The following is a 55586-nucleotide window of genomic DNA, read 5'->3' on the forward strand; positions in this document are numbered from 1 at the left end:
GCGTCGCGGAGAAGTGGGACCTCGTCATCTTCGGCACCGAGATCGGTACCGCCTACTCCGAGCTGGTCGACCCGGTCGAGCAGCGGGCCCGGCTGACCGCCCAGTCGCTGCTGGCGGCCGGCGGCGACGTCGAGGCGATGCAGGTGGACGAGGACTTCCTGCGCGCCCTCGAGTACGCGATGCCGCCGACCGGTGGCCTGGGTCTGGGCGTGGACCGCCTGATCATGCTGCTCACCGGCAAGAACATCCGCGAGACCGTGCTGTTCCCGCTGGTCAAGCCCGACCAGCGGGGGGCCGAGGCGAAGAGCGCCAAGGCCGGGGCAGAGAGCGAAACCGAGTCGGACACCGAGGAGTGATCTGAATGGATTACGTCGCAGCGATTGTGCCGCCGCTGGTCATGGCGATCGGCTTCGGCTTCCTGGTGCGGGCCATCATCCGCAGCCAGGGCGGCGCCCAGAAGGGCAAGGAGGACGCCGCCGCCGACCTGCTGGCCGCCCGTACCGCCACGGTCGCCCCGGCCGGTCCCGCCGCCGAATAGCAGCGTCCGACGCCCGGCGCGCCGTCACCCTCCGGGGTGGCGGCGCGCCGGTTTGCTTGCGAATCGCCAATTTTGTCCGAATCAGTTCCTATCCTGGCCGGACTATGGTGCGGCAACTCGGAGAACTTGAGAACGACATCATGACCAGGGTCTGGCAGTGGAACCGCCCGGTCACCGTTCGCGAGGTTCTGCAGGATCTGCAGTCGGAACGCGATATCGCGTACACCACTGTCATGACGGTGCTCGACAAGCTCTACAGAAAGGGCTGGCTGCGCCGGGACCAGGTAGGGCGGGCGTATCGATATGAACCCGTCTCCTCCCGCGAGGCATACACCGCCGCCCTGATGAACGATGCGTGGGCGACCAGCGACAATCCGGCCGCGGCACTGGTCCACTTCTTCGGGCTGATGTCACCCGAGCAGCGCGAGGCGCTGCGCGACGCACTGCGGGTTGCCGCCGTGTTCCCGGATCCGGAACCCGATCCGGAGCGACTTCCCGATCCGCATCCCGATACCGGTGGGACCCCGGGGCCGTCGGCGCGATAACGTCCCGCCATGGAGGTCACCATCCGCCGGGCGCGGACCACTGACGTGCGGGCAGTACGACGCCTCATCGACGCCTACTCACGGGACGGCATTCTGCTCGACAAGCCCACCGTGACGCTGTTCGAATCCGTCCAGGAGTTCTGGGTCGCCGAGCGCGACGACAACGGCACGGTGGTGGCCTGCGGCGCGCTGCACGTGATGTGGGAGGACCTGGCCGAGGTGCGCACCCTGGCCGTGGATCCCGCCTGCACCGGACACGGTATCGGGCATCTGTTGCTGGGCAAGCTGCTGCAGACCGCACGCTGGCTGGGCGTACGTCGGATTTTCTGCTTGACGTTCGAGGTGCCGTTCTTCGCGAAACACGGTTTCGTCGAGATCGGAGAGGTCGGTGAAACCGACGATGGTACGACAGATCCGGCGGCCATCGCTACGGATGTCTATGAGGAACTTCTGCGTTCGTACGACGAAGGCGTCGCCGAGTTCCTCGACCTGGAGCGAGTGAAGCCCAACACCCTGGGCAACTCACGCATGCTGCTGCACCTCTGAACGGAGCTTGCGGCGACGGGAGCGGAGCACACGACCGGCAAGGGTTTGTGTTTTCCGGGAAAAGGCGGTTTCCTTTCCCCTAGGCAATGGATCGTTTACGCGGAAAGGGAAGCCCGTGGCACAGAGGGTGCAGGTCATTCTTGAAGACGATCTCGAAGGCGGTTCGGCGGACGAGACCGTGACGTTCGCTCTCGACGGCGTTGCCTACGAGATCGATCTGAAGAGCGTCAACGCGGACAAGCTCCGTGGTCTGCTGGCCCCGTACGTCGAGAAGGGTCGCAAGCAGAGCGGCCGCCTGACCACCGCCCGTCGCGGTGCCGGCCGCGGCGCGGGCCGCCCGGCGGCGGCCGGCGCTCCGGACACCGCGAAGATCCGCGCGTGGGCCAAGGAGAACGGCTACGACGTCAACGACCGCGGCCGGGTTCCGAGCAACGTCCGTGAGGCGTACGAGGCGGCCAACGCCTCCTGACGGCGGCCGTCAGCGGGCCGGCGCCAGACCCCACAGGTCGCGGGCGCAGGCATCCGCCAGGCAGTCGAGCAGTCGCAGCAGATCGGGCGAGCGCAGGTCCAGACCCGGGCCTGACTCCCCGCGCCGCAGCCACACGGCCTGCGGCCCGGCCGGTCGGCGATCGGGGCGCGGGGATTCGTCCTCCGCGCCCCGCGGCCGTGGCAGCCGCACACCGGCGGCCTCGCGGCCGCCCCGGGCCGGGCCACCGGCCCTGGCGGTGAGGCCGAGCCCCAGTTCGGCGCCCCAGCCGAGCCAGTGCAGCAGCTCGGGAACGGCCTCGCCGGTCCCCTGGGCGAGCAGGAAGGCCGCCAGTCCTCCGTGGGCCACCACGGGGCCGTACGGGCGCCGCAGGCGGTCCAGCCGCCGCAGCGCGGCCAGGGCGACCGGTCGCCGCAGCTCGACCCGGTCCGAGCCCAGCAGCGCCACCGCGGGGTCCTCCGGCGGGCCGGGGCGGGCCGAAGGACCGCCGGGCGGGGTACCGGGCGTGCGGGCGGACGTCCGGGCCGGGGTACGGGGCGGCGCTGCGGTCATGGGCTGTGCAACGCTGAAGTGGCAGGACGGTCACGCCGTGCCACCTGAACGGTGGCCGCTGACCCGCCGTCACCCCGGCGGATCCCGGCAGGCGTCCGTCGGCAGACTTCTCGCGAGGCGAACACGGCCGACGCGGAAACTGCGCGAATCTCGCCGGAACACCGGGTATGAATGCAGGTGGACGGGGCTCTCGGGGTCCGTCCGTGCGATCTGTCAGGACCGGTGGCTCCGTCCACGGCAGGCTCTGTTCGCCGATGGCGTAGCGATAACCGGTGCAATGGGCCCACCTGTGGGAACACCGTCTCCCAGCATCGGGTTGGGAATGGTGTCGGCTGGTCGCGCAGCACTTGCTCCCACGTAAGTAGGAGCAGTCCGTGAGCCGCGCCGCTGAGCGGGACTAGCATGCGGAAGGACAGGGCGGGGACAGTCCCCGAACTGCCCGACCGCTCTGAGGAGCGATAAACGATGTTCGAGAGGTTCACCGACCGCGCGCGGCGGGTTGTCGTCCTGGCTCAGGAAGAAGCCCGGATGCTCAACCACAACTACATCGGCACCGAGCACATCCTCCTGGGCCTGATCCACGAGGGTGAGGGTGTCGCCGCTAAGGCCCTGGAGAGCCTCGGGATTTCGCTCGAGGCGGTCCGCCAGCAGGTCGAGGAGATCATCGGCCAGGGCCAGCAGGCCCCGTCCGGTCACATCCCCTTCACCCCCCGGGCGAAGAAGGTCCTGGAGCTGTCGCTCCGCGAGGCCCTTCAGCTCGGCCACAACTACATCGGCACCGAGCACATCCTGCTCGGCCTGATCCGCGAGGGCGAGGGCGTCGCCGCCCAGGTCCTGGTGAAGCTGGGTGCCGACCTCAACCGGGTGCGTCAGCAGGTCATTCAGCTGCTCTCCGGTTACCAGGGCGGCGGCAAGGAGTCGGCGACCGCCGGCGGCCCCGCCGAGGGCACCCCGTCGACCTCGCTGGTCCTCGACCAGTTCGGCCGCAACCTCACCCAGGCCGCCCGCGAGGCCAAGCTCGACCCGGTCATCGGGCGCGAGAAGGAGATCGAGCGGGTCATGCAGGTGCTGTCCCGCCGCACCAAGAACAACCCCGTGCTGATCGGTGAGCCCGGCGTCGGCAAGACCGCCGTGGTCGAGGGCCTGGCCCAGGCGATCGTCAAGGGCGAGGTCCCCGAGACGCTGAAGGACAAGCAGCTCTACACGCTGGACCTCGGCGCCCTGGTCGCGGGCTCCCGCTACCGCGGTGACTTCGAGGAGCGCCTGAAGAAGGTGCTCAAGGAGATCCGCACCCGCGGCGACATCATCCTGTTCATCGACGAGCTGCACACCCTGGTCGGCGCCGGCGCCGCCGAGGGTGCCATCGACGCGGCTTCGATCCTGAAGCCGATGCTGGCCCGTGGCGAGCTGCAGACCATCGGCGCCACCACGCTCGACGAGTACCGCAAGCACCTGGAGAAGGACGCCGCCCTCGAGCGTCGCTTCCAGCCGATCCAGGTCGCGGAGCCGTCGCTGCCGCACACCATCGAGATCCTCAAGGGCCTGCGCGACCGGTACGAGGCGCACCACCGCGTCTCCATCACCGACGCCGCCCTGGTCGCCGCCGCCACCCTGGCCGACCGGTACATCTCGGACCGCTTCCTGCCGGACAAGGCGATCGACCTGATCGACGAGGCCGGCTCCCGGATGCGCATCCGCCGGATGACCGCGCCGCCGGACCTGCGCGAGTTCGACGAGAAGATCGCCGAGGTCCGCCGCGAGAAGGAGAGCGCGATCGACGCGCAGGACTTCGAGAAGGCCGCCTCGCTGCGCGACGACGAGAAGCAGCTGCTGACCGCGAAGTCGAAGCGCGAGAAGGAGTGGAAGGCCGGCGACATGGACGTCGTCGCCGAGGTGGACGAGGAGCTCATCGCCGAGGTCCTGGCCACCGCCACCGGCATCCCGGTCTTCAAGCTGACCGAGGAGGAGTCCTCCCGCCTGCTGCGCATGGAGGACGAGCTGCACAAGCGCGTCATCGGCCAGGAGGACGCCATCAAGGCGCTCTCCCAGGCGATCCGGCGTACCCGTGCGGGCCTCAAGGACCCGAAGCGCCCGGGTGGTTCGTTCATCTTCGCCGGTCCGTCCGGTGTCGGTAAGACCGAGCTGTCCAAGACGCTGGCCGAGTTCCTGTTCGGCGACGAGGACGCCCTGATCTCCCTCGACATGTCGGAGTTCAGCGAGAAGCACACCGTCTCGCGGCTGTTCGGCTCGCCCCCTGGCTACGTCGGCTACGAGGAGGGCGGCCAGCTCACCGAGAAGGTGCGCCGCAAGCCGTTCTCCGTCGTGCTCTTCGACGAGGTGGAGAAGGCCCACCCGGACATCTTCAACTCGCTGCTGCAGATCCTGGAGGACGGTCGCCTGACCGACTCCCAGGGCCGCGTGGTCGACTTCAAGAACACGGTCATCATCATGACGACCAACCTCGGCACCCGGGACATCTCCAAGGGCTTCAACCTGGGCTTCGCGGCCACGGGTGACACCGCTTCCGGCTACGAGCGGATGAAGGCCAAGGTCAGCGAGGAGCTCAAGCAGCACTTCCGTCCTGAGTTCCTCAACCGTGTCGACGACATCGTGGTCTTCCACCAGCTGTCCGAGGAAGACATCATCCAGATCGTCGACCTGATGATCGACAAGGTGGACGGCCGCCTCAAGGACCGCGACATGGGCCTGGAGCTCAGCGTCGAGGCCAAGAAGCTGCTGGCGAAGAAGGGCTACGACCCGATCCTGGGTGCCCGTCCGCTGCGCCGCACCATCCAGCGCGACATCGAGGACCACCTCTCCGAGAAGATCCTCTTCGGCGAGCTGCGGGCCGGCCACATCGTGGTCGTCGGTGTCGAGGGTGAGGGCAAGGAGGCCAAGTTCACCTTCCGGGGCGAGGAGAAGTCCCCGGTGGCGGACACCCCGGCGGCGGTCGCCTCGACCGGTCCCGACCTGACCAAGTAACACCAGCTCACAGCAGCAAGGGCCGTGGCCCCCGACTCTCCGTCGGGGGCCACGGCCTTTGCTGTTTAAGGTTTGTTGAAGCAGTGTTGCCGAAATGCGTCCCTCGGCTTTGCCCGCCCTGTGACATACCGCACGGCGACTCCCGCCGATCGGGGGGTTCCCCAGCTGGTTCGGGTGCGATGGACGCGCCATCCGCCTGGCCGTGAGCGGCACCTGACCGATGGTCAGCCGATCGGACGGCAGCGGAGGATAGCGCCGTGGCCATGTCATGGTCAAGGACTATCTTTATTACCCCATCCTTCGGTCAAATGTCCTCCACCTGTCTTTCATTGGTTCACCGGCAGGGCCAACAGCTGTGCCGGCATGGGGAGGACGTCACCACGTTGAAGATATCCAAGAGGGCCGCCGCGGCCACCGCTGCCGTGGCGGTCACCGCCGCGCTCGGCGCCGGGCTGCTGCCCGGAACAGCCTCAGCCGCACCGGTCTCCATCACCAAGGACCCGGCCGATGCCGCCCTGTCCCAGGCTGCCAAGGTCGACCACGACCTTCCGGGGCCGCTGACCGAGAAGGTCAAGGCCGAGCAGAAGGCCGCCACCGAGCAGCTGCTGGCCGGCACCGCCAAGGTCGAGCAGCACGGCTCCAGCACCAGCGTCAAGCTGGGCCGCGACAAGTACGTCGAGCTCGCCCGGCAGCGCACGGACAAGATCTTCACCATCCTGGTCGACTTCGGCGACCAGGTGGACAACACCACCAAGACGGCGGACGGCAAGGTCAAGTACGGCGGCACCCCCGGCCCGCAGCACAACCAGATCGCGCAGCCCGACCGGGCGGCCAACAACTCGACTGCCTGGCAGGCCGATTACAACCAGGCCCACTACCAGGACCTGTACTTCAGCAAGGACAAGCCCTCGCTGAAGACCTACTACGAGCGCCAGTCCTCCGGCCGCTACTCGGTCGACGGCCAGGTCTCCGACTGGGTGCGGGTACCGTGGAACGAGGCCCGGTACGGCTCCGACTTCTGCGGCCAGCACGTCTGCTCCAACGCCCAGGACCTGATCCGCGACGCCGTGGACATCTGGTACAAGGACCAGCAGGCCAAGGGCCAGACGGAGGCTCAGATCAAGGCCACGTTGGCCCAGTACGACCAGTGGGACCGGTACGACCACAACCACGACGGCAACTTCAACCAGCCCGACGGTTACATCGACCACTTCCAGATCGTGCACGCCGGTGAGGACCAGTCCGCCGGCGGCGGCAAGCAGGGCAGCGACGCGCTCTGGGCCCACCGGTCCTACGTCTACGGCAACCTGAACGGCCAGGCCGGCCCGGCCGACAACAAGCTGGGCGGCACCCAGGTCGGCAACTCCGGCATCTGGATCGGCGACTACACCATGCAGCCGGAGAACGGCGGCCTCGGTGTCTTCGCGCACGAGTACGGCCACGACCTCGGTCTGCCGGACCTCTACGACACCTCCGGCTCCGGCGACGACAACTCGGTCGGCTTCTGGTCGCTGATGTCCTCCGGTTCCTGGCTGGGCACCGGCAAGAACGAGATCGGCGACCGCCCGAACGACCTGGACGTCTGGAGCAAGCTCCAGCTCGGCTGGCTGAAGTACGACAAGGCCAAGGCCGGTCAGGACTCCGTCCACCTGCTCGGCCCGGTGGAGTACAACACCGCCCGCCCGCAGGCCCTGGTGGTCAACCTGCCCAAGAAGACGGTCACCACCGAGATCAACACCCCGTTCGAGGGCAAGAACGAGTGGTGGAGCGGTAGCGCCGACAACCTCAACGTCACGCTGACCCGCGACCTCGACCTCACCGGCAAGACCTCCGCCAGCCTGAAGGCCAAGGGCTGGTACGACCTGGAGCAGGACTTCGACTACGCCTACGCCGAGGTCTCCACCGACGGCGGCGCCAACTGGAAGGCCCTCGACGGGACCTTCAACGGCACCGCCATCCCGAAGAACAACGCGGGCGCGGCCGGTCTGACCGGCAACTCCGGCAACACGTGGGGCGACCTGGTCTTCCCGCTGGACGCCTACGCCGGCAAGGCGGTCAAGGTCCGCTTCCGCAACACCACCGACGGCGGCCTGCACCTCAAGGGCCTCGCCCTCGACAACATCGCCATCACCGTCAACGGCGCCGTCGTCTTCTCCGACAACGCCGAGAACGGTGACAACGGCTGGGCCGCCACCGGCTTCTCCCGCATCTCGGGCAAGTTCTCCAAGGACTACGACCAGTACTACCTGGTCGAGAACCGCCAGTACGTCTCGTACGACTCGACCCTCAAGGTCGGCCCGTACACCTTCGGCTCGGCGGCCAAGCCCAACTGGGTCGAGCACTACGCCAACCAGAACGGCGTGCTGATCTGGCTCTGGGACACCTCCCAGGCCGACAACAACACCAGCGCCCACCCCGGCAGCGGCCTGATCCTCCCGGTCGACGCCCACCCGGCCCCGCTGAAGTGGTCCGACGGCACCTACATGCGCTCGCGCATGCAGGGCTACGACTCCACCTTCGGTCTGGAGAACACCGACGGCCTGAAGCTCCACAAGGCCGACGTGCTCACCACCATCCCGTCGTCGAAGGCCGTCCGTACCTTCAACGACCACACCACCAAGTACTGGGACGCCGCGACGAAGACCAGCAGCGTCCAGGTGCCCGACACCCACACCAGCATCTCGGTCGTCTACCAGAGCCTCAACAAGCTCGAGACCGTGATCGCCGTCCGCCCGGTCAAGTGAACTGACCTGACGCGGTAGGTGTCCGGTGGCCCCCGGCGGAGTGAATCCGCCGGGGGCCACCGTCAGTTGGCGGCCGGCCGGGGCGCCGGGTGCCGTGCAACGGAGTCGGGGCTAGAGCAGGGCGAGGAACGCCGCCATGGCCTCGGCGATCTCCTCGGGCGTCCAGTCGAGGGCTTCGGCGGCCACCGTGATCTCGGTCATCGAGTGTCCGGCGAGGCCGGGTTCACCGGGTTCGAGCCAGCCCCAGAAGAGGGCGATGCCCTGCTCCTCGGCGAGCCGCAGGCCCGCCTCGTCCAGGTCCTTGGCGGGGTGGGGCAGCCAGAACTGGAACTGGTGGGTGTGCGGCGGCTCGGGGAAGACCCGGGCTCCGGGCACCTCGGCCAGTGCGGCGGCGACCGTCCTGGCGTGCGCCACGTAGGCGTCCAGGCGCGGGAGTTCGCGGTCCAGCCCGGCGAGTGCGGTGAGCACGGCGGGCCACTGCTGGTAGAGCTGGCCGCCGTAGCGGTGCCGCCAGGCGCGGGCCTCGCGGACGAAGTCCGCCGGGCCGGCGAGCGCCGCGCCGCTGATGCCGCCGAGGGTCTTGTAGAAGGAGACGTACACCGAGTCCGCCAGGGCGGCGATCTCGGGCAGGGTGCGGCCGAAGTGCCGGACGGACTCCCAGAGCCGGGCGCCGTCGAGGTGGACGGCCGCTCCTCGCTCCCGGGCCGCGGCGGTCGTCTCGACCAGCTCCGGCCAGGTCGGCAGGACGAATCCGGCCTCCCGGAGCGGGAGTTCGACCGTCAGACTGCCGAAGTGCTCGCCCAGGGAGTGCAGTTCGGCGGCGGTGGGGAGCCTGGGAGCGGTGGTGGGCCAGACCGCGTCCAGACCGCTCAGGCGCGCGTACGCCCGGCGTTCGTGCACCTCGGGGTGGGCGAGCGGGTGCATGGCGACCGTACGGTTGCCGCTGCGTTCGGCCCAGATCCGCAGGGCGGCCTGCTGGGCCATGGTGCCGCTCGGGAAGAAGACGGCGTCGGGCTTGCCGAGCAGGTCGGCGACCCGGAGTTCGAGTGTCCGGGTGATGCCGTCGCCGTAGAAGTCGGGGCGCTGGTCGAGGTCGTACACCGCACCGCCGTCGGTGGACGGCCCGTGCAGCGCGGCCAGTTCGGTCAGCCGCTCGCGGATGCTCGCCGGGCGGACGCCCGAGAGCAGCCGGTCGCTGCGCCGGAACGCGGCGAACCGGCGCTCCCGCGGGCTGTCGGCGGAGCCGGTGTCAGGTTCGTAACCCATCCGCCGATAATCCCCGATCCGGCCCTGACGCAACATGCCTCGGACACAGATGAGTTGAGGGAAGACCCGAACCGGCCGGCCCGACCGGGCGGGCGCCTCGGAGGACGCGGGAAACTCCGCGACCGGCCCCTTACGCAGGCGCAGCGTCTGTCCGTCGGGTTCCCACGCCCCGGATCGCCGTGCCCCCCCGGGGGGCGGCTAGCGCGGCGGGTAGAGCGAGTAGCTGGGGAAGTTGCCGTACAGCTTCTCGTCCGCGCCCTCCGGGCCGTGGGTGACGGCCCGGACCAGCAGGTCGCCGCCGACGAAGGCACCCTTCCAGGAGGCGCCGAGCCCGCCGAACACCTCCTCGCGGTCGCCCCGGCTGCGCGGCCTGTTGATCCCGATCTTGAAGGCCAGCAGGTCGGGGGAGATCCGGTCGGCGAAGCCGAGGTCGTCGGTGGCGAGCGAGGCGACCAGGGAGCCGTTGCCCGCGTTCATCGCGGCGAGCAGCTCGGACTCGGTGTCGACCAGGACGACGGAGTCCAGCGGGCCGAACGGCTCGGAGTGGTGCAGCGCCCAGTTGGCGGGCGGGTCGAGCAGGGCCGCGGGCGCCAGGTAGGCGTCCGTGGACTGACCGGCGACGAAGCCGCCGTCGTCCAGGCTGCCCCGGTAGAGCGGGACGGCCCGGCCGGCCACCGCCGCGTCGAACCCGGCCCGGAGTTCGGCGGCCTTGGCGGCGTGGATGACCGGCCCGAAGTCGAGCTCGGGCAGCGGGTCCCCGGGGTCGGCGACCGCCAGCGGATGGCCGAACCGCAGCCCGGCGAGCACCCCGAGATAGGTCTCCAGGAAGGCGGGGAAGAGCGAGCGCTGCACGACGTAGCGCGGGTAGGCGGTGCAGCGCTGCTTGGCGTACTCGAAGCCCTTGCGCAGGTGCGCGGCGAGCGCGGGCCAGTCGGTGAAGTTCCAGACGCCCCAGGTGTTGAGGCCCTCCTGCTCCAGGAAGTGCCGCCGGCCCAGGTCGGCGAGCGCGGTGGCGGCCTTGCGGCCGTTGGCCCGGCCGCCGACGAAGGCCAGCGCGCCCAGGCCCTCGGCGCGGATCAGCGCGTCGGCGATCCGGCCGCCCATGCCGGAGAGCAGGGTGGCGGGCAGTCCGGCGCGGTGCATGACCGCATGGGCGAGGGTCAGGCAGTGGAAACCGCCCTGCGACGGGGTCTTGGCGACCACCGCGTTCCCGGCCAGCAGCTGCACGAGTTCGGCGTGCACCTGGACGCTCATCGGGTAGTTCCAGCTGGCGATGTTGGAGACCGGCCCGGGCAGCGGTGTGCGGCCTTCGAGCTGGCGGTCGATGTTGTCGAGGTACCAGCGGACGCCGTCCAGCGCACGGTCGACGTCGGCGCAGGCCAGCCGCCAGGGCTTGCCGATCTCCCAGACCAGCAGCAGGGCGAGCAGTTCGCGCTGCTCGGCCAGGCCCTCGACGGCCGCGGCGACCCTGGCCTTGCGCTCGTCGAGCGGGACCCTTCCCCAGTCGGCGTGCCGGTCGATGGCGAAGGACACGGCGCGCCGTGCCTCCTCGATACCGACCCGGGGCGGCCCGGGGATCGGGGTGCCGTCGAGCGGGGTGGTGTGTCCGCCGGGAGTGCCGACGGCGCGCCACTCGCCGCGTACCAGGTTGAGCAGTCGGTCGGGAGTGAAGGCCTCCGGCGCGGCCCGTACGCAGCGGGCGTACGTCTCGCTCCAGGACGTGCCGGGTTTGAGCTGCGGTGCCGCCATGGGGAGGTCCTCCGGTAGGGGAAGGGGACTCGAACAGGACGGTGCTGCCGTGCCGAGCCAGCCTGGCACGGGTGGGCCGAACGGGGACAGCGGGCGGCCCGGCGGCCTGCGCTGGAACTGTGCCCCGGCTCACGATTCCCGGCCCGCCGGGCCGGGCAGCCGACCGCCTGCCGGGCACCGCGGGTGGCGATTGTCACAGTGCGCGGGACCGATACGAGGTCCGGTAGTAGCCGGGGGCGCCCGAGCGGGCCGCCGGACCGCCGGGGCCGCCCGGGAGCTTCCGGCCCCCGCCGTGAGCTCGCCGGAGTCCGGCTGGAACCGGACAAATGGGATGATCCACTCGAAAGATCATTGCGTCGAGGGGTCGAAGATCACCAGGTGCGGGGACTACCTGCCGTAGTAGGTGGCGGGTTTGGGGACCACCCGCAGCGCCGGTTTAGATCTGTCTTGTCCCCCAGCCCGGCGAGCCTTCAGCGGCTCAGCGCCGGGCTGCTCCCGTCCCTGAGGTGCTGCCACCCGATGCCTTCCCTCCATACCGCCCGCCGCCGGCTCGCCGAAGCGATCACTACCGGAAGCGCTACCGCCACGGTCGGCGCCCGCAAGTTCGCCGAAGCAGCGGCCGCCGGACGGACGAGTGCCGAGATCGGTGCCCGCAGGCTCGCCGAGGCGACGGCCGCCGGACGGGCGAGCGCCGTGGTCGGCGCCCGCAGGCTCAGCCGCGCCGCCGACGCCCGTACGCCCGACCGCCTCCGCCCCGCCGTCGAGTGGGTGCAGGGGAACCGGTCGACGGCGGCCTGGAGCGCCACGACGGTGCTGGCCTTCGGCGTACTGCTGCTGCCCAACGCCGCCTCGGCGCACACCGTGCACCCGACCACACCGGGCAGCTCGGCCTTCACCTCGGCCTCCGTGCCGTTCCACCAGCTCGGCCTGGTGCAGGTCGCCCAGCCCACCCCGTACCAGCAGCCGCACTCGGTCAAGTCGCAGGACGCCGTCGCGGTGGCCGCCAACCTGGCGCCGAGCGCCGTCCCGGCGGCACCGGCGGCACCGACGGCCGAGCCCGCGGGCCAGCCGGCCGCGGTCGGTCCGGCCCCCGGCTCCGCCTGGTCCGCCCCGATCCCGGGTGCCCTGATCAGCAACCCCTACGGCAAGCCGAACCGGGAGTACGCCGCCGGCTACCACACCGGTGTGGACTTCGCGGTCGGCTCCGGCACCCCGCTGCTCGCGGTCGGCCAGGCCACCGTGGTCTCGGCGAAGTGGGACGGCGCGTACGGCAAGGAGGTCGTACTCCGGCTGCCGGACGGCCACTTCGCCCAGTACGCGCACATGTCCTCGCTGGAGGTCGGCGCCGGGCAGTCGGTGTCGGCGGGTCAGGAGATCGGCCGCTCGGGCACCACCGGCAACTCCACCGGGCCGCACCTGCACTTCGAGATCCGCAGCGCCAACCGGTACGCGGCGGTCATCGACCCGATCGCCTACCTCTCGGCCCGCGGGGTCAGCGACTTCTGAGCCACGCACGCCACGCACGCCACGCAGCGCGCCCCTTCCGCCTCCTCGGCGGGAGGGGCGCGCTGCGTCAGACCTCCGAGAGCTCGATCCGGCCGGCGATCTCCAGCGCGACCGTCAGCGCGGCCTCCATCGCCTCGGCGACCGTCGACGCCCTGGGATCGGCGCACCCGCCGGAGACCGACTCCTTGAGCAGGAAGAACGCGGAGTTGATGGCGAACAGCGCCATGGTGGCGCGCAGCCGGTCCGGGAAGGTGGCCTCGGGCCCCTGGACCAGGCGGATCATCGCCAGCATCCGCTCCTTGAACTCCAGCCCGGCCTTCGACTCCCGCAGCGCGGGCTGGTTCTCGTGGAAGAACCGCAGCAGCGGCGCCCGCGAGGCCATGCCGGCGGCGAAGCGGCGGACGAGTTCGTCCCGCAGCTCCGGCGACCACGGCTGCTCCTGGCCCCAGGCGATCACCTCGTCGATCGGCGCGGCCATACTCTCGATGATGCCGTGGACGATGTCGTCCTTGGTCTTGAAGTGGTAGTAGAGGGCGGCCTTGGTGACCCCGAGCCGATCGGCGATCTCGCGGAGCGAGGTCTTCTCGTAGCCCTGCTCCGAGAAGAGCTCCAGCGCCACGTCGAGGATCCGCGCCCGGGTGTCGGTACGGGGGCTCTGCGTCGTACTCATGCCGTACTGGCCTGCCTTGTGACTGCGGGGGTGGGGCGGTCGCGCACCGGTTGCGGCGCGCGCCTTGGGCTGCATTGTCCCTGCCCAGGGCCGCTCCGCCGAAACTGGCTTGACGCCCGGCTAGTACACAACCTACCGTGCCAATTGATAATTCACTAGCCGGTCGTCAAGTAAGTGTGCCGAGGAGCCCGTCACGACGGGGCCCGAAGGACCCGACCGGCACTGCGCTTCCGGGAGACGCACCATGTCACAACAGCAGGTCGAGGCCTCGGCGGTCGAACCGCCGACCGCCGAGGGGGCGACCGAGCCCGCGCCGAGATCACACCGCGAGATCCGCCTGGTGATGATCGGCCTGGTGGTCGCGATGCTGCTGGCCATGCTCGACAACCTGATCGTCGGCACCGCGATGCCGACCATCGTCGGCGACCTGGGCGGAGCCGAGCACCTGTCCTGGGTGGTCACCTCGTACACCCTGGCCACCGCCGCCTCGACGCCCATCTGGGGCAAGCTCGGCGACCTCTACGGCCGCAAGGGCACCTTCCTCACCTCGATCGTGATCTTCCTGCTGGGCTCGGCGCTCTCCGGCCTCTCGCAGAGCATGACCCAGCTGATCGCCTTCCGCGCGGTCCAGGGCCTGGGCGCCGGCGGTCTGATGGTCGGCGTGATGTCGATCATGGGCGCACTGGTGCCGCCGCGCGACCGCGGCAAGTACCAGGGCATGTTCGCCGCCGTGATGGCCCTCGCCACCATCGGCGGCCCGCTGGTCGGCGGCTTCATCACCGACCACCTGAACTGGCACTGGACCTTCTACATCAACCTGCCGCTCGGCATCCTGGCGCTCGGCTTCATCGTGGTCACCCTGAAGCTGCCCAAGGTCCGCTCCAGCGCCAAGATCGACTACGTCGGCGCGATCCTGCTCACCGCGGGCATCACCTCGCTGGTCCTGATCACCACCTGGGGCGGCCAGCAGTACGCCTGGGGCTCGAAGCAGATCCTCGGCCTGGCCGTGCTCGCCGTCGCCTCGCTGATCGCCTTCTGCTACGTCGAGCAGCGGGTCGACGAGCCGATGCTCCCGCTCGGCCTGTTCCGCAACCTCAACTTCAGCCTGGTCTCGCTGATCGGCTTCATCGTCGGTTTCGCGATGTTCGGCGCCGTCACCTTCCTGCCGCTCTACCAGCAGACCGTGCAGGGGGCCTCGGCGACCAACTCCGGCCTGCTGCTGATGCCGATGATGTTCGGCATGCTGGTGGTCTCGCTGGTGGTCGGCCAGACCGTCACCAGGACCGGCAAGTACCGGATCTTCCCGATCATCGGCACCGTCGTGATGGTCGTCGGCTCGGGGCTGCTCTCCACCCTCTCGACCGACACCAGCCGGTTCACCTCCTCCTGCTACATGGCGGTGCTCGGCGCCGGCATGGGCTTCCTGATGCAGATCACCATGCTGGTCGCGCAGAACAGCGTCGAGCTCAAGGACATGGGCGTGGCCAGCTCCACCGCCACCCTGTTCCGGACCATCGGCGGCTCCTTCGGTGTCGCCCTGTTCGGCGCGCTCTTCAACAACCGGGTCACCGCGACCATGAAGGAGCGCCTGCCCGACCAGCCCGCCGGAGGCAAGGGCGGCAACCTCAGCCAGACCAGCCCGGAGGCCCTGCGAGCCCTCCCGGCCCCCGTCCAGGACGCGTACCACCACGCCGTCTCCAACGGCATGCACACCGTCTTCCTCTGGGGCGCCGTGATCAGCGTCGTCGCCGTCGCGGCCGCGCTCTTCCTGCGCGAGGTCCCGCTGCGGGGCGCCGGCAAGCCGTCGGCCGAGTCGATGGAGGCCGCTGCGGTCTGACCGGGCCGAACCTCCGGGCAGACCGCCCGAACACTGCAGGGGCGCGGGGAACTGCGCGACCAGCCCGCCACCGAGGCGCCTGGCCGCTCGCACGGTTCCCCGCGCCTCCGCTGTTTCCACCGCTGTTTCCAACGCGCCGCAGCGATCGGCCGGACCTGCTGTGCGGTGTCTGCCGGAAAGCCCTACTGCGGCAGCCGGTACACGCCCGGGGCGACCGGTTCGGCCAGGCCGTCCGCGACCAGGCCGTCCAGCGCCCTCGCCCGCTGCACCGGCTCCGGCCAGACCGCGTCCAGCCGCTCCTGCGCCACCTCGCCGTGCGCGTCCCGCAGCACCGCCAGCAGCTTGCCGCGCACCTGCCGGTCGGTGCCCTCGTAGGACTGGCCGCGCCGCGCCGGGCCTTCGTACGGCGGCCGGCCGGCCCGCTGCCAGGCGCAGTGGCCCCGCAGCGGACAGGCGCCGCACTCCGGGCTGCGGGCGGTGCAGACCAGCGCGCCGAGTTCCATCACACCGACCGCCCAGGTGGCGGCGGTCTCGGCGGTGGCGGGCAGGTACTCGGTGGCGGTACGGCGCTCGGCGGCAGTAGTCGCCTGGGCCGGGTACTCGACGCCGGTCACGGCGCGGGCGAAGACCCGCCGGACGTTGGTGTCGAGCACCACGTGCCGCTGCCGGAAGGCGAAGGAGGCGACGGCGGCGGCCGTGTACTCGCCCACGCCCGGCAGGGCGAGCAGCGCCGCGTGGTCGTCGGGCACCCGGCCGCCGTGCTGCTCGGTGATCGCCACGGCGGCGGCGTGCAGCCGCAGCGCCCGGCGCGGGTAGCCGAGCCGGCCCCACATCCGGACGGCCTCGCCCGGGGCGTCGGCGGCCAGGTCGGCGGGGGTGGGCCAGCGCTCCAGCCAGGCGGCGTACGCGGGCAGGACCCGCTTGACCGGTGTCTGCTGGAGCATGAACTCGCTCACCATGACCGCCCAGGGCGAGGCGTCGGCCGTCCGCCAGGGGAGATCACGGGCGTTGGCCTCGTACCAGTCGAGCACGGTCGAATGGAGCAGCGGCGCGGGGGTGGAGGTGATGGCAGCCATGACCCTTCGATCCTCCCACGCTTCCCGCTCTCCCCGGGCCGTCTCCCCGAGCCTGCGCAGACGGGCCGGTGTGCCCCGCCCCGGCCGCCGTACGGGCTCCGCTCGGTTTTCGCCGCCGCCACGCGACGCCGGGCCTCCTGTCTCGGCCCGCTACGAACGGGACCGGAGGGCAGGATCGTCGACGAACGACACGCCCGTCGCCCCTTCCCTCGTCCGGGTCAAATGACGGATGATGTGAATGAAGCGACGCAGGGTCAGTGTTGATGCATCAACGGGTGCGCCCAGTCTCGTAGAGTTTGCGGGTGCCCTCTCTGCGTCAACCCGTAGGACCGCTGCCCGCGTCGATCTACTGGCGGCGGCGCATCGTCGTGTCCGCTGTCCTGCTCGCTGTGCTGGCACTGGTCGTCTGGTTGACGACCGGTCAGGGCGACGGGAAGAAGCCCGCCGGCAAGACCGCGCAACCGGCCCCGGCCCAGTCGATCACCCCAGGTGCCACCCCGACCGGTCCCGCGATCACCTCCCGCCCCGGCGGCAGCGGCGGTACGAGCGGAGGCGGCGGCGTCTCGGGTGGAGGCGGCGGCGAGGTCAGCCTCACCGGCGGCGCGAGCGGCAGCGGCGGTGCGGGTGGCACCGGCGGGTCCGCCGGGTCCTCGACCGGCGGCGCGGCGGGAAGCTCCGGCGGATCCGGTGGCGGTTCGGGCGGTTCCGGCGGTGCGGTCACGCCGCCCCCGGTGAACACGGCCGAGGTGATCGCCCTCCCGCTCTGCACCGCCTCCCAGGTCACCCTGGAGCTGGCCGGTACGCAGAGCTCCTTCGAGAGCAAGGACAAGCCGCGCCTCGCGCTGACCGTCCGCAACACCTCCGGCGCCAACTGCCGGGTGGACCTGGGCCGCACGGCGTCCGCGATCGTGGTGACCTCGGCCGCCAACGACCGGATCTGGTCCTCCGCCGACTGCCCGACGGACAAGCAGAGCACCTGGGTGGAGATCGCCTCGGGCAGCGGCCTGACCGAGACGTTCACCTGGGACCGCAGCCGGAGCAAGCCGCAGTGCGCCCCCCCGGACGCCTCGACCGCCCAGCCGGGCAACTACCTGGTGCAGGCGACCCTGACCGGCCCCTCCGGCGGACCGGTCTCCGCCCGGACCTCGATCCGCCTCGACGGCTGACCCCAACCCGCCCGCCGGGCGGCGGAGTCGGGCCCTGTCGCCACTCCGCCCCCGGAACGCCGGGACGCCCCGGATCCCGACTCCCGCCCGTTGCGCGACAGTTCACGCGGCGGACGGTCTGCCATTTCGCCGAAGGCTCCAACCGCCGCTTCAACTCCCCTGTCGGAGATCCGCCCTGACGATGAAGCAGATCTCCTGCTTCTCGACCCGAGCCGGGCCGCCACCACCCCTGGCGACCTCGGCGGCGCCGAGGGCGTTCAGGCATCCGTGGCCGAGCGTCAGACGTACCGCTCCAGGATGGACGATTCTGCGAGGCGCGACAGCCCCTCGCGCACCGAGCGGGCCCGCGTCTCGCCGACGCCCTCGACGGTCTGCAGGTCGTCGATGCTGGCGGCGAGCAGCTTCTGCAGTCCGCCGAAGTGCTCGACCAGCCGCTCGATCACGGTGTTGGGCAGCCGCGGGACCTTGGCCAGCAGCCGGTAGCCGCGCGGCGAGACCGCCGAGTCCAGCGATTCGGGCGACCCGGAGTAGCCCAGCGCCTTGGCCACGGTCTGGAGGTCGAGCAGCTCGGCGTGGGTGAGCGCCTCCAGGTCGTCGAGGACCTCGGGGACGGTGCGGCCCTTCTTGGCGGCCCGCTCGGGGAAGTAGTCGCGGGCGACCAGTTCGCGCTCGGGCTCGACACCCGCGATGAGCTCGTCCAGCTGGAGCGAGAGCAGCCGGCCGTCGGTGCCGAGCTCCAGGACGTACCCGGCGATCTCGGCGGCGATCAGCCGGACCATCTCCAGTCGCTGGACCACCGCGGCGACGTCCCGGACGGTGACCAAGTCCTCGATCTCCAGCGCGGAGAGCGTGCCCGCGACCTCGTCCAGGCGCAGCTTGTACCGCTCCAGGGTGGCCAGTGCCTGGTTGGCGCGGGAGAGCACGGTGGTGGAGTCCTCCAGCACCCGCCGGGTGCCGTTGACGTACATCGCGATCAGGCGCATCGAGTGCGAGACGGCGACCACCGGGAACCCGGTCTGGCGGTTCACCCGCTCGGCCGTACGGTGCCGGGTGCCGGTCTCGTCGGTGGGGATGGTGGAGTCGGGCATCAGGTGCACCCCGGCCCGGACGATCTTGGTGATGTCCTTGTCGAGCACCACCGCGCCGTCCAGCTTGCACAGCTCGCGCAGCCTGGTCGCGGAGAACTCGACGTCCAGCACGAAGCCGCCGGTACAGAGCGACTCGACGGTGCGGTCGAAGCCCAGCACCACCAGGCCGCCGGTGTTGGCGCGGAGGACCCGCTCAAGGCCGTCGCGCAGCGGGGTACCCGGCGCGATGGCCTGAAGGGAAGCCCGCAGCAGGGCCTCTTCGCGGGAGGACTTGTCCGCCCGGTCGCTGGCTGCCACGTGACTCCTCCGGTCGCCCCGGACCGTTTGACGTGGCGCCCGACGGTCTGTCGCTGCTCATTTACTGCACTTCGTGCCAATTGGACAGGGCAAAGTCTAACTGTGCACGGCAATATCGGGGCCGGGGTCAGGCCAGTTCGTCGGAGTCCACCGGCTCCCACCCGGCCATCAGCTCCTCGGGATAGGCCGCGACGGCCGGCGCGGGAACCGGCCGGGAGGCCGAACGCCCCTGCGGCGCAGGGGCGTTGCCGCCCTCCGCCTTCGGCCGCGAGGGCCGGCGGCGGCCGGGGATCGCCCGCAGCGCCTCGCCGATGTCGGAGACCTCGACCACCGTCATGCCCTTGGGCACCTTGCCCGGATCCGGCGGGACCAGTGCATGGGTGAAGCCCAGCCGGTGCGCCTCGGCCAGCCGCCGCTGCACGCCCGTGACCCGGCGGACCTCACCGGCCAGGCCGACCTCGCCGATCGCCACCAGGTTGCTCGGCAGCGGGGTGTCGGACGAGGAACTGGCCACGGCGAGCGCGATGGCCAGGTCGGCGGAGGGCTCGGTGAGCTTCACCCCGCCGACCGTCGCGGTGTAGATGTCCTGCTTGCCGAGCTTCACGCCGCCGTGCCGCTCGACCACGGCCAGGATCATCGCGATCCGGGGGGACTCCAGACCGGAGGTGGTCCGGCGCGGGGAGGGGATCTGCGAATCCACCATCAGCGCCTGCACCTCGGCCACCAGCGGACGGCGGCCCTCCAGAGTGACCGTCAGGCAGGTGCCGGGCACCGGCTTGTCACGGCGCGTCAGGAAAAGCCCGGACGGGTCGGCCAGACCCGCGATGCCCTCGTCGTGCAGCTCGAAGCAGCCGACCTCGTCGGTGGCGCCGTAGCGGTTCTTGACCCCCCGGATGATGCGCAGCCGGGCGTGCCTGTCCCCCTCGAAGCTCAGCACCACGTCCACCAGGTGCTCCAGCAGGCGAGGGCCGGCGATCTGGCCGTCCTTGGTGACGTGGCCGACCAGCAAAGTGGCCATCCCGCGCTCCTTGGAGGCGCGGATCAGCGCCCCCGCCACCTCGCGGACCTGGGCCGGGCCGCCGGGGGCGCCGTCCAGCTCGGCGGAGGCGATGGTCTGCACCGAGTCCAGGATCAGCAGCCCGGGGTTGACCGCCTCGATGTGGCCGAGGACCGCGCCGAGATCGGACTCGGCGGCGAGGTAGAGGTGGTCGGAGAGCGCGTTGATCCGGTCGGCGCGCAGCCGGACCTGCCCGGCCGACTCCTCACCGGTGACGTAGAGGGTGCGGTGCTGGGCGCTGGCGGCCTTGGCGGCGACGTCCAGCAGCAGGGTCGACTTGCCGACACCCGGCTCGCCCGCGAGCAGCACCACCGCGCCGGGCACGATCCCGCCGCCGAGCACCCGGTCGAGCTCGGGCACACCGGTGGTGCGGGCGGTGGCGACCTGGCCGTCCACCTGCCCGATCGGCTTGGCGGGCGCGCTGACCGGGCCTGCGGCCGTCGTCCGGATCGGCACCGCGCCGTACTCCTCGACGGTGCCCCAGGCGTTGCACTCGGGACAGCGGCCGACCCATTTGGGCAGCTGGTTGCCGCACTCGGTGCAGCGGTACGCCGGTCGCGGCTTGGCGGTGGTCTTGGTGCGGGCAGCCATGTCGCCAACCGTAGCCGGTGGGTACGACAGCCCGGGACCGCCACCGGCCCCGGGTCGGGTCCAGGCCCGGGTCCAGGTCCCGGTCCCGGTCCGGGTCCGGGTCCGGGGCCGGGGCCGCGCAGCCGGAGCACGGCCGGTCGGGCTCCGGTCGGGCTCGCCGCCGCGTCCCCGTTACCCCTCGCCCTCGCGCCCCTGCACGCCCGGCCGGGTCCCCAGGGGCGAAGCGCGGTGTTGCTACCCGAAAGAAGTACAGCGGCCGGGATCGACCGGAAGCGCGGCACCCGTCATCCCTACCGTCGGCTCCGTGACCACCAGGCTTGCTCCCCCACCACCGGCCGGTTCCCCCGTCCTCCAGGCGTACGACCAGTGCGTCGACGGCCTGTTCACCTACTGCCTCTCCGTCCTGTGCCAGCACGACGCGGCCGTCGCCGCCGTACGGGAGGTCCGCGACCTGGCCCTGCGCCACGGCGAGCGGCTCGCCGAGCCCGGCCTGCTGCGGGCCTGGCTGTACGCGCTGGCGCGGTACGGCTGCCTGCGGCGGCTGGAGCACGGGCCCGGCCCGCAGCGGCCCCCGGCCGAGCAGTTCACGGTGCTGCCGGGCGCCGCGGCACTGCCGGGGGCCGCGACGCGCCCCGCGCTTGCCGCGCAGCGGCGGCGCGAGCTGGCCTCGCTGGCCTGGCCGGAGGCGGCGGGCACCGCTCCGGAGCAGCGGGAGGCCCTGGAACTGGCGGTGCGTCACCGGCTCCGGCCGGCCGAGGTCGCGGCCGTACTCGGGCTCCCCGCCGCGGCGGCGGACGGGCTGCTGGCCGCCGCTGCCGCAGAGGTGGCGAGGACCCGGGCGGCGCTGCTGCTGCTCGGTACGGGCGGCTGCCCGGTGCTGGCCCAGCTGGGCGGCCCGGGGGCGGCGGCCCGACCGGACCGGGTGCTCGGCCCGGCGCTCCGCCGCGAGCTGGTGCAGCACGTGGGCGACTGCCCGACCTGCCGGGAGGCGGCCGACCGGTCGGCAGCCGGACCGGGTGCCGGCCTCGCCGCGCTGCCGGAGCTGCCCGTGCTGACGGCACCGGTGACCCTGCGGGTCGGGTCGCTGCCGGGGCGTCCCGCGTACGGTGCGGCGGGGGCGGCGTTCCTGGCGGGCGCGGCGGCGGGCCGCCGGGCGCTGCGGGCCGAGTCCGCGCCCGGGGAGCTGCGGTTCGACCGGAGCGGATTCCCCCGGCACCGGGCGCCGGGCCAGGGCCGGGCGTCGGCGGGGCGCCAGCGGATGGTGACCACGGGAGTGCTGGCTGCGGTGCTGGCCGCGCCGGTGGTGGCGCTCTGGGGTGCCCACCACGGCGGCGACCGGGGTGCGGGCAGCGTGTCGGCGGTCCGGGTGGACACGGCCGAGCTGCCCGTCCCCGACGACGGGCCGGAAGCCCGCCCGGCGTCGGGTGCCCGGACCGGCGCGGGAGGGCTGCAGTTGGCCGCCGTCCGGGGCGCAGAAACGTTGCTGCCGCCGATCGCGGGCGCGGCGGTGCCCGTACCCTCCGGCAGCTCGGCCCGGCTCGACGGCCCCGGGCTGGTCGCCGCCCCGGTCGGCACCGCGCAGCCACCGGCCCCCGGAGCCGCACTGGCACCCGCGCCCGTCCCCGCACAGCTGACCGTCGAGGCCCAGGAGTTCTCCGGCCGTACGGTCATCACGCTGACCGACTCCGGCGGCACCGCACTCCAGTGGCATGCCGTCCTCGATGCCGACTGGCTCCGGCTCAGCCGGGACTCCGGCACCCTGGCGCCCGGCCAACGGATCACCATCACGGTGACGGTGGACGAGGACCGTGCCCCGCAGACCCGGTGGACCGCCCGGATCGCCTTCCCACCGTCCGAGGCCGTGGTCACCCTGGAGGGCGGCCCCGAACACCGTGGCGGCTCTCCCACGCCCACGCCCACGCAGACTGCCTCGACCGCACCGCCCCCGGGCACGCCGACGCCCTCGCCGACCCCCTCCGCCTCCTCGCCCTCCCCGAGTGCCACCCCACCGGCGGCGAGCCCGACCCCGGCCCCGACCGCCTCCGCGTCCCCCTCCCGCTAGAGCAGCCCCTCGCCCCAGTGGCCCGGCCTGGGGCAGGTCGTCAGCCGGACAGCCCGGTGATCGCGGCACCGACGTACTCGGCCCCCAGCACGACCGGCAGCACGGTGGCGATCGCGGAGTTGTGGGTGGACATCCAGGCCTTCCACTCGCCCAGCACCTTCGCGGCCCCTGGGCCGCCGCACAGGTGGACGGCGAGCGGCAGCAGGGTGCACAGCGATCCCACCAGCACCATCAGCACCAGGGCCAGGGCCTTGGCACCCGGCCCGCCACCGCTGGTCGCGATGGCGACGGCGCCGCCGACCGTCGGCAGCAGGTTCTTCGGATCGGCCGTGACCAGGGCTGCGGCCAGTCCGGCCGACCGGCCCGGGGTGAGCCGGTCGACGGCCGCCAGCCAGCCGGGCGGACGGTGCACGTGACCCTCCCGCGGCCGTTCCCGCCACCGCCTGGCGCCGAGCAGCAGGAGTAGGACCCCCACGGCCAGCCCGACCCACCACGACCAGGGGGGCCTGACTCCGCCACCGCCCGGCTCCGGGAGCACGTCCGCGCCGGTCAGGAGCGCCAGGACGACCACGACCGCCGTGGTGAGCACCGCCAGTGTCGCCGACCACCCGAGCACGAAGGCGGTGCCGTTCACCCGGCAGCGCGGGCTGGCCAGCAGCAGGACCGTCGCGACCAGCGTCACCGGACTGATCGCGACACCGACCGCCGAGGCCAGCATCTGTCCGACCGCACCGCCCAAAGCGGGCCTCCTGTCACGGGCAAGCGGACAACCGGGCAAGCGGGAGACCGGGCAGGCGAGCCCCCGGACACCCGGGCGACCGAAGTCGGACCCCGGCCCGGGTCAGCGGGGTTCGAGCGGCGGCAGCCGGTACGAGCCGTCCAGCACGGCGGCCCTGGGCTGGTACATCCGCACGATCGGCCGGAACTCGCCGGCCGGCGTCGGCAGCCAGTTCGCCGTCTCGACCGGGTCGGTCGGCCGCTCGTGCTGGAGGACCAGGGTGACCGAGCCGTCCTTCCCGTACGCCAGGCCGGGCGTGCGGTCGCCGATCGAGTAGCGGCCGATCGGGTTCTCGGTCAGCCGGCGGCCGGGCAGGTCGTAGACGGTGACCGACCAGAAGGCGTCGACCGGCGGCGGGCTGTCCAGGCGCAGGGTGTACGAGCGGGCGCCGGTGAGCGGTCTGCCCCCGGCGTCGTCGTGGGTGGTGGCGTAGGTGGCCTCGTACGCGTGGTTGCCCCAGAGGCCGGTGCGGGCGGCCGCCGCGCGGGTGAGGTAGGCGGCCCGGCGGTCGGCGGTGCGCCAGTCCCGGGAGGCGACGGTGCCGGGCCCGAAGTGGTCGAGGTTGTAGTCGAAGAGGTGCAGGCTCACGGCCCACTCCCCGGCGGGGCGGTCCTCGGCCGGACCGGTCACGGCCTCGACCCGCTCCTCGCCCGCGGCCAGCCCCTTGGCGAGGGCCGCCACCCAGCCGGGCTCGGGACCGAGGTACGGGGAGGTTCCGGTGTCCAGCAGGCCGAGCGGCGCGAACCGCTGCTGGTAGGCCAGGTCGGGTTCGGCGGGCGGGAAGGCGGCCATCCAGAGCCGGAGCCGTTCGAGGAAGCGCAGCTCCGCCGGGACGCCCGGGTCCGCCTCGGGGAGGCCGGCGTACACCCCGCCGGGCTCCAGCGGGGCGAGGGTCAGCCGCCGCTGGAGGTCGAGCACCCTGGGGAGGTCCGCCGGACCGTCGCAGACGTAGCGGCCGACGATGGTGGCGACGGTGGTCGGCGAGACGATCACCTGGACGTCCTCGGACGCCGTCCCGTGCCAGTGCGGCGGGGTGATCAGCCAGGCCTGCTCGGCCGTACCGGTGGAACGGCGGCCCAGGTAGGCGAAGTTGTTGGTCCAGGCGTCCACGAACTGGAGCACGAAGTAGCTGCCCCTGCTGTCCGGGACGTGCAGCAGGACCGGCCCGCCGGAGAGGTCCAGTTGGGCGAAGGAGTAGAGGGTGTCGCTGTTGGCCGAGGGGAGCTCGGTCCGGGGCGTGGCCGGTTCCCTGGCGTGGACGAAGCGGTTGAAGGGGGTGGGCGGCAGGCCGCCGCCCATGCCACGTTCCACGAAGGTGCCGACCATGCTGAGGCCGCGGACGATCGGGCTGCCGTAGACGTAGGCGTCGGCCGCCAGCGCCTCCAGGGCGGCATCGGACATGCGGGGGTCCCTTCCGGTCAGAGGTTCCGACCTCTGGTCAATCGACCTGCGGTTCCTGGATGTTGAGCTGGGGAAGCTGCCACCGCCCGTCCAGCACCGGCGGCTCGGGCCCGTACACCCGGAGCACGATGGTGAACGGACCACCGGGCGCCGGAAGCCAGTTGGCCGCCTCCGCCGGATCGGTGGGCCGCTCGCGCCGGAGGAACAGGGTGAGCGAGCCGTCCTTCCCGTACACCAGGCCGGGGGTGTGGCTGCCGATCGTGTGGCGGCCGGCCGGGTTCGGCACCAGCAGGCGTTCGGGCAGCCGGTACATGGCCACGGACCAGAAGAACCTGGCCGGCGGGAGCTGCCCGGCCGGGAAGTCGAGGGTGTAGCGGTGCGCGGCGGCGTCCAGCGGACTGTTGCCCTGGTCGTCGGCGAGCCAGTCGGTGCACCAGACCTCCTCGACCGGCAGTCCGTACCGGCCCTGCCGGGCACCCACCGCGCGGGCCAGGTAGTCGCTGCCGAGCTGCGCCCGGGTGCCGAACCAGGCGGTGGAGTCCGGGCCCTTGGCGGTCTCCGCCGCCAGCCGGGCCCGGCCGTCCGCGATGCCCTGCAGCATCGCCTCGCGGACGTCCAGCGGCAGCGCCGCCGGTTCGAAGTCACCTGCACCGACGTCGAGTTCGGACAGCCGGTTGCGCAGTCCGGCCTCGGTGGGCAGCACCGGGAAGAAGCCGAGCAGGAAGTCCAGCAGGACGAAGAACTCCAGCGTCTCCAGCACCTCCGCGTTCCGCCAGACCGGCCAGTGCGGCTCGGGCCTGGCGGGCGGCGGCGGAGTGCCGAGGTGCGCGCTGAGCGGCGTGAGGAGGTACTGCGCCTGGAGCTTCTGCAGCTCGGGCGCATCCTGCGGCCCCGCCAGGTAGGTGCGGCCGAGGATGCCGACCAGCTCGGTGTCCGCCCGCAGGACACCGTCGAAACCCTGGCGGTCGCCCCCGGGCTCGGGTCCCTGGTGGTCACCTACGGGGCCCGGGGGGCTCCCGTCGGCGGCGTGCGGACCGGTGATCAGGTAGCGGCCCGCCGCCTGCCCGGTGGTGCGGGAGCCGATGAAACCGACGTACGAGGTGTCGAGGTCGTGCACCGCGAGGACGTAGTAGCGGTCCATGGCCGGGACTTCCAGCACCCACGGCTCCGCCCGGAGGTCGAGCCAGGCGCAGGAGTACGGGGTGTCGCTGCCGGTCGCCACGAGGTCGACGTCGGCCGGGGCGAACGGGTTCCGATAGTGGCGGAAGACGCCGAAGCCGCCGACGAAACGCGGGTCCGCGTCGTCGACGGCCTGCGCGTACATGATCCGGTAGTTCTCCAGCAGCGCGCAGCCCCAGATCCACGCCTCGGCAGCGGTCTCCCTGATCGTCGCCGGGTCCACGAGCGCCGGGTTGCCCATGCTGCCGTACTCCCCACTGCCTGGTCGGACCGGCCTGATCGCACCGACGGTCGGCCGGCCGGTCGATGAGCCTTTCGGACATTACAGTACAAAGGGGATGCCCGGTGCGGTCCGGAGCCGTGGCACGCCGGGCGTACGGGGGAACCGCCCGAGGACGGCCCACCGGGCCGACACGCCGTACTCCGCTGCGAGTGAACGGACTCTGCCGAAAGTGAACGGCCGTATCGGGAAAGGCCGATGACGCGCAGTCTTTCCGGTATGAACATCCTTGTGCTTGGCGGCACGTCCTTCCTCGGCCGTGCCTACGTCGCCGAGGCGCTGCGCCGCGGCCACCGGGTCACCACCTTCAACCGCGGCCGCACCGGAGCCGACCAGGACGGCGTCGAGGCGGTCCGTGGCGACCGCAACTCGGCCGCCGACCTGGAGCGGCTGGTCGACGGCCGACGCTGGGACGCGGTGGTGGACACCTCCGCTCAGCAGCCCGCCGCCGTCGCTCTCGCCGCCCGGCTGCTGCGGCCGCACGCCGACCGCTACAGCTTCGTCTCCTCGATCCACGCCTTCACCGACTGGCCCGCTCGTCCGGTCGGCGAGGACTCCCCCACCCACCCCTGCCCGGCCGACACCCCACCCGACCAGCCCTCCGCGAACGCGCTCAAGGCCGGCTGCGAGCGCGCCCTGCTCGAACACTTCGGCGCCGAGCAGTCGCTGATCCTCAACTGCGGTCTGCTGATCGGTCCGTACGAGAACATCGGCCGGCTGCCCTGGTGGCTGGAACGGATGGCGCAGGGCGGTCGGGTGGTCGCCCCCGGCAACCCCGACCGGACGATGCAGCTGATCGACGCGCGCGACTTCGCCGCCTTCGGGCTCGACCTTCTCGAACGCGGCGCCGGCGGCCGGTACGTGACCACCGCACCGCCCGGCTCGACCACCATGCGCGAGTGGCTGACCGCCTGCGTGGACGCCACCGGCGGCAGGGCCGAGCTGGTCTGGGTCGGTGACGAGGCCCTGCTCGCGGCCGAGGTCATGCCCTGGGTCGAACTGCCGCTCTGGTCGCCGGACCAGCCCGAGTGGCAGGCCGTCTGGCTGGCCGACACCGCCCGGGCCCGGGCCGCCGGGCTGAACTGCCGCCCGATCGCCGAGTCCGTCCGCGACACCTGGGCGTGGATCCGGCAGCGCGGCCCCCGTACGGAGCCCTACCTCCAGGGGACCGTCCCACTCGGGATCGCGCCGGAGAAGGAGCGCAGCCTGCTGGAACAGGCCGCCTCCTGAGGATCGCCCCGGGACATCGCTCCAGGGGCGCCTTTGCAGGGGCGCGCGGCCGGGCAGCGCCGCGCGCCCCTACAGGAATCCGCTAGCGCGGAGTGGGGAGGCGTTGCAGGAAGACGTCGAAGGCGGTCGGTTTGACCGCCGTGACCCCCGTGAACGGGAAGTCCATCTCCTTGATGACGATCAGCGAGATCACCACCAGACCGCTGAGCGCCAGCACCATCAGGGCGTGCGAGAAGGTGTTGGAGAGGCCGAACAGGAAGGTGAAGCCGATCGTCAGCACGGCTCCCAGGATCAGCGCGGCCCAGAGCAGCGGCGGCACGTCCTCGTCCACCTGACTCAGCCGGGAGCGGCGCTCGGAGGCCAGGCTCTCCAGGTGGCTGACCGCGTGGTCGTAGAGCACCCGCTGCTGGTCGGTGCCGGCCTGGATCGAGAAGACGTCACCGCGGATCCGGTAGACGAGGTCGGTCGCGGCCGGACTGGACTCGTGATGCGCCATCAGCGGCCACTCGGTGTCCTTGACCATCTGGGCGTAGTCGAGGGTGTGCCGCTCCAGCTGCGGGCCCAGTGGAGCGGGAAGTTGACGGGAGATCCAGTAGACCCCGGCCAGTGAGTCGGCCTCCTTGAAGGTGGTCTTGCGGGCCGCGTCGTTGTTCTCCCAGACCGCGATCACCACGAATGCCAGCAGTACCGCGTAGAGCACCCCGACGGCGGCGAAGATGAACCCCGCGACGTCGTTGTGAACCTCGCGTACCGGGTGCGGGATGTAGCGCTGCACCAGGTACAGCGCCGCCGAGACGGCCAGCAGGACGCCGACCAGGATTCCGATGTCCGACAGACTCATGTGCTGTGTTTCCCTGCCCTTGCGGTTGTGCGGAATTGCCGAGGTACGAAGTGGCTGTGGGTGCAAGGGCGGTCGGACCCGGAACCGGGCGCGGGCCCTCAGTGGGTGCGGCGGGTGACCAGTTCGGCCAGCGCGAGCAGGTCGTCGGCGGCCGTCGGGTCGGGGACGGCGGCGGAGAGGTGACCGATCGCGGCCGCCATCCGCTCGCAGGACTCGGTCTGCGCCCAGGCCCGCCCGCCGGCGCCGTCCACCGCTGCGGCCGCGGCCAGCAACTCATCGGCGCTCAAGGGACGTTCGAGCGCATAGAGCTCGGCGAGCACGGCGGCCTCCGCGGTGCCGGAGGACAGGGCGTGGACCACGGGCAGCGACTTCTTACGGGCGGCCAGATCCGCGCCGACCGGCTTTCCGGTGACGGCCGAGTCGCCCCAGATGCCGATCAGGTCGTCGATCAGCTGGAAGGCCAGGCCGATCTCCCGGCCGAAGGCGTCCATCGCCCGCGCCGTGCCCTCGTCGGCGCCCGCGTAGAGCGCGCCGATCGCGCAGGCGCAGCCGAGCAGGGCGCCGGTCTTGCCCTCGGCCATGGCCAGGCACTCGGCGAGGGAGACGTCGTTGCGCTGCTCGAAGGCGCAGTCGCTCTGCTGGCCCTCGCAGAGCTCGACGACGCAGTCGGCGAGGCGGCGGACGGCCGCCGGGGTGGCCGGGTGCTCGTCCTCGGCGAGGGTGCGCAGCGCGAGCGAGTGCAGCGCGTCACCGGCCAGGATGGCCCCGGTGGTGCCGAACACCCGCCAGGCGGTGAGGCGGTGGCGCCGGGTCTGGTCCCGGTCGATGACGTCGTCGTGCAGCAGGGTGAAGTTGTGCACCAGCTCGACGGCGGCTGCCGCCCGGACGGCCTCGGCCGGCCGGCCGCCGACGGCCTGCGCCGCCGCCAGTACCAGGGCCGGACGGATCGCCTTGCCCGAACCGGTGTCCGACGGCGTGCCGTCCGGCTCCCGCCACCCGAAGTGGTACTCCGCGATCCGGCGCGTCGACTCGGGCAGTGTGCCGACCGCCGCGCGCAGCGCCGGGTCGACGAGTGCCCGGGTACGGGCCAGCACATCGGCGGCCTCGTGGCCCTCCCGGTTGCGGCGCTCGAGTGTGAAGATCCCCATGCGTGCTCCTCCCCCAGATCGTTCCGGCTCTCCTGGCGGGCCTCCTGGTGAAGCCGCACCCAGCCACTCCGCCGACCCTGCTGCGGGTCGGATCCTGCACGTGCTCGACCGTTCCTGATCCCGTCCGCTCCTGATCGAGCAGGCGGCCGCTCAGCCGATCCGGGCCACTCCGCCGGTCGCGCTGCCCGTCGTCCCGTCGGTCGCGCCGCCGGTGCTGCCGTCGGCCACTGCGCCGGTCCCACCGCCCGGCGCAGCAGCGGCCAGGGCGCGCACCAGGACACCGGTCGCCTCCCCCGGGAGGTCTCGCACCGCCGCCCCGGACGGCCGTACGGCGGACGCCTCCTCGGCGGACGCGGCCACCGCTCCGCCGATGCTCGCCCCGGGATCCACGGGCCGGGCGCCGATCATGCCGAGGATCCTGGTGCTCGCCGTGCCGAGACCGGTCGGACCGGTCGGCACCCTCGGGACGGTCGGTGAGCTGTCCACTCGGGTCTCCTTCTGCAGTGTCCGGCCGGTGCGGTCGGAGTGGTGACGAACGGAGCAGCGGGGCGTGCCTCGGAGGACTGCAGAGGACTGCATCGAGCACGCCCCGCTCTCCGACCGGATTCCCGGTCGGATTTCCGGCCAGACTTTCACCCGGATTCCGTACCGAATGGGAATCAGCCGGTCGGAATCAGTCGCGCGGACGTGCAACGTCGACATTCTCCAGTACCCCGATCGCATCCGGGACCAGAATGGCGGTGGAGTAGTAGGCGCTGACCAGATAGGAGATGATCGCCTTCTCGTTGATGCCCATGAAGCGCACCGAGAGGCTCGGCTGGTACTCGTCCGGAATGCCCGTCTGGTGCAGACCGATCACACCCTGGTTGTCCTCGCCGGTACGCAGCGCGATGATCGAGCTGGTGTGCCCGTCCACGATCGGAATCTTGTTGCAGGAGAAGATCGGCACACCGCGCCAGGCCGGGACCTGGTGACCCTGGACCTCGGTCGGCGTCGGGTAGAGCCCGCGCTTGCTGCACTCCCGGCCGAAGGCGGCGATCGCCTTCGGGTGGGCGAGGAACATCTTGGTGCCCCGGCGGCGGCTGAGCAGGTCGTCCATGTCGTCCGGGGTGGGCGGGCCGGAGTGGGTCTGGATCCGCTGGTCGTACTCGGCGTTCTGCAGCAGCCCGAAGTCGCGGTTGTTGATCAGCTCGTGCTCCTGGCACTCGCGGAGCGCCTCGATCGTCAGCCGCAGCTGCTGCTCGATCTGGTTCATCGGCTGGTTGTAGAGGTCGGCGACCCGGCTGTGGACCTGGAGCACCGTCTGCGCGATGCTCAGCTCGTACTCCCGGGGGGCGAGCTCGTAGTCCACGTACGTACCGGGGAGTTCGTACTCGCCCTCGTGGCCGGCGGACAGCTCGATCTCGGCCTCGCCGTGCTTGTTCTGCGACTGCTGGGCGTCGGCCAGGTAGGCGGAGATCTGGTCGCGCAGCGCCTCCGAGCGATCCACCAGCTGCTGGAATGCCGGCCAGGACAGCGTGAGCACCGTACCGGCGGTGGCCGCCTTGACCGAGTAGTCCCAGAGCGCGTCGCTCTGCCGGACGGCCTCGTCGCCGAGGTGGTCGCCGTCGGCCAGCACGCCGAGCACGGTGGTGTGGCCGTACTTGCCGCTGCCGATCTTGTTGACCTTGCCGTGCGCGATCAGGAACACCTCCTCGATCGGCTGCCCGGCCTCGACGAGCACCTCACCGGCCGCGAAGTCCCGCTGGGTGAACCGGCCCGCCAGCTCCTCCAGCACCGCGTCGTCCTCGAAGCCGCGCAGCACGGGCACCTCGCGCAGCGACGGCGGAACGATCCTGACCTCCGCACCGGTCTTCACAAAGCTCACCCGGCCGCGCCCGACCGCATAACTGAGCCGGCGGTTCACCCGGTAGGTACCACCGGAGACCTGCACCCACGGCAGCATCTTGAGCAGCCAGCGGGAGCTGATGCCCTGCATCTGCGGCTCGGACTTGGTGGTCGTGGCCAGATTCCGAGCGCCGGCCGTGCCGAGGCTGGTCTGCTGCCGGTTCTGCGGCTGACCGCTCTGAGCAGGAATACCGAGATTGGTTTCGGTCGTCATTAGAGTGATCCTCCGCATGAGCGCATGAGTGTCGCTTACTCCACACATGTTGAGCCCAAATGGAGTCATCCACAATCACTCTTTCGAGTGGCCGGAATAGGTGTCAAATTAGTACGACTGGCTCATGTGATCGATAACTATTCGGCCGTTCGATCGATTCAGCGACAATCCAGCACGTCAGCGCGCCATGGAAGATCGAACAGTCGCACGCGAACGGCCGGGGTCGCGGATCTCACCGCCACCCCGGCCGTCGACACGCACCCGCCCGCCGGTACTCCCGCGGACACCGCTGCAACCGCGTCGGCAGGTACGCCCGGAGGGACGCCTACAGCGATATCTACAGGTGCGCCTTCAGGTACTCCGAGACGTTCCGGCACCACTCCATGAGCTCCTCGCGGTGGTGCATCCGCCCCTGGGACAGGGCGCCGACCTGGGCATCGGTGAGCCGGTCGGGGCCCGGCTGCGCCAGCAGGTTCGAGATCTCCCGCAGTGTCGTCGCCAGCTGCTCGGCATCCGAGTGGCTGAGCATCACCAGCGCGTCGGTGTGGCCAATCGTCATGGAACCAGGCATTGCGCCCTCCTACAGTCGGCCCCCGTCCGGTCGGACCCCCATCCACGGTACGACCGGCCGCCCGGCGGATGCATCCGGTGCGCGCCTCCCGCGCCGACCACGGCCGCCGCGTTATCAACGAAAGGACAAACAGCGACAAACCACCCAGCGGAGTCTGCCGTGCCCCTCCTCACCCGAGCCCCGCAGCCGTTCTTACTCACCCCCGACGACTCCGGCCTGATCGCCGAGATCGAGGCGTACCTGGCCTCCCTCCCCACCTCCGCGCGGATCGCGGTCCCGTACGTCTGCGCCTACGGGAGGGTCCGGCAACCGTGGAACGCCGACCAGCCGGTCCCCCGGCCGACCCTGCTCGACCGGATCGTCCGCCGCCCCGCCCGGCCGGTCCCCGTCAGCGTGGCCGACCACCTGCGGCTCGCCTCGCGCTACATCGCCTTCCACGGCTGGCTGCAGGGCGCGATGTGGGACAGCGCCGGACGGGTCTGCCTGCTCGGCGCCCAGGCGGCGGTCCTCGCCCACGGCTACGGCACGCCCGACGACGCCCGACGCGCCCGTGTCCAGGTGATGGAGGTGCTGCGCAGTGCCGGGCAGCCCGCAGACTCCCCCGACGAGTACAACGACGCCCCGACCACCCGGCAGGCCGACATCCACCAGCTGCTCGGCCAGGCGGCCACCAGGGCGCACCGCCTCGGCATCTAGGCGCCGAGGGCCGTCGGCCTCGGTGTTCCGGCTTCGCCAAGCCGCGAGGCGGCGGTGTACGGTCGGGACTCGTTCGGCGTGTCGGCTCCGTTCGGCGCACCGATCTCGTCCGGTTCGGTGGATCCGCTCGACGCGCTTGTTCGGTCCGGTCGTTCGGTGCGGTCGTTCAGTGTGCTCGGGAGACGTAAGGGTGGCGTGTCGATGACCCCTCGCCGGAGCGCCGACCCCGGAGCGCGGACCTTCGTCGAGGAGGCCCGCCGCCGGCAGATCATCGAGTGCACGATCGACCTGATCTCCACCCGTGGCTACCCGGCGACCTCGCTCTCGGCCATCGCCGAGGAGGCGGGCATCTCCAAGTCGGCGGTGCTGTACCACTTCTCCTCGAAGGACAACGTCACCCGGGCGACGCTCGACCACGTCTTCGAGCAGTTCACCGCGCACATCCGGGAGCGGGTGGAACGGGAGTCCGACCCGCTCGCCGCCGTGATCGCCTATCTGCGCGCGATGATCGGCTACCAGCAGGCCAACCGCCGCCATGTCCGGGTGATCACCGAGATGCTGCTGGACGACCACGGCGGCACCCGGCTCAAGACACCCGGCTCCCACGACACCAACGGCCGCTGGCAGACGCTGGCCGCCCTGCTCGCCGCCGGACAGCAGGCCGGCCGGCTGCGCGAGTTCGACACCCGGGTGACGGCGCTGACCATCGGTGGCGCGATCGACAGCGTCATCTCGCACTGGCTGGTCCACCCGGAGCTCGATCTCGACGCCGCCGCAGCCGAGTTGGAGACCTTCACCCTGAACGCCATCGAGCGCCGGGACTAGGGACTGCGGTGTACGGGCCGTTCCGCCGCCGACGGCGTGCCGGCACCCGGCACCGCCTCTTCGCGCAGCTCCAGGCCCGGACTGACGTGCGGGGTCGGCAGGTTCATCGTCCGACGATCCGCCGGAGCCAGCGGGAACGGGCGTCGCGGGCATCCTGGCTGAGGACTGCGCGCGGTGCGAGTGTGTCGAAGCCGTGGAAGGCGCCCGGCCATACGTGCAGTTCGGCCTCGCCGCCGGCCTGCCAGATCGCATCGGCATAGGCCACGGCCTCGTCCCTGAAGGTCTCGGCCGACCCGACCTCGACGTAGGCCGGGGGCAGCTCGGACAGATCCGTGGCGCGGGCAGCAGCCGCGTAGGGTGGCAGGTCGGCAGCGCCGTACCGGTCGCCCAGCAGTGCCTGCCACGCGGTGGCGTTGGAGGTTCGGTCCCAGATGTCGCGGCCGGCCATCTGGTGGCTGGAGAAGGTGTTGTTGCGGTCGTCGAGCATCGGGCTCAGGAGCAGTTGGCCGATCGGAGCCGGCCCGCCGCGGTCGCGGGTCAGCAGGGCGAGTGCTGCGGCGAGTCCACCGCCGGCGCTCTTCCCTCCGACAATGACGCGGTCCGCGTCGAGGCCCAGTCCGGCCGCGTGATCAGCGGCCCAGACCAGCCCGGCATAACAGTCCTCCACGGGTCCGAGGTACTGCGTCTGCGGCGCCAGTCGGTACTCGACGGAGATGACGGCGAGTTGCAGCGGGAGAGCCCATTCGCGAAGCAGCCGTGGAAGTACGGACCAGGCATTGCCCATGATCATTCCGCCGCCGTGCATGTAGTACAGGAGCGGCAGTGGCCCGGCGATCCCGGCGGGCCGTGCGCTGACGAGCCCGACCTCCCTCCCGTCCCGAGCTCCCGGCAGGCGCAGTTCCTCCACCTCGAACCGGCCGTCGGCCTGGAGCTCCCGAACCGTCGGCCTGGGCCGGGCCGCAGCATCCCGCTCCTGCCTGGCCGCAAGGCCCTCCGGGGTGACCGGCTCTCTCGCCGCCTCTCCCATGGCCGCCAGCACGGCACGCAGCTCCGGGTCGAAGGGCGGCGCGTGCCGAGCCATCGAGGCAGGGCCGTGCTCCAACGGCATTCCATCGGCACCCACGACAGGACCTCCCCCAGGTCGAGGGATGCCCGGCGGCATCCCGACCGGGACAGCTTGCCAGCCTGACCGCGCCCGTGGCGCTCCCGGTAATCGGCCTGGTCGAACTCCGGTGGCCGGGAGACCGTGCCCGCCGGGCGCCACCTCCGCGCGAAGGCGGGTGCGCGTTCCGGGCGCAGGCCGACGCCGCCCAGGCCGGCGGTCACGGCGCGCAGGGCGGGCAGGCGTTGCAGTGCACGGAGCGGCACCGGGAGGCGGACGGTATCGAGTGTTCCTTCGAGGGCGGGCCTGAGCAGCATCTCGTGTTCGCCGAGCTGCGACTTCTGCGCGACGGCCACCGGGAGCCGGCCATGGTGACGGTGTGCCGGCCGAGCTGGATCCGCATCTCCTCCAGTCTGCGGGCCGGGAGTTCGGCGAAGCGCCGGCCGAGGCCGAGTTCGTCCAGCAGCCGCAGGGTGGAGGGGTGGACGGTGTCCCCCCGGAAGTCCCACAGGAAGTCACCGTGCTTCTCCAGCACGGTCACCTCGACCCCGGCCCGGGCCAGTAGCAGCCCGAGCATCATCCCGGCCGGACCGCCCCCCACCACACAGCACGTCGTCCGTTCGATGCCTAGGCTCCCCTCGCAGCCTGACCGATTGGTCAGCCAACTGACCGCTCGGTCAGGCTAGCACTCACCGCCCCCGCCGCCGCCACCCCCGTCAGGCTGGCAGCGATCGCCAAATCACCACATCAGCAAGGAAGATGAAGGATCATCAGGTGATGGCTCAATCACCTGCCCCGGTCTGCACCCGTGGCTATCCTGGACGGGGCGTGCCACAGCTGCGGCGACCCGGCAGCCGTAGGCGCGCTCGGACCTGGGGGAACCATGCGTCTTCGCACGCGAGTGGCCGTCGTGGGCGCCGGCCCGGCCGGACTCACCCTGGCCAACGTCCTGCAGCAGGCCGGCATCGACTGCGTCGTGGTGGAGCGGCAGACCCGTGCCTACGTCGAGGCGCGCGCCCGGGCGGGCCTGATCGACCACCGGACCGTCGGGTTCCTGGCCGACCACGGGCTCGCCGACCGGCTGCTCGCCGAGGGCCAGGAGCACGGCAGCTGCGAATTCCGCCATCGGGGCGAGCGCTTCTCGGTCCGCTACCGGGACCTCTCCGCAGAGCGCTCCCACCACGTGTACCCGCAGCAGTTCCTGGTCCGCGACCTGGTGGCCGCCTATCTCGCGGGCGGCGGCACCCTGCTCTTCTCCCACCCGGCCGTGGACCTGGACGGCCTGGACGGCGACCGGCCGGTCCTGCGCTGCGAGCCGGACGAGGCGGAACCGCTGGACATCGAGTGCGACTTCGTCGCGGGCTGCGACGGCTTCTACGGGGTGTCGCGGCAGGCGGTGCCCGCCGGCAGGCTGAACACCTTCGCCAAGGACCACGAGTTCGGCTGGCTCGCCATCCTGGCCGAGACCCCACCGGTCGGCGAGGAGGTCATCTACGCCCTGCACGAGGACGGCTTCGCGGGCCACATGCTGCGTACGCCGTCGGTGACCCGCTTCTACCTCCAGTGCCCGGTCGGCGACCGGCCGGAGAACTGGCCCGACGAGCGGATCTGGCCCGCGCTGCACCGCCGCCTCGGCCTGACGGACACCGAACTGAAGCCGGGCCCGATCACCGAGAAGAACGTCCTGGACATGCGCAGCTTCGTGGTCGAGCCGATGCAGCACGGCAGGCTCTTCCTGCTCGGCGACGCCGCGCACATCATCACCCCGGCCGGCGGCAAGGGCATGAACCTGGCCATCGCCGACGCCGCGGAGCTGGCGGCCAGGCTGCTCGCCCACTACCGCGGCGCGGGCACCGGCGTCCTCGACGGCTACTCCGCCGCCTGCCTGCCGCGGATCTGGCAGGCCCAGGAGTTCTCGCACTGGCTGCTGCACCTGCTGCACAGCCCGGCGGCCGGGCAGCCCGACTCGGCCTTCATGCACCGGCTCCAGCTGTCCCGGCTGGCTCAACTCCGGTACTCGCCCCCGTACACGGCGATGTTCTCGGACAGCTACGTGGGCCCGTTCGACCCCCCGGCCGCCTCCTGGCCCCAAGCTGCGGACCGGAGGTAGTTCCTGTTCCCGCAGAACGGGAGCGCCCGGCATGTGCGGCACCGGCGCTGCACCGGTCTAACTCAGCTGCTCAGCAGGCTGGTTACTCACGGTGGACCAAGGCAATGCGCCACACCTGCGGGCAGACGGCCGAACTCCCGGCGAGAACTTCCACTCATCCGTTCCGTCCGCGCCCGACGTCCTGACCCGCCGCCCGCACCGGGTGCGCCGCCGCTTGGCTGATCGCGTTCTTGTCGCTGCCGCACTGGGCATGCTGATCTCGGGTCAGGGCCGATGCGCATGAGGGGGCGGCATGGAGGAACTGACGGTCAAGCCGTGGCGGGTGCCGGGCAAGGACCGGTTGTACGTGAACCGGCCCGGGGTGCGCGGGGATTCGGTCGCGTGGCTCGACTGTCAGACCGGGGTGGTCACGATCGACGATCCCGGCTGCGAAGCCGCCGCACTCGCGCTGATCGAGTCGTGGTGCCACACCTGCGGGAGGACCATCCCGCCGCGCGTGGTGCGACGCGGGACGGCGCCGCCGCCCACGCCGGTCCCGACTCGGCGTCCCCCGGTCGGCTCACCCGTACTGCCGCCCCTCACCAGCGCCGACGACCTTGCCGGCAACCAGCCCGGCGCCGGCATGGAGGGCATGCTCAGAGAGAGCCAGAAGCAGTACAACCGGGTCGTACGGCTCGCGGCCAGACTCACGGGGCAGCGCCTGGGAGACCCCAGCATCCTCAAGGGCCTGGACGGCGAGAGGGCCGTCGGTGCCTGCCTGGAGCGGCTGAAGCCCGCCGGCTGGCGGGTACTGCACGGGATTCCGCTACCGACCGGATCGGACATCGACCACGTGGTCATCGGTCCGCCGGGCGTCTTCACCGTCAACTCCAAGCACCACCCCGACGCCTCGGTGTGGGTGGGCGACGGTGCCATCAAGGTCAACCGGAGCGGCCTCCCGTACCTGCAGAACTCCGAGTTCGAGGCCGGCCGAACGGCAAAACTGCTGTCCCACTGGTGCGGGTTCGACGTACCCGTTCGCCCGGTCATCGCGCTGGTCGGCACGCGGAAGATCACCCACGCCGCCAGCGCACCCACGGTGGACGTCATCGACGGCGAGCAGATCGCCGTGATCCTGCCCTCCCGGCCGCCGGTCCTCACACCGGGTCAGCTGGAGCAGATCTACGCGGTGGCCCGCCACCGGTACGTGTGGAGCCGACTGGGCAGGCGCCCGCGCAGCCGGTGACCCGGCCCGCCTCGGACAGACCACCAAGCTACGGCGACAGCCACCACACCGCCGCCCCCGGACAGCACAGAGGGCCGGCACCCGAAGATGCCGAAGGTCCTCCAGCCCTCGGCCGGGCTGACCTACACGCTCGACGTCAACAAGAAGGGCGCCGACCGTGTCGTCGTCTCCTCGATCAAGCTGAACGGCACCCTGATCGACCCGGCGGCCTCCTATCGCGTCGCAGCCAACGAGTTCCTCGCCGGCGGCGGCGACGGCTTCCCCGCCTTTGCGGCCGGCACGGACAGGCTCGTCGGCCCCTCCGACCCGGACCTCTTCACGGGCTACCTCGGCACCAACAGCAAGCCGGGCACCCCGCCGACCCTCCCGGCGCAGAACCCGCATCAAGATCATCGGCGTCGGCAGCGACCAGGACTGACGGCGGGTAGTACCCACGTCGCACCAGCGCCCCGGGCCGGGGGACTCACCGGCCCAGGGCCAGGCGGATGCCGAAGCCGATGAACACCAGGCCCAGGCCGAGATCCACCCAGCGCAGCAGGGAGCGTCGGCCGCCGGAGGAGCGCCGGTCCGCGAGGGCGCCGATCCGGACCACCCCCTCGGTGAGGGTGATCAGCCAGAACGAGCCGAGAGTCAGGTACACCACGCTGAGGACGGCCATCGAGCGCCCGGGCGATTGGCCGGCCGGGACGAACTGCGGGAGGAAAGCCAGCAGGAACAGGCCCACCTTGGGATTCGTACCGGTGCAGGCCAGGCCCCTGAGGTAGGCGCGCCACCGGCCCACGGTCTCCGGTGGTCCCGCCGTCGCCGCGCCGGGATCGGCGGGAGGCGGGCGGAGGGCGCTGCTCGCCGCCCGCACGCCCCAGTAGCAGAGCAACGCGGCGCCGGCCCACTGCACCGCGAGGAAGAGCCCGCTGTCGGCGGTCAGCAGGAGCGAGACACCGAGGACGGAGAAGGTCGCCTGCAGACCGCCCGCAGTGATCATCCCGGCGGCGGCGGAGAGCGGCGCGACCCGGCCCCGGGTGCCGAGTGCCAGGCGCGCAATCAGGGCGGCGTCCGGCCCTGGAGTGATGATGACCAGCAGCGAGCTGGCCAGGAAGACGCCGCTGATCATCGCGGGAGGAACATTCTTCAAGCCCCTTGGGAACGGTGCGGAACGGCTCAGCAGGACGACTGCGGGCAGCCGGTGCCGGTGCCCGCAGTCGGGACACCGGCACGGCAGTGCTCAGCCGGCCTTCCAGAACTCCCGCAGCAGTGCGAACACGGTCTCCGGCTCCTCGACATGGCCGAACGATCCGCTGCGCTCCAGTACGTGGAACTGGAACTGAGGTGCGTGCAGCACGAACTCCCGCTGCAGCTGCGGGTAGAGCGCGCGGTCGAAGCGGCCGGCCAGCACCATCGTCGGCGCGGTGATCTCCTTCAGCCGGGGCCGGAAGTCGGGAATCCGCGCGACCTCGCCACCGATCACGAAGTCCACGTCGGCCCCGACGAACACCGGGTAGAGCTCCATGTTGCGGGCACCGGGCTCGTTGAGCAGCAGGGCGGCGTTGTCCGGGTGGTAGAACCGGACCAGCTTGGTGGCCGCCGCGAACTGCTCGCGCAGCTCCGGGCCGGTCGAGGGCAACCCCTGGGCGCGGAGCTCCTGGATGCGGGCCCAGACCTCGGGCGCCTGGTTGGCCAGCTCCCGGTTGATGTTGGCGTGGTTGAGCTGCCACATCTCCGGGCTGTGCAGGCTGTTGGCCAGCACCAGCGACCGGACCAGGTGCCCGTGGTCCAGGGCCAGCGCCTGGCCGAGCAGGCCGCCGTAGGAGAACCCGTAGACATGCACCGGGCCCAGGCCCAACTCCTCGATCAGCGCGGCCACATCGGCCACGTCGTCGCGGAAGGTGAGGTCCGTCAGCTCGTCGGGGTGATCCGACCGGCCGCGGCCGTGGAGGTCCACGTAGATGACCTGGTGGTCCTCGGCCAGGGCGGAGAAGAACGGGTGGAAGACCAGGTGCGAACCGGCCGGGCCGAGGCCGGACAGCAGCAGGACCGGGTCGCCGCTGCCCTCCGTCTCCACCCACAGCCGGTGGCCGCGCACCTCGTAGTGCCGTCCGTCCGGGTGGTGAATGCTGGTCCCGCTCTGCTGACTCGTCATCGGAGCCCCTTTCCGTCCTGGTACGTGAAGACCCCAGCGGTGCGGGTCATCGCATTGGCGCCGATGCCGATCACGGCGCTCTCGTTGGCGGGCAACGCCCGTGCGTAGCTGCCGGCGTAGCCCTGCGGGGTGACGAACAGCCCCCAGGCGGCCTGCCATTCCTCCAGCTCGCCGGTCTCCGGGTCGACCACCGGCTCGGACCTCGGCACCACCCGCTCCTGCACGATGGCACCGGCGGCGTCGACCGATTCCAGTGCCTGGCGCCAGGCGCTCTCGCCGACCTCCCAGCCGGCCACGATGCCGGACCCGCCGTAGCGCGCGTTCGGCTTCAGGATCAGCTCGGTCCGGCGCGCCATGCACTCCTCGACCAGCTCGCCGGACGGCGCGGCGAAGGTCCCGCCGATGGCCCTGGTCCAGGGCACCACCCGTTCGATGACGGCCAGTTCGGCGGCGTCGAAGCTGCTCCGGGCCCGCGGGTCGGAGAGCATCGCCAGGCAGGCCTTGTTGTTGAAGAGGTTGGACTCCATCGGCGTGCAGAGGGCCAGGGTGCCGGCCTCGTGCGCCCGGAAGACCGGCTCGGCCAGGGCCTCGCCGTCCGGCACCGCGAGGATCTCGTCGGCCGAGTAGCAGCGCAGCACCACGTCCAGCTTCCGGCCGTTCAGCAGCACCCGGTCGCCTTCGGCCGTGACGTCGCTGATCTCGCCGAGCATGAAGTCCAGGCCGAAACCGAGCATCAGCTCCTCGAAGGCCCGCCAGGAGTCCCCGTAGCCGGCCAGGCCGCCGGGGGCCTCCAGCAGTGCCACCACGGGCTCCCGGCCGGCGGCGATCGGGGCGCCCGCGGCGCGCAGCGTCTCGGCGATCATGCGCCCGGTGTCGGTGAAGTCCAGCTCGTGTTCCTTGGCGAACTGCGCGAAGGACTCGACACCGAGCAGCAGTCGGGGGATCTCACCGGCCCGGTCCACCCCGCCCAGCTCGCTGGCGATGTTGAACTCCAGCAGCCGGAAGGCCGTCCCGTCGTGGTACATGTCGGCGCGCCCGTACTGCGGCGGCTTGGCCCCGCCGAGGCGGGTGATCAGCCTGGTGCGCCGCTCGTTGACGGCGAGCGCCGCGCAGTAGCGTTCGAGGTCACCGTCGAACAGTCGGGCGGGCAGCGAGGTGAGCAGCTCGAAGACCTGGATGACGTCGTCGGCGAAGGCCAGGATCTCCCGCTCCTCGAGGAACAGCGGCCGGGGGAACAGGCGCTGGCCCGAGGCGGCGGAGAGCGCGGGCGGCAGGTCGGCCTCCCGCATCGCGGCGCGCAGCCGGCTGCCGTCCGCCAGGCATTCCTGCAGGTAGCGCTCGGTGACGCGGTTGGTCATTCGACGGGCTCCTCGGTGACGATCAGCCTGGCCTCGATCCGGCGGACCTCCTGGTAGTCGGCCCAGATCTGCTCCCGGTCGGGCCCGGAGAGCACCGCGAAGCCGAGGCTCAGGGTGTTCAGCAGATCCTTGGTGACCTCCAGTCGGTCCCCGTTGGCGACTCCGACGAGATGGGCGTGGTGGGTGGCCAGCTTGCCGATCTCCTCCAGGCTCTCGGCGTTCCGCACGATGCCGGCGGCCCGGCTGATCAGGAAGACCACCAGGGTGGCGTTCCGCAGCTCGTAGTGCTCGGGGAGCTCGCCGGCCCGGGTGAAGTGCCGTACGGCCCGGTCGATCTGGCTGTCGCCGGTGGCGACCCGGCAGAACCGGGGCTGGCCGCCGCCGTGCGGGCGGGCGTTGAGCTCGATCAGCCGCGGGCCGTGCTCGGTGAGCATCACCTCGACATGGGCGGCGCCGAACCGGAAACCGACCGCGTCCAGGAAAGTCCGGGTGTAGTCGACCAGTTCGGCGACCTCGGGCTCGTCCGGCGCGACCCACTCCATGGCGTCGTAGACGGCCATGTGCTCGCCGTTGTCCACCTTGGTGTAGCGGCAGAGGTCGGTCACCGTGTGCCTGCCGTCGTGACTGAAGATGTCCACGACGTACTCGCTGCCGGTGACGAACTCCTGCACCAGCATCCGGTCGTTGATGATCCGCCACTGGTTGGGTCGGCCGAGCTGGGCCTCGAAGACCTCGCGCCAGTCGTCGCGGACCCGGGTCACCCCGTCGGTGCTGGCGCTCTTCGGCGGCTTGACGACCAGATCGCGGCCCTGCAGGCCCTCGCGCTCGATCCAGGCGGCGACCTCCTCCGGGTCGTCCGAGCAGATCTGCCGGATCACCGGCAGACCGGCGCGGCGCGCCGCCTCGGCCATCTCCCACTTGTGCCGGCGGGCCGCCCGCAGCGCCGGGACGTTGGCCTGGTCCTCGGTGACCTGCTCGGCGAGCAGGTCGGCCAGCTCGACGCCGGACTCGGCGCCCGGCAGCACACACCGCGGGGCCAGCTCGCGCAGCCTGGCCACGACGGCGTCCAAGTCGCCGTCGTAGGTGATCACCTCGGGGAAGTCCTCGGGGTGGAAGGAGGCCCGGTAGACCTCCGGCATGTCGGGGCTGGACAGCACCGCGACCACCGGGACTCCGGCCTCCTTGAAGGCGGGGGCGTACAGCCCGCCGGAGGAGAACGGGTCGACGATGACCGCCGGGCCCGCAGGGGCGGCGAGGGTCACTGCGTCACCCCCGCCAGGCGGGCGGCGGCCGCGCAGTAGCGCAGCCAGGCGTCCATCACGTTCGGCGAGAGCTGGCGGGCCCGCACGGCGGCGTGCACCAGACCGGGCTCGACCACCAGCTCGACCTCGGTGCCGTTCTGCCGCAGCAGGTCGGCGTACGTGGTCGAGTCCACCACCAGCGAGTCGAGCTCGGCGCCCATGATGTAGGCGGGCGGGAGCTGGTGGAACTCACCACGGACGAGCGGCGACACGTAGGGGTCGAGCACGTCCTTCGCGTCCGGGCAGTAGCAGGCGGTGTAGTACTCCATCTCGCCACCGGTGAGCAGCGGTGCGTCCTCGCCGCCGTCGCGCCAGCGGGAGAAGTCCAGCACCGGACTGATCGGGGCCTGACCGGCGATCTTCGGGCCCTGGCGGTCCCGGGACATCATGCAGAGCACGACCGACATGTTGCCGCCGGAGCTGTCGCCGCAGACCACCACCCGCGCGGGGTCGATGTCGAGGCGTTCGGCCTCGGCGACCACGCCGGACAGGGCGCCGTAACAGTCCTCCAGGCAGGCCGGGAAGGGGTGTTCGGGGGACATCCGGAAGTCGACCGCGACGGTGGTGAGGCCCGAGTTGGCGGCCAGCTCGGCGGCGACGGTGTTGTGCGTCTCCAACGAGCCGACCACGAAGCCACCGCCGCGGATGTAGAGCAGCACCCCGCGGCCCTTGCGCTCGGCGGGGCGGTAGACCCGGAGCGGGATCCGCCGGCCCTCGTGCTCCACGGAGTCGTCCTGGATGTCGACCCCGGTCGGCAGCTCGTACGGGAACTCCTGGCCGAGGCCCAGATAGAGCGCCCGCTGCTCGGCCACCGGCTTCAGGTAGAAGTCCGGCGGCATCGCCTTGTTGCTGCGGGAGACGAACTCCTCAATTCCCGGCGCGTACTGCATTGTTCTCCTTCGGTACGACGGTGCTGAAGACGGCGGTGCGCATGCCCTTGCGGAGCAGCGCCGGGAGGCAGAGCACGGTGCCCAGGGCGCCGATCCACATGGCGCCGGTGAGGCCGACCAGTGCGGTGGCGATCGAGGCGGCGAGGCTGCCGAGCGAGATCATGCCCCAGATCAGGAAGCGCTGGACCGAACCGACCCGGGCCAGCATCTCCGGCGGCGCGATGAGCTGACGGAGCGTCAATGAGGTCGGTGAGTACGATCCTTCGCCGACGCAGTGGAAGATGGAACCGAAGATCAGGCCGCAGACGCCGGCCACGCCGCCGATCGAGCCGAGGGCGGGCATGGACACGATGCCGGCCACCGAGATGGCGGCGGAGACGGCCAGGGCCTTCTCGTAGCCGATCCGCTCGCCGAGCTTCGCGGAGATCACGTTGCCGATCGGGTAACCGGCCGCGGCCGCGCCCACCACCACACCGATCCACTGGGGCGAGAGGCCGAGTTCGTTGCGGCAGTAGAGCACCAGGCTGGTCATGACCATGGTGAGGAAGAACGTGTAGGTGGCTCCGCAGGTCATGATCGGCTGCAGCACCGGGTGGCGGATGACGAAGCGCAGGCCCTCGCCGACGCTCTTGCGCATCCAGCCGCGCTCGCGGACGGTCCGCTCGCGAGGCGGCTCCCGGTGCTTGATCAGCAGCAGGGTGAGCACCGACACGGCGAAGCCGACCGTGTCGGCCGCGATCCCGAGGACCACACCCAGCAGCGCGATCACCGGGCCGGCCGCCATCGGGCCGAGCGCCTGGGAGGTGGACTCCGAGAGCGCCAGCCGGGCGTTGCCCCGGTGCAGATCCTTGGGGTGGCGGTACAGGTTGGGCAGGTACGAGGTGTACGCGACCTGGAAGAACACCACGGCACAGCCGCTGAGCGTGATCAGGATCAGCAGCGTGACGAAGGACAGCGAGTGGAGGGCGGCCAGCAGCCAGATCGCGCCGAAGGCCACCAACTGCAGGGCGTTCGCGCCGATCATGGTGGCCAGTCGCGGCAGCCGGTCCACGATCGCGCCGGCCTGCAGACCCAGCAGCAGGAACGGCAGGAACAGCGCGAACTTGAGCAGGGCCGCCTGGGCGGGCGAGGCGCCGAGCGCCGTGACGGCGAGCAGCGGGAGAGCCAGGGTCATGAACTGGTCGCCGAACAGGCTCACCGACTGGCCGGCCCACAGCAGGCCGAAGTCCCGCCGGGCCGTAGGAGCGTTGGCGGGCGGCTCCTCGACCTCGACCAGCGCCTCCTCCTGCTTCGCGTCGTTGGTGGCGGTCATGAGGCCGCCGCCGGGCGTCCGGCCGAAGACGTCTCCATGTGTGTGTCTCCTCAATCCGATGACAAGCCCTGCCGAGGGGGCACGGCGGGCAGATCGTTGGTCCGGCTCCCGCGCCGCGGGCGCTGGTTCAGCGCGTCCGCAGGGTGATGGCCTGCCGGGCGGCGGCCGCTGCCCGTTCGCAGTGAGCCATCGACTCGCCCTCGACGACGACGTAGCCGTAGCGGCTCGTGACGTGACCGGCGGGCGGGAGCAGGAGCTCCTGGCCGGGGCCGGCGAGCACGCCGTGGGCGTTGACGGTCCCGGCGAGCGCGGCCTCGTCGACCAGGACCTCGGCCACCGTGCAGTCCGCCTCCGGGTAGAGGAAATGGACCGCGGCGACTCCGTCCCGGATCACGGTGGTGTCCGGGCGCTGCCCGGTGGCCACCTCGACCGCCACCCGGCCCGGATCGACGCCGGTGGCGACCGAGCCGACGTAGGGGATCAGATCACCACCGAGCCGGGCGTTGATCTCGATCACCTTGGGGCCGTCGGAGGTGAGGCGCAGCTCGGTGTGGGTGATGCCGGTGTGGTAGCCGGTGGCCCGGTGGGCCTGCGTCAGCACATCCAGCAACCGGGGGTCGGTGAGCAGTGGATCGCCGGCATCGACGGTGTGGCCGATCTCCTCGAAGTAGGGGTCGAAGCCGCTGATCTTCCTGGCCACGAAGAGCGGTAGCAGTTCACCGTCGACCAGCGCGGTGTCCACGCTGATCTCCTCACCGGTCAGGTACTCCTCAACCAGCACACCTGCGTCGAAGTACGGCACGCCGTCCTCCTCGGCGCCCCTGGCCTCGGCATAGCCGGCCGCCAGGTCCTCCGGGCGGGTCACTGCGTTGACCCCGAAACTGGCACCCAGGGCACGGGGCTTGAGGATGACCGGGTAGCCGATCTCGGCGGCGGCGGCGCCGGCCTCCTCGAGCGACGAGACCAGGACCGAGGCGGCCTGCGGCACCTGGGCGGCGGCCAGCGCGGCGCGGGTCTGGTGCTTGTCCCGGCAGCGGCCGACGGCCTCCGGCGGCGTGCCGGGCAGGCCGAGAGCCTGCTGGAGTTCGGCGGTCTGCACCATCCGGACCTCGTCCCAGCAGAGCACCCCGGACACCTTGCGGCGGCCGGTCAGCTCCTGGGCGGCGGCCAGCATGGCGGGCACATCCAGGGTGTCGACCACGGTGAAGCCGGCGATGTAGCGCTTCTCCCAGGTCGGTTCCTGCGTCAGGAAGAGCCAGACCTGTGCGGCACCGGCCACCAGGTCGAGCAGGTATTCACGGTAGAGGTGGTAGCCACTGCTGACCAGGATGATCAGTGGCTTCTCGGTTGCGTCGCCCGGGCTGAGCGGGTCGGTCATCGGTCTCTCCTGGTGTTGCGGCGGCGGCAAGCCAGCAGGCCGGGCGGCGGGCCCGACCTGCTGGCTGATGGTTCGTCAAAGTGGTGCGCCCTGCGGGTCGGTCCCTCAGCAGCGCGCCAAGGCTCCGGACATGGGGCGGTGTTCGAGGGTGTACCCGGCTCCGTCGTGGTCGGGCAGCACGGCGGTCACCCGGTCACCGTGCCGGACGGCCGGCACGCCGGCCTTGATCGCCTTGGTCACCGAGGCGGCCCGGTCGTGCCAGGGGCAGACCAGTCGGCTGCGCCCCGGCTCGAACTCGGCCAGGTTGAGCGGGCCGCCGCGGTGCGGGCAGTTGGCCGAGAGCACGAAGGAGCCGTGCTCCGTACGGGCGTAGACGTAGGCGGAGCCGCCGATCGCCACGCAGTTGTCGCGGCCCTCGACCGCGAAGGTCACGACAGGCATGCGCGGTAGTCCCCCACCGAGTGGATCTCGTAGACGCACTCCTCGGATTCGATGATCGCGCCGTGCAGACGGTTGCGGTTGATCACCGTGCCCTCGCCGGCTTCCAGGATCTGGTGCGACTCGAACCCGGCGACGAACTTCATGGTGCCGGAGACGATGTGGCACAGCTCGTCGCCGTCATGGCAGTGGGTGTTGGACAGCTCGCGATAGGGCTCGACGATGTTGGCCACCGGCGGGGTCACCCTGCCGCTGCTGATGGCCTCCCAGACCGGGGCGTGCAGCTCCTTGTTGGCCGGCCCGCTGTCCATCCAGGCGATCTGGTCCGCGAAGTCACGGTCGGCGATGTCCGAGATGATCTGGAACTCCTCGAAGCCGCGCACGATTTCGGGGATGATCACCTCGCCGTGCTCCTCGACCAGCGGCAGGATCAGCTTCTCCAGCGCCATCCGGCCGTGGTGCACGTCGATGCCGATGTGCTCGGTGAAGTACTCGACGTCGACATCCGGGCCGAAGACCTTGGTCAGCAACTCCGCGGCGCGGCGGCAGAAGTCCACGAGTGCGGTCTCGGTGTAGTAGAGCGCGCCGATGTACCGGAAGAACAGCTCGTGGTTCTTCCCCAGGTAGTGGAAGTAGTTGTTCACCATCAGGCTGCTGTTCAGGTAGTACTGCCAGTAGTGGTGAACGTCCGAACGCAGCCCGACTGACTCCAGGGTCCGCTCGAAGAGGTGGCTGTGCTTCGTCTTGTGGACGCCGTAGCCGTACTCGTCGATGATGATCTTGAACCACTCGGACTGGGCCGGGCCGTAGTACCCGAGCACGTTCCGCAGCATCGGCGAGGCCTCGGACAGGAAGTCCGGCGCGAACTGGATGAGCCAGGTCTTGGCGGCCCGGACCGGGTCCGTCGACTTCTCGATCGCGATCTCGGAGAGCGTGGGCTGGGTCAGATCCCGGTCTTCGAGCGCGCGGAGGTAGGTCTCCAGCTCGGCCTTCGTCCACTTGCCCGAGACCTCGACCTCCTGGTCGAGGAAGCCGAAAGCGAATTTCTCCAGGGAGGGGCGGATGATCTCGCCGAGCGCGCGGTTGCTCGGGCTGTAGTACTGCTTGAAATCGTCCCACTTGTCCTTGAGTCCGGCCTTGGGCAGGAACATGAGGTCGGATTCGTAAATGGCGGCGAGTATTCTCTGTGCGGCCAGGCCCTCGTAGTGGAGTATTTCACTGCGGGGCAGGACGCGGCTGAAATCCAGGTACGGCAGTACCTGCGGCCGGAGCTGGCGACGGTACGGGTTGTCGTCGTTCTCCCATTCCTCGTTGTCGAGGTAAATCGGGTTCGTCGCGTACTGCACGACGTATTCCTTGAGCCGCTCAGGTGTCAGCTCGAACGGCTTGTGGGGGGGAAGTGCGTGGCTCATCGTCGACCCTTTCCAAGTCGGTTGGGAATGCTCAGGAGATCTCGGGGCGCCGTCAGGAGACCGAGGTGATCGACAGCCGGCCGTCCTGCCAGAGGAGATCGACACCGACCGCCTGGCCGGCGGTGACCTGTACCGGCGGGTCGAGCGGGATCAGCGCCTGCATCCAGTGCGAGCTCTTGTTGTCCGGAGCGTTCCGCAGGGTCACTCGTGCGCCCAGGTCCATCTCGAACCAGGCGACGACGCCATGAACGATGCCGTCGGCCGTCGCGGTCAGGGCCACCTGGCGGCTGCCGTCGTCGAGCGAGCCGTGGACGAAGTCGAAGCTCACCAGTTCGGTGGCGGCGGAGAGCATGGTGTGCGGCCAGGTGTGCAGCCGGACCGGGAAGTGCCCGACGGTGGCCAGCGAGTTGATCACGCCGATGTCGAAACCGCAGGCGTTGTGCACCTGGTTGAGTCCAGCGACGACGGACGACTGCAGCAGCGCGCCGTGGATGCGGGCGGAGGGCGGCATCAGAATGCCGCCGGGCGCCAGGAGGTGCTCCCTGGCGTGCCGCATGGTGGGCAGGATGCCTTCGCCGATCAGGCCGCAGTCGACGATCTCGGAGACGATCACGTCGACCGGCCGCTCGATGTCCCGGCCGACGACCAGCTCGTCCGACCTCCGGGGGATCACCGTGATCACATCGGACAGTCCATGGGCGGCGACCACCTGGGTGGCGATCTCGGCCATCAACGGGTTGGCCTCACAGCTGATCACCTTGGCGGCACCGGCCTGGGCCGCCATCATCGCCAGCAGCCCGGTACCGGCGCCGATGTCGAGGACGTGGTCGCCGGGCTTCACCTGGCGCTCCACCGCGGTGGCGAGTGCGCCGTTCCGCTCGATGTCGTTGAGCATCGCGAAGTGCCAGCGCGGGATGAGATCCCGGGCCAGGTTGCCGACCAGCTGAGAGGTCGGGGCCGATGCGTTGACGACTGCGGTGACTGTTTCGTTGATAGCGGCCGACATGCGGGCTATCTCGGCCGCACTCGCCTGGAGCGAGGCGAGCAGAAGTCGGCTCGCCCCACTCTGGGCACGACCGGCGGCGGTTGGTTCGGATAACTCTCCGGCAATGTCGGCAGAGCCGGGATAGTCGACAACCTTGCCTTGCACTGTCTCCCCCAACTGAGAGGTGGATTGACTGGGCAAAACGGGATAAGGAAAGTCAGCTGACTTTGATCGGGAACGGGGCCCGCAGACGGCGATCCATTCCGGCCGTGCCCCCCCGCCGGTTGAGTAGAGCATAGGAGAGGCAACCTGACAAGGAAGTTCCAGGAGCGTTTGGGAGCGACTCCGGTGCTTCGAGGGGAGAGTGCCAGATCTGGTCGGCCGGACGGGTGGCCGAACGGGCGCCGGTGCCAATTGCTCGACGCAGCTGCACCATTTCTCTGTGCCATTCGATGCTACTGGGAATTATCTGTCCGTGACTCTGTCAGATAGTGCGGCGAGACCGTGATGTCCGAAAAGCGCCAGCCTCCCTGCCCGGACCGGGCCAGCATCGACACCATGGACAGCACCGCCACGGCCCTCTCGCTCTTCGACCTGCCGGCCGGGGAGGCCAGGGCGCCGATCGCTCCGCACGTGGCCGACCGGCCCGACCTGCCCGGCCTGAGCGAGCTGAACTGGCGTTCGCTGTATGAGGAGTTGAGCCGTGACGGGATCGCGGTCACCCCGCCGCTGCTGACCGCTGAGCAGTGTGCGGAGATCGTCGGCACCTTCGACCGCCCGGGGCTCTTCCGCTCCACCGTGGTGATGCAGCGGTACGGCTTCGGCCGTGGTACGTACAAGTACTACGCCGATCTCGAAGCCGTGCCGCTCGTGCGGACCTTGCGCGAGAGCCTGTACCCGCCGCTGGCCTGGATGGCCAACCAGTGGGCGGCTCAGCTGAACGAGCGGACCTTCCCCACCGCCCTGCCCGGGCTCGCGGCCGAGTGCGCCGCCAACGGCCAGACGCGGCCCACGCCGCTGATCCTGCGGTACGGCGAAGGTGACTACGCCTGCCTCCACCAGGACGTCTACGGCGACGTCGTCTTCCCGCTGCAGATCGCCGTCATGCTCAACCAGCCGGGCACGGACTTCACGGGGGGCGAGAGCGTCTTCGTCGAACAGCGTCCCCGTTCCCAGTCCCGTGCGATCGTTGTCAGGCCCGACCGCGGCCAGGGCGTGATCTTCCCGGTCCGCCACCGCCCGGTCCGTGGCACGAACGGCTTCCGCCGCCACCCCGTCCGGCACGGCACCAACGCCGTCGCGACCGGACGGCGCAACGTGCTGGGCATCATCTTCCACAACGCCACCTGACAGAGGACAGCAAGAGATCATGACGCTTTTCACGACCACCGACAGTCCGCTGGGTGAACTGCTGCTGGTGGGCGAGGAGTCCACGACCACGGCGGACGGGATCGCGCTCGCCTCGCTGTCGCTGCCCGGCCAGAAGGGCGGGGCCCAGGTGCAGGACGGCTGGCGCCGGGACGACCAGGCGTTCGCCGGCCTCGCCGCGCGGCTGGGCGAGTACTTCGCCGGCGGTCTGACCACCTTCGACCTCGAAGTCACCGGCCGTGGAACCGACTTCCAGCGGCGGGTGTGGGCGGCCCTCGATGCCATCCCGTACGGCACCACCACGACGTACAGCCGCATCGCCGAGCAGGCCGGTTCGCCCGCGGCCGTCCGAGCGGTCGGAGCAGCGATCGGCGCGAACCCGCTGCTGGTCGTCCGCCCCTGCCACCGGGTGATCGGCGCCAACGGCTCGCTCACCGGCTATGCGGGCGGCCTCCCGGCCAAGCGGCACCTGCTCGCCCTCGAAGGCGCCATCCAGGCTGCGTGAGGGGGACGCCCGTGATCACCGACTCCGTCTCGGGCCGGCCGGCCCGTCAGGTGGCGACAGCCGACTGGCAGGCCCTGGCCGAGGAACTCGACGAGTACGGCTGCGCCCTGACGCCGCAACTCCTCACACCGGCCGAATGCCGGGAGATCGTGGCGTGCTACGACCGGCCGGAACTCTTCCGTACCACCGTGGACATGGGCCGCCACCGCTTCGGCTCCGGCGAATACCGCTACTTCACCCATGACCTGCCCGAACCCGTGGGCGCGCTGCGCGAGGCGTTCTACCCGCACCTGCGCGCCATCGGCCACCTCTGGGCGGAGCGCCTCGGCCGAACGGCACCCTGGCCGGAGAGCTTCGCCCAGTGGCTGGACAGCTGCCATCGGGCCGGGCAGGTCAAGTCCTCCCAGATTCTGTTGCGCTACCAGGCCGGAGACTGGAACGCCCTGCATCGCGACATCTTCGGCGACCTCGTCTTCCCGCTCCAGGTCGTGATCGGTCTCGACGAGTACGGCACCGACTACACCGGTGGCGAGTTCCTGCTCGTGGAGCAGCGTCCACGCGCGCAGTCCCGGGGGATCACGACGGCACTGAAGCAGGGCCACGGCCTGATCTTCACCACCCGCGACCGCCCGGTCCGTTCGGCCCGGGGGTGGTCTGCGAGCCCGGTCCGCCACGGGGTCAGCACCGTGCGCTCCGGGCGTCGGCACGCCCTGGGGCTGGTGTTCCATGACGCCTGAGCGGCAGCCGCCGGCGCCGGCGGCGAACCACGACTCCCCGGCGGCCGACCGCAGTTACACACTGCTGGGCGCCGACGGCCTTCCCTACGTCAGCACCCGCCCGGGCACCCTCGGCGGCCACCGCCGAGGCTCGCTGTACGGACGGCTGGACTGCTCGGCCGCCCGGCGGGCGATCGCCGCCGGGGGATACGTCAAGCACCGGGTCTTCTTCGCGAACGAGGCCACCGCGATCGCCGCCGGCTACCGTCCGTGCGCCGTCTGCCTACCCGCCGAGTACCGGCAGTGGACGGTCCGACGGAGGAGCCGGCCGTGAACCTCGCTCCGGATTCCGCCGGCTCCCGGTCCTCGCTGCTCCGCCCGGCCGAGCTCACCGCGGAGGCTTCCCTCCCCGCGCCCGGCCCGCACACGGAGGCCGAACTCGCCGCGCTGATCGGCCTGCTCACCGCCGGGCGGACCCGGGCCCGGACTGTCTGCCTCGGCCACAGCCGCGACGAGGCGTCCCGCACCGCCGCGCGGGCATTCACCGAGGCTTGGTGCGCCCTGCCGGGCCGGGTGGTGCTGGCCGTCGTGGACTGGCCCGAGCACGCGGCCTCCTGGCTGCGGCCCGCGCGACGGCTGACCGCCCAGCAGCCGGACGTATGGGTGATCGCTGCGGCGGGGACCGGCTGGGCACAGCTGGCCCGCCGACTGCGGCACAGCACCGACTGGGCCCCGGCCCGCACGTACGGGTTCGCCTCCCTCGCCCAGGAGCACACCGTCGCTCTCGCGGGCCACGGAACCCTGGACGGGGTGCGCGGCGCGGGCGCCGACGGCAGCTACTGGGAGATCGGCGACGGCTCGCTGACCAGCTTTCGGTCGCGCCGGCGGTGAACGCGTGGAGGTAGGGCGGCGGGGAGCAGGTGTGATCCCCGCCGCCCTTTCCGTGTCGCTCAGAGAGCCCGGCAGTGGGTGCGTGGTGGTCCATCGGGCGGCCCCGGAGGCAGGGCGGGCACGAGCCCGGATGATCACGGAGTCCTACCGTTCAGGCGTGGGTTCGCACTGCTCACTCGGAAGATCGGTCGGCCCAGGGGTCCTGGGTATGGCTGTCATGGAGGAGCGGATGGGACGGCTCGGAGAACACGGCCGCCCGTGGCCCCGCGACGACTCGACCGCCAAGCGGGATGTGCGACTCGATCGCTCTGTAGGACTACGTCGGCAAGGTCGCCTGCCGGATCGGGTCGCGACGACGAGCAGACGGAGCTGGCCGTGCCCCGGATCTGATAGCGGTCGACCTGCGCATCCTCACCACCCGCCGCACCGACCTGGTCAGCGACCGCGACCGGGCCATCGCCGACAAGCCCGGCGAAGCCATCCGCAATGCGCTGGGGGACGAAGATCCTCCAACCGGTTCTGGCACGACGGTGGCACGACCGACCTGACGACCCGCACCGCTCGAACAACGGCGAAGGGCTAGTTCCCCGGAATCACCCCGGCGAGCCGGCCCTTCGTACGTGCTGTGGATCTCCGGACAGAGAGCCCCCTGTCGGGTTCGAACCGACGACCCCCGCTTTACAAGGAAAGGCGTGGGGCAACTGCTCTGACCTGCGGCGTCGTTACGCTGCGGTTCTCAGGCAACCTCCACCGTGACTATCCCCCTTTCCCCGTGATTCCCTCTCCGATCGGGCACAGCTGGGGCACGCCCAGAGGCGCCTTCCGCTGGCGCGGTTACGGGATCGGCGACCGACGCTTTACAAGATCCTCCCGGGTCGAACGGGACCAGCCAAAGCCTCTCCTTGGGGATCACGGTCGGGTGCTCGCCGGGCCACCTGCGGTTGACCCCCATATCTGGGGACCTCGTCGCCGCGCCCAATCGGTCAGGCGACCAGTTGACGACCATCATGAGCACGGACAGCGGGTACATCCGAGTGCAGCGCATCCTGAACCCGGATGGCGTACATCTCCCCCATCTTGGCGAGAGCGTCCTCGGCTCGCAGCCAGCGAACCTCGGTTGACTCATCCGAGGTTCGCGGAGCGCCACCCACGGGGCTACAGCGGAACACCAGAGCAACCACGCCGAGGGTCATGTTCTTGTAGACCCCGGTCAGTCGCTCCACGGCCACGTCGACACCGGTTTCTTCCCGGACTTCCCGGGCAACGCCCGCTTCGACCGACTCCCCGAGCTCCAGCACCCCGCCAGGCGGCTCCCACGTGTTGTTGTCGGCACGCCGGATGACCAGCACCTGGCCGTCTTCCCGTACGACTACGCCAGCCACCGATACCGAGTGGAGCGGCGTTGACCGTCCCTGCTGAGTGCTGTTACTCATGTATATGAGCATAGGAGGTTCCACCCAGATGAGGAGTGGAAGCGTTCGCGAGACCTCTGCACCCCGGTACCTGCAGATTGCCGAGGACCTCGCGGAACAGATCCAGAAGGGCGTCCTGCCCCCTGGCGAGAAGATCCCCAGCGAGTCCGAGCTGATGGATCGCTACGGCGTCGCGCCTGGCACTGCCCGGAAGGCAGTCGCAGAGCTTCGCGCTACGGGCCTGATCGAGACGCACCACGGCAAGGGTTCGTTCGTGAAGTCTCGCCCCCCGGTCAACCGAAAGTCGTCGGACCGCTTCCGGCGCTCCCACCGGAAGGCGGGTAAGGCGGCCTACCTCGCCGAGGCCGAACAAGCCGGGGCCAAGCCGTCCATTCGGGTACTTTACGTCGGCCCCACCGAGGCGCCGGCAGACATCGCGGATCGGCTGTCCGTAGCCCCGGGCACTCAGGTTCTGGCACGGCGCCGCCTGTACTTCAGCGATGGCGTGCCCACCGAAGAAGCCACGTCGTACCTGCCGTGGGATATCGCCAAGGACATCCCCGAGCTGTTCGCCGAGAACCCCGGGGGCGGCGGGATCTACGCACGCCTTGAGGACCACGGCCACATCCTGGCCGAGTTCTCGGAGACCGTGCGCGCGAGGTTGGCAACCAAGCCTGAAGCCGTGTCACTCAGCCTGAGCCCCGGGGCCCCGGTCATCCACCTGACCAGGAACGCGTACACCGAGGCCGGCCGAGTCGTGGAGGTCTGCGACACCCTCATGGCCGCTGACCAGTTCGTTCTCGACTACCGCATCCCCGCAGGAGACTGACGCAAGATCACCTAAGAGTCGACAACCCCCCACGCCGAGGCGAGGGGGGTTGACTTATATAGAGGAGATAGGCACTCTGATGCATGTCACTCCTCTACATAAGTGCACAAGTGCTTATGTAGAGGAGGTGGGGCCCTTCTTTGGGCTGCTCTGACATGCACAAACGCACCACCGACAACTCAAGAGAGTGATCCACCACCGCAGTCCTTCCGTGACCACGCCGGTCGGGGTGAGTGGAGACCAGTCGGCCGAGAAGGGGCTCATAACCCCGACCCCTCCGTGTGGGGGACAACGCAACCGACTCAAAAGAACGGCGCGGCTGACCTTAGCCAGCGACGACCTCCGGGAGGGATCTCCCCGGGGCGAGCGGTCCGCGTCCAGATGAGAGCCACTTCCTTGCTTCACCAG

The 55586-nt window shown here is 71.0% G+C and carries 50 protein-coding genes and 2 pseudogenes; 24 read left to right on the forward strand and 28 right to left on the reverse strand.

Going from position 1 to position 55586, the window contains the following annotated elements:
* From UK12_RS10880 to UK12_RS10900, 5 genes are all read left to right on the forward strand, one after another.
* Positions 1-356: amino acid--tRNA ligase-related protein (locus UK12_RS10880; RefSeq protein ID WP_045302304.1), on the forward strand; the 356-nt coding region annotated here is incomplete at its 5' end.
* A 5-nt stretch (positions 357-361) separates the two neighbouring features.
* On the forward strand, positions 362-538 hold the full coding sequence (locus UK12_RS41140) for a hypothetical protein (RefSeq protein WP_045302305.1): 177 nt from the start codon (positions 362-364) through the stop codon (positions 536-538).
* Positions 539-642: 104 nt separating this feature from the next.
* Complete coding sequence (locus tag UK12_RS10890) at positions 643-1083, forward strand: BlaI/MecI/CopY family transcriptional regulator (RefSeq protein ID WP_082119499.1); 441 nt, start codon at positions 643-645, stop codon at positions 1081-1083.
* Between the two features lie 9 nt (positions 1084-1092).
* The gene (locus tag UK12_RS10895; protein ID WP_045302307.1) at positions 1093-1629 is read left to right on the forward strand and encodes an amino-acid N-acetyltransferase; all 537 of its coding nucleotides are present in this window, start codon (positions 1093-1095) and stop codon (positions 1627-1629) included.
* Between the two features lie 115 nt (positions 1630-1744).
* Complete coding sequence (locus UK12_RS10900) at positions 1745-2098, forward strand: histone-like nucleoid-structuring protein Lsr2 (RefSeq protein ID WP_045302308.1); 354 nt, start codon at positions 1745-1747, stop codon at positions 2096-2098.
* Between the two features lie 9 nt (positions 2099-2107).
* Here the strand turns inward: UK12_RS10900 and UK12_RS10905 are convergent, their stop codons facing one another.
* The gene (locus UK12_RS10905; protein ID WP_156178653.1) at positions 2108-2668 is read right to left on the reverse strand and encodes a hypothetical protein; all 561 of its coding nucleotides are present in this window, start codon (positions 2666-2668) and stop codon (positions 2108-2110) included.
* Positions 2669-3133: 465 nt separating this feature from the next.
* On the opposite strand from UK12_RS10905, the gene UK12_RS10910 reads away from it, so the two are divergent.
* Positions 3134-5650 carry an ATP-dependent Clp protease ATP-binding subunit gene (locus UK12_RS10910; RefSeq protein WP_045302310.1) on the forward strand — a complete coding sequence of 839 codons (2517 nt, stop codon included), beginning with the start codon at positions 3134-3136 and terminating at the stop codon, positions 5648-5650.
* A gap of 383 nt (positions 5651-6033) precedes the next feature.
* The gene (locus UK12_RS10915) at positions 6034-8394 is read left to right on the forward strand and encodes an immune inhibitor A domain-containing protein (RefSeq protein ID WP_197084743.1); all 2361 of its coding nucleotides are present in this window, start codon (positions 6034-6036) and stop codon (positions 8392-8394) included.
* Positions 8395-8505: 111 nt separating this feature from the next.
* On the opposite strand, the gene UK12_RS10920 is transcribed toward UK12_RS10915, so the two are convergent.
* Both UK12_RS10920 and UK12_RS10925 read right to left on the reverse strand, forming a co-directional pair.
* On the reverse strand, positions 8506-9660 hold the full coding sequence (locus UK12_RS10920) for a threonine aldolase family protein (protein WP_045302311.1): 1155 nt from the start codon (positions 9658-9660) through the stop codon (positions 8506-8508).
* Positions 9661-9858: 198 nt separating this feature from the next.
* On the reverse strand, positions 9859-11409 hold the full coding sequence (locus UK12_RS10925; protein WP_045302313.1) for an aldehyde dehydrogenase family protein: 1551 nt from the start codon (positions 11407-11409) through the stop codon (positions 9859-9861).
* Between the two features lie 519 nt (positions 11410-11928).
* Between UK12_RS10925 and UK12_RS41145 the strand changes: the two genes are divergently transcribed.
* Positions 11929-12915: a M23 family metallopeptidase gene (locus UK12_RS41145; protein ID WP_052681797.1), complete on the forward strand. Its 987-nt coding sequence runs from the start codon at positions 11929-11931 to the stop codon at positions 12913-12915.
* 67 nt (positions 12916-12982) lie between these two features.
* Here the strand turns inward: UK12_RS41145 and UK12_RS44345 are convergent, their stop codons facing one another.
* Complete coding sequence (locus UK12_RS44345) at positions 12983-13585, reverse strand: TetR/AcrR family transcriptional regulator (RefSeq protein WP_045302399.1); 603 nt, start codon at positions 13583-13585, stop codon at positions 12983-12985.
* A 244-nt stretch (positions 13586-13829) separates the two neighbouring features.
* On the opposite strand from UK12_RS44345, the gene UK12_RS10940 reads away from it, so the two are divergent.
* A complete protein-coding gene (locus tag UK12_RS10940) occupies positions 13830-15422 on the forward strand; it encodes an MDR family MFS transporter (protein WP_197084744.1) in 1593 nt (530 codons plus the stop codon).
* Positions 15423-15604: 182 nt separating this feature from the next.
* Here the strand turns inward: UK12_RS10940 and UK12_RS10945 are convergent, their stop codons facing one another.
* Entirely contained in the window at positions 15605-16498 is an 894-nt protein-coding gene (locus UK12_RS10945) for an A/G-specific adenine glycosylase (RefSeq protein WP_045302315.1), read from the reverse strand.
* A 302-nt stretch (positions 16499-16800) separates the two neighbouring features.
* Here UK12_RS10945 and UK12_RS10950 point away from each other — a divergent pair, with 302 nt between their 5' ends.
* Entirely contained in the window at positions 16801-17664 is an 864-nt protein-coding gene (locus UK12_RS10950; RefSeq protein WP_063838236.1) for a hypothetical protein, read from the forward strand.
* 278 nt (positions 17665-17942) lie between these two features.
* Here the strand turns inward: UK12_RS10950 and disA are convergent, their stop codons facing one another.
* Positions 17943-19049: a DNA integrity scanning diadenylate cyclase DisA gene (disA, locus tag UK12_RS10955; RefSeq protein ID WP_045302318.1), complete on the reverse strand. Its 1107-nt coding sequence runs from the start codon at positions 19047-19049 to the stop codon at positions 17943-17945.
* A 127-nt stretch (positions 19050-19176) separates the two neighbouring features.
* On the reverse strand, positions 19177-20697 hold the full coding sequence (radA, locus tag UK12_RS10960; protein WP_045302320.1) for a DNA repair protein RadA: 1521 nt from the start codon (positions 20695-20697) through the stop codon (positions 19177-19179).
* 304 nt (positions 20698-21001) lie between these two features.
* On the opposite strand from radA, the gene UK12_RS44350 reads away from it, so the two are divergent.
* Positions 21002-22759 (forward strand): BACON domain-containing protein, encoded by a 1758-nt coding sequence (locus tag UK12_RS44350; protein WP_045302323.1) that lies wholly within the window; start codon positions 21002-21004, stop codon positions 22757-22759.
* Between the two features lie 40 nt (positions 22760-22799).
* On the opposite strand, the gene UK12_RS10970 is transcribed toward UK12_RS44350, so the two are convergent.
* The 3 genes from UK12_RS10970 to UK12_RS10980 all read right to left on the reverse strand — a co-directional run bounded on the left by UK12_RS10970 (position 22800) and on the right by UK12_RS10980 (position 26358).
* Positions 22800-23498: a GAP family protein gene (locus tag UK12_RS10970; RefSeq protein ID WP_045302325.1), complete on the reverse strand. Its 699-nt coding sequence runs from the start codon at positions 23496-23498 to the stop codon at positions 22800-22802.
* Between the two features lie 102 nt (positions 23499-23600).
* The gene (locus UK12_RS10975) at positions 23601-24938 is read right to left on the reverse strand and encodes a DUF1254 domain-containing protein (RefSeq protein WP_045302327.1); all 1338 of its coding nucleotides are present in this window, start codon (positions 24936-24938) and stop codon (positions 23601-23603) included.
* 37 nt (positions 24939-24975) lie between these two features.
* Entirely contained in the window at positions 24976-26358 is a 1383-nt protein-coding gene (locus UK12_RS10980) for a DUF1254 domain-containing protein (RefSeq protein ID WP_052681799.1), read from the reverse strand.
* A 258-nt stretch (positions 26359-26616) separates the two neighbouring features.
* On the opposite strand from UK12_RS10980, the gene UK12_RS10985 reads away from it, so the two are divergent.
* Entirely contained in the window at positions 26617-27627 is a 1011-nt protein-coding gene (locus UK12_RS10985; protein WP_045302331.1) for an NAD-dependent epimerase/dehydratase family protein, read from the forward strand.
* A gap of 82 nt (positions 27628-27709) precedes the next feature.
* Here the strand turns inward: UK12_RS10985 and UK12_RS10990 are convergent, their stop codons facing one another.
* The 5 genes from UK12_RS10990 to UK12_RS11010 all read right to left on the reverse strand — a co-directional run bounded on the left by UK12_RS10990 (position 27710) and on the right by UK12_RS11010 (position 32276).
* Positions 27710-28468, reverse strand: coding sequence for a bestrophin-like domain (locus UK12_RS10990; protein WP_045302333.1), 759 nt, complete (start codon positions 28466-28468; stop codon positions 27710-27712).
* Positions 28469-28566: 98 nt separating this feature from the next.
* A complete protein-coding gene (locus UK12_RS10995; protein ID WP_045302335.1) occupies positions 28567-29616 on the reverse strand; it encodes a family 2 encapsulin nanocompartment cargo protein polyprenyl transferase in 1050 nt (349 codons plus the stop codon).
* A 150-nt stretch (positions 29617-29766) separates the two neighbouring features.
* Entirely contained in the window at positions 29767-30102 is a 336-nt protein-coding gene (locus UK12_RS11000) for a hypothetical protein (protein WP_045302336.1), read from the reverse strand.
* 187 nt (positions 30103-30289) lie between these two features.
* Positions 30290-31717: a family 2B encapsulin nanocompartment shell protein gene (locus UK12_RS11005; RefSeq protein WP_045302338.1), complete on the reverse strand. Its 1428-nt coding sequence runs from the start codon at positions 31715-31717 to the stop codon at positions 30290-30292.
* 337 nt (positions 31718-32054) lie between these two features.
* On the reverse strand, positions 32055-32276 hold the full coding sequence (locus UK12_RS11010; protein WP_052681800.1) for a hypothetical protein: 222 nt from the start codon (positions 32274-32276) through the stop codon (positions 32055-32057).
* A 171-nt stretch (positions 32277-32447) separates the two neighbouring features.
* On the opposite strand from UK12_RS11010, the gene UK12_RS11015 reads away from it, so the two are divergent.
* Complete coding sequence (locus UK12_RS11015) at positions 32448-32984, forward strand: DUF6197 family protein (RefSeq protein WP_045302342.1); 537 nt, start codon at positions 32448-32450, stop codon at positions 32982-32984.
* 201 nt (positions 32985-33185) lie between these two features.
* Positions 33186-33809 carry a TetR/AcrR family transcriptional regulator gene (locus UK12_RS11020; RefSeq protein ID WP_045302405.1) on the forward strand — a complete coding sequence of 208 codons (624 nt, stop codon included), beginning with the start codon at positions 33186-33188 and terminating at the stop codon, positions 33807-33809.
* A gap of 103 nt (positions 33810-33912) precedes the next feature.
* Here the strand turns inward: UK12_RS11020 and UK12_RS11025 are convergent, their stop codons facing one another.
* On the reverse strand, positions 33913-34932 hold the full coding sequence (locus tag UK12_RS11025) for an alpha/beta hydrolase (protein ID WP_231591144.1): 1020 nt from the start codon (positions 34930-34932) through the stop codon (positions 33913-33915).
* Positions 34933-35311: 379 nt separating this feature from the next.
* Positions 35312-35536: pseudogene (locus tag UK12_RS37765) on the reverse strand (FAD-dependent monooxygenase); the annotation flags it as partial.
* Between the two features lie 258 nt (positions 35537-35794).
* Between UK12_RS37765 and UK12_RS11035 the strand changes: the two are divergent.
* The 3 genes from UK12_RS11035 to UK12_RS11045 all read left to right on the forward strand — a co-directional run bounded on the left by UK12_RS11035 (position 35795) and on the right by UK12_RS11045 (position 38747).
* Entirely contained in the window at positions 35795-37021 is a 1227-nt protein-coding gene (locus UK12_RS11035; protein ID WP_045302347.1) for a 4-hydroxybenzoate 3-monooxygenase, read from the forward strand.
* Positions 37022-37313: 292 nt separating this feature from the next.
* Positions 37314-38246 carry a nuclease-related domain-containing protein gene (locus UK12_RS11040; RefSeq protein WP_045302349.1) on the forward strand — a complete coding sequence of 311 codons (933 nt, stop codon included), beginning with the start codon at positions 37314-37316 and terminating at the stop codon, positions 38244-38246.
* 87 nt (positions 38247-38333) lie between these two features.
* On the forward strand, positions 38334-38747 hold the full coding sequence (locus UK12_RS11045; protein WP_045302351.1) for a 5'-nucleotidase C-terminal domain-containing protein: 414 nt from the start codon (positions 38334-38336) through the stop codon (positions 38745-38747).
* On the opposite strand, the gene UK12_RS36500 is transcribed toward UK12_RS11045, so the two are convergent.
* From UK12_RS36500 to UK12_RS11095, 10 genes are all read right to left on the reverse strand, one after another.
* A complete protein-coding gene (locus UK12_RS36500; protein WP_156178654.1) occupies positions 38710-39378 on the reverse strand; it encodes a LysE family translocator in 669 nt (222 codons plus the stop codon). The two genes, UK12_RS11045 and UK12_RS36500, sit on opposite strands and share 38 nt — an antisense overlap.
* Before the next feature lie 90 nt (positions 39379-39468).
* A complete protein-coding gene (locus UK12_RS11055) occupies positions 39469-40383 on the reverse strand; it encodes an alpha/beta fold hydrolase (RefSeq protein WP_197084745.1) in 915 nt (304 codons plus the stop codon).
* Entirely contained in the window at positions 40380-41741 is a 1362-nt protein-coding gene (locus UK12_RS11060; RefSeq protein WP_045302353.1) for a hypothetical protein, read from the reverse strand. The genes UK12_RS11055 and UK12_RS11060 overlap by 4 nt, the downstream gene beginning before the upstream one ends.
* Entirely contained in the window at positions 41738-43003 is a 1266-nt protein-coding gene (locus UK12_RS11065) for an ATP-grasp domain-containing protein (protein ID WP_045302355.1), read from the reverse strand. Before UK12_RS11065 ends, UK12_RS11060 begins: the two co-directional genes overlap by 4 nt.
* Positions 43000-43932: an alpha/beta hydrolase gene (locus UK12_RS11070; protein ID WP_045302357.1), complete on the reverse strand. Its 933-nt coding sequence runs from the start codon at positions 43930-43932 to the stop codon at positions 43000-43002. Before UK12_RS11070 ends, UK12_RS11065 begins: the two co-directional genes overlap by 4 nt.
* Positions 43910-45244 (reverse strand): MFS transporter, encoded by a 1335-nt coding sequence (locus UK12_RS11075; RefSeq protein ID WP_052681802.1) that lies wholly within the window; start codon positions 45242-45244, stop codon positions 43910-43912. The genes UK12_RS11070 and UK12_RS11075 overlap by 23 nt, the downstream gene beginning before the upstream one ends.
* Positions 45245-45371: 127 nt before the next feature.
* Entirely contained in the window at positions 45372-46622 is a 1251-nt protein-coding gene (locus tag UK12_RS11080; protein WP_045302359.1) for an ATP-grasp domain-containing protein, read from the reverse strand.
* A gap of 105 nt (positions 46623-46727) precedes the next feature.
* A complete protein-coding gene (locus tag UK12_RS11085) occupies positions 46728-47063 on the reverse strand; it encodes a Rieske 2Fe-2S domain-containing protein (RefSeq protein ID WP_082119501.1) in 336 nt (111 codons plus the stop codon).
* Positions 47051-48472 (reverse strand): iron-containing redox enzyme family protein, encoded by a 1422-nt coding sequence (locus UK12_RS11090; protein ID WP_045302363.1) that lies wholly within the window; start codon positions 48470-48472, stop codon positions 47051-47053. The genes UK12_RS11085 and UK12_RS11090 overlap by 13 nt, the downstream gene beginning before the upstream one ends.
* A gap of 52 nt (positions 48473-48524) precedes the next feature.
* On the reverse strand, positions 48525-49478 hold the full coding sequence (locus UK12_RS11095; RefSeq protein ID WP_082119502.1) for a 50S ribosomal protein L11 methyltransferase: 954 nt from the start codon (positions 49476-49478) through the stop codon (positions 48525-48527).
* Positions 49479-50015: 537 nt separating this feature from the next.
* Here UK12_RS11095 and UK12_RS11100 point away from each other — a divergent pair.
* From UK12_RS11100 to UK12_RS45000, 6 genes and pseudogenes are all read left to right on the forward strand, one after another.
* Positions 50016-50807 carry a 2OG-Fe(II) oxygenase gene (locus tag UK12_RS11100; protein ID WP_082119505.1) on the forward strand — a complete coding sequence of 264 codons (792 nt, stop codon included), beginning with the start codon at positions 50016-50018 and terminating at the stop codon, positions 50805-50807.
* A gap of 19 nt (positions 50808-50826) precedes the next feature.
* Entirely contained in the window at positions 50827-51330 is a 504-nt protein-coding gene (locus tag UK12_RS11105; RefSeq protein ID WP_045302365.1) for a methylated-DNA--[protein]-cysteine S-methyltransferase, read from the forward strand.
* 14 nt (positions 51331-51344) lie between these two features.
* Entirely contained in the window at positions 51345-52067 is a 723-nt protein-coding gene (locus UK12_RS11110; protein ID WP_197084748.1) for a 2OG-Fe(II) oxygenase, read from the forward strand.
* The gene (locus UK12_RS11115; RefSeq protein ID WP_156178655.1) at positions 52057-52380 is read left to right on the forward strand and encodes an Ada metal-binding domain-containing protein; all 324 of its coding nucleotides are present in this window, start codon (positions 52057-52059) and stop codon (positions 52378-52380) included. The genes UK12_RS11110 and UK12_RS11115 overlap by 11 nt, the downstream gene beginning before the upstream one ends.
* Positions 52377-52937, forward strand: a complete 561-nt coding sequence (locus tag UK12_RS11120; protein WP_045302418.1) for a hypothetical protein — start codon at positions 52377-52379, stop codon at positions 52935-52937. Before UK12_RS11115 ends, UK12_RS11120 begins: the two co-directional genes overlap by 4 nt.
* A 374-nt stretch (positions 52938-53311) precedes the next feature.
* Positions 53312-53431: pseudogene (locus UK12_RS45000) on the forward strand (IS110 family transposase); the annotation flags it as partial.
* Between the two features lie 489 nt (positions 53432-53920).
* Here the strand turns inward: UK12_RS45000 and UK12_RS11125 are convergent.
* Positions 53921-54370, reverse strand: coding sequence for an NUDIX hydrolase (locus UK12_RS11125; RefSeq protein ID WP_197084746.1), 450 nt, complete (start codon positions 54368-54370; stop codon positions 53921-53923).
* A gap of 28 nt (positions 54371-54398) precedes the next feature.
* Between UK12_RS11125 and UK12_RS11130 the strand changes: the two genes are divergently transcribed.
* Positions 54399-55178 (forward strand): GntR family transcriptional regulator, encoded by a 780-nt coding sequence (locus tag UK12_RS11130; protein ID WP_045302373.1) that lies wholly within the window; start codon positions 54399-54401, stop codon positions 55176-55178.
* Positions 55179-55586 lie beyond the last annotated feature (408 nt).

The sequence above is a fragment of the Saccharothrix sp. ST-888 genome (genome assembly GCF_000955975.1).
Lineage (GTDB): Bacteria > Actinomycetota > Actinomycetes > Streptomycetales > Streptomycetaceae > Kitasatospora.

Excerpts from the sequence above, each read along its gene's own strand:
- UK12_RS41140 (WP_045302305.1), top strand. The coding sequence starts at position 362 with ATGGATTACGTCGCAGCGATTGTGCCGCCGCTGGTCATGGCGATCGGC.
- UK12_RS10890 (WP_082119499.1), top strand. The coding sequence starts at position 643 with ATGGTGCGGCAACTCGGAGAACTTGAGAACGACATCATGACCAGGGTC.
- UK12_RS10895 (WP_045302307.1), top strand. The coding sequence starts at position 1,093 with ATGGAGGTCACCATCCGCCGGGCGCGGACCACTGACGTGCGGGCAGTA.
- UK12_RS10905 (WP_156178653.1), bottom strand. The coding sequence starts at position 2,668 with ATGACCGCAGCGCCGCCCCGTACCCCGGCCCGGACGTCCGCCCGCACG.
- UK12_RS10910 (WP_045302310.1), top strand. The coding sequence starts at position 3,134 with ATGTTCGAGAGGTTCACCGACCGCGCGCGGCGGGTTGTCGTCCTGGCT.
- UK12_RS10920 (WP_045302311.1), bottom strand. The coding sequence starts at position 9,660 with ATGGGTTACGAACCTGACACCGGCTCCGCCGACAGCCCGCGGGAGCGC.
- UK12_RS10925 (WP_045302313.1), bottom strand. The coding sequence starts at position 11,409 with ATGGCGGCACCGCAGCTCAAACCCGGCACGTCCTGGAGCGAGACGTAC.
- UK12_RS41145 (WP_052681797.1), top strand. The coding sequence starts at position 11,929 with ATGCCTTCCCTCCATACCGCCCGCCGCCGGCTCGCCGAAGCGATCACT.
- UK12_RS44345 (WP_045302399.1), bottom strand. The coding sequence starts at position 13,585 with ATGAGTACGACGCAGAGCCCCCGTACCGACACCCGGGCGCGGATCCTC.
- UK12_RS10940 (WP_197084744.1), top strand. The coding sequence starts at position 13,830 with ATGTCACAACAGCAGGTCGAGGCCTCGGCGGTCGAACCGCCGACCGCC.
- UK12_RS10945 (WP_045302315.1), bottom strand. The coding sequence starts at position 16,498 with ATGGCTGCCATCACCTCCACCCCCGCGCCGCTGCTCCATTCGACCGTG.
- radA (WP_045302320.1), bottom strand. The coding sequence starts at position 20,697 with ATGGCTGCCCGCACCAAGACCACCGCCAAGCCGCGACCGGCGTACCGC.
- UK12_RS10975 (WP_045302327.1), bottom strand. The coding sequence starts at position 24,938 with ATGTCCGATGCCGCCCTGGAGGCGCTGGCGGCCGACGCCTACGTCTAC.
- UK12_RS10980 (WP_052681799.1), bottom strand. The coding sequence starts at position 26,358 with ATGGGCAACCCGGCGCTCGTGGACCCGGCGACGATCAGGGAGACCGCT.
- UK12_RS10985 (WP_045302331.1), top strand. The coding sequence starts at position 26,617 with ATGAACATCCTTGTGCTTGGCGGCACGTCCTTCCTCGGCCGTGCCTAC.
- UK12_RS10990 (WP_045302333.1), bottom strand. The coding sequence starts at position 28,468 with ATGAGTCTGTCGGACATCGGAATCCTGGTCGGCGTCCTGCTGGCCGTC.
- UK12_RS10995 (WP_045302335.1), bottom strand. The coding sequence starts at position 29,616 with ATGGGGATCTTCACACTCGAGCGCCGCAACCGGGAGGGCCACGAGGCC.
- UK12_RS11005 (WP_045302338.1), bottom strand. The coding sequence starts at position 31,717 with ATGACGACCGAAACCAATCTCGGTATTCCTGCTCAGAGCGGTCAGCCG.
- UK12_RS11010 (WP_052681800.1), bottom strand. The coding sequence starts at position 32,276 with ATGACGATTGGCCACACCGACGCGCTGGTGATGCTCAGCCACTCGGAT.
- UK12_RS11020 (WP_045302405.1), top strand. The coding sequence starts at position 33,186 with ATGACCCCTCGCCGGAGCGCCGACCCCGGAGCGCGGACCTTCGTCGAG.
- UK12_RS11035 (WP_045302347.1), top strand. The coding sequence starts at position 35,795 with ATGCGTCTTCGCACGCGAGTGGCCGTCGTGGGCGCCGGCCCGGCCGGA.
- UK12_RS11040 (WP_045302349.1), top strand. The coding sequence starts at position 37,314 with ATGGAGGAACTGACGGTCAAGCCGTGGCGGGTGCCGGGCAAGGACCGG.
- UK12_RS11045 (WP_045302351.1), top strand. The coding sequence starts at position 38,334 with ATGCCGAAGGTCCTCCAGCCCTCGGCCGGGCTGACCTACACGCTCGAC.
- UK12_RS11055 (WP_197084745.1), bottom strand. The coding sequence starts at position 40,383 with ATGACGAGTCAGCAGAGCGGGACCAGCATTCACCACCCGGACGGACGG.
- UK12_RS11060 (WP_045302353.1), bottom strand. The coding sequence starts at position 41,741 with ATGACCAACCGCGTCACCGAGCGCTACCTGCAGGAATGCCTGGCGGAC.
- UK12_RS11070 (WP_045302357.1), bottom strand. The coding sequence starts at position 43,932 with ATGCAGTACGCGCCGGGAATTGAGGAGTTCGTCTCCCGCAGCAACAAG.
- UK12_RS11075 (WP_052681802.1), bottom strand. The coding sequence starts at position 45,244 with ATGACCGCCACCAACGACGCGAAGCAGGAGGAGGCGCTGGTCGAGGTC.
- UK12_RS11080 (WP_045302359.1), bottom strand. The coding sequence starts at position 46,622 with ATGACCGACCCGCTCAGCCCGGGCGACGCAACCGAGAAGCCACTGATC.
- UK12_RS11085 (WP_082119501.1), bottom strand. The coding sequence starts at position 47,063 with ATGCCTGTCGTGACCTTCGCGGTCGAGGGCCGCGACAACTGCGTGGCG.
- UK12_RS11090 (WP_045302363.1), bottom strand. The coding sequence starts at position 48,472 with ATGAGCCACGCACTTCCCCCCCACAAGCCGTTCGAGCTGACACCTGAG.
- UK12_RS11095 (WP_082119502.1), bottom strand. The coding sequence starts at position 49,478 with ATGTCGGCCGCTATCAACGAAACAGTCACCGCAGTCGTCAACGCATCG.
- UK12_RS11100 (WP_082119505.1), top strand. The coding sequence starts at position 50,016 with ATGGACAGCACCGCCACGGCCCTCTCGCTCTTCGACCTGCCGGCCGGG.
- UK12_RS11105 (WP_045302365.1), top strand. The coding sequence starts at position 50,827 with ATGACGCTTTTCACGACCACCGACAGTCCGCTGGGTGAACTGCTGCTG.
- UK12_RS11115 (WP_156178655.1), top strand. The coding sequence starts at position 52,057 with ATGACGCCTGAGCGGCAGCCGCCGGCGCCGGCGGCGAACCACGACTCC.
- UK12_RS11125 (WP_197084746.1), bottom strand. The coding sequence starts at position 54,370 with ATGAGTAACAGCACTCAGCAGGGACGGTCAACGCCGCTCCACTCGGTA.
- UK12_RS11130 (WP_045302373.1), top strand. The coding sequence starts at position 54,399 with ATGAGGAGTGGAAGCGTTCGCGAGACCTCTGCACCCCGGTACCTGCAG.